Below are 57,671 nucleotides of genomic sequence, written 5' to 3'. Positions count from 1 at the left end.
GAGCACAGTTTGGCAGGTTTGATGCCCAACGCGATCAATTTGCGAAAGACGTCGTCGTCGACGGCGTTGCGTCCGTGGATCGGGTATTTGCTTTCGTAGATCTCTCGGACGTCGGGAACCGCAGCGGGGACGGATCGGCCCAAGCCCGACGCGGTGACCATCGTTGCGGCAGTGGCGGATCGGGTACCACCGCGGCCGTCGGAATCAGACGGGGGCAAGATCCGACCCTCCTCATGAAGCGTTCGAGGGCGTGACACGGAACCCTGGTTTGAAACCTCGGGCGTCGCGTGATCGGGGCGCATCGCAGCCGATCGAACCGCAGCACCCGCGACGCGCTGATCCGCCGCTTGCAGTGGCTGCTCTGGCGGCGGCGGGACGGTCAGCCACCAAACCAATCCGCTCAGCACGGCGACCGACAGGGACACGCCGCCGGCCAGCAACCAGATCGGGCTCCAAGGTTCGCGGTGTCGTCGAAAACGGTGGTTCCGTATTCGAATGACACCGAAATCTTGGGGTCCGAAAGGGCGACTCGACATCACATGCCTTTTGAAAATCGACTAGGGCGAATGGGTCACGTCGGAGAAAGCGACGCCTTCGATTTCGACCAGCAAATCGGGACGGCACACATCGGCCACGGCATAAATCGCCGGCACGGGGCCGAAGCGGGATTCGACGATCGCCCGACAGGTCTCATAATCGCGCGGATGTTTGACATACACACGCACCTTGGCCAAATCCGTCAACTCGGCTCCCATCCCCGCCAGCCCATGCTGCCGGAAGTTGTTGCCGCTGATCAAGTTTTGAATGTTGTCGATCGTCTGCCGGGTCTGCTTTTCGACGTCGCCCAAGTGAACGGTTTCCGAATCCAGAATACTGGCGGTACCGGAGATCCAGGTGGTCACATGGTCGCCGATCTTGACGGCCATGGCGCGTGAAAACAGTGGGCTTCGGGGCGAGTACTTCCGTGCGTAGTCAAACGCCGACGTCTGGCGCGGGTTTTCCAGCGGATGCAGCGAGACGTCCTCGCGACGGGTTTGCAATCCCAGACAACTGACGGTCAATCCCTTGCCGGCCATTCCGATCCCGGTGCTGGCCGGGTAGAACGCATGCCCGTGCCGTGACGTGTTGATTTGCCCGACCGATTCCAGCTGTTGAAAGAAGTCGGCGCGAGCCCGGTTCAATTCTCGATAGCGTTCGATCGTTTCCCCGTCCGCGCCCGGTTGCGGCTCGGTGATGCCGCCTTGGTACAACCAGATTCGGCAGACGTCATTGAACGTCGCCCCGACATGCTGCAGCCGCTGGGCCAGCAGGCCGAAGGAATGTTTCGCTTCGTCATAGGCACACGCGGCGTCGCAGGGGGACGTGATGCCGGCGACATAGATCCATCGCAGCTGATCGTAGGTGACGGTGACCAGATCGGGCAACGGGAAACGGACCTCGATCCCATCGCCTCCCAGCGCCCAGGCTTCGATTGCGAGGGCTTGTCCGGCACAAGGCGGCTGAATCACAAAACTGGTCGCCGGAACACGGTCTTGGTAAGACGCTTTGAACAGCTTTCGAAACGCATCGATGTCGTCGGCCGAGCGGACGAAGACGGTTTGCTTGGTCAACGACATCTCGACCGGTTGCCGTTTCAAAATGTCTTGGATGGTCGAAATCGCTTCCCGGGCTTGGTCGATCGGAGTGCCGACATTGGGCGGCGTGATCATCAACGCCACCCGTGTGACGTCATCCAATTGGACGACGCGGTGCTGCTGTTGGCTCATTAACATCGCTTCATCGTTGCCCGTCTCACGTTTGAAAGACGACGCAAGAGACGTTGTCGCGCGCCTCGCGATCGATCGCCGCCTTGATCAGTTGATCGACACACTCTTGCGGGTCAGAACATGCTTTCATGACTTGTTCGATTTCGTCATCGGTCAGCTCGTCGGTCAGCCCATCGGAAGTGAGCATGACGAAATCTCCCTCGGCGACCTGTGCCGATCGCAGTCGCGGAGTATTCTTGAATCCCTGCGGGCTGATTCCGTTGGTGACGATGTGCCGCCAGCGATGAGTCCGAGCCTCGTTTGCAGTGATGATCCCCGCATCCACCATGCCTTGGACCAGCGTTTCATCCTTGGTCAGCCGCGTCAGTTTGTCTTGATGCACCAGGTAGATGCGGCAGTCGCCGATCGTCCCGTAGTACATTCGCCCGTAGTAGACGAAGGCGGCGGCCAACGTGCATCCCATCTGTTCATAGTCGCAATGCTTTCGCGCGACCGCTGACATCTCGCCGACCGCCCAGTCCAGCGAATTTCCGTACGCCGCCTGAATCCCGGAATACGTGAGCGCGTTCTCAAACACACTATTGCGCCAGACCGACGGAACCGTCTCCACCGCGATCTGACTGGCCATCGCACCACCGTGATGCCCCCCCATGCCATCGGCGACCAAGTACACCTGACTTCGATCGCAGCGATAAATCCGGTCTTCGTTGTAATCGCGACCGCCACATACCGAAGCTGCCGCCGAACGGATTCCGAGTGTTGCACCGCCGTGTCGGATGCCAGCAGCAGCGTCGCCAGAGTGGGAATCAAGTCGTTGAAAAGTAGAACTGACCATCGCGTCATCGTCCTTTCGATAGAGGGTGGACTCTATCAAGTGCACTAATGGTGCCAGACGAATCGGTCGTCCCAAAGTAAATCCGCGAAGCGTGAAATCATTCGAGTTTCACGCGCGATCACGCCAGGCCTGTGACATTTTGTCAGCCCACGACAACGGATCCCTCCGCAGGCGCCCTACAAGACGGTGCAGCAGACGGGGCTCCCCCACTCCAACACCGTGCCGCATTGACACATCCGGGGTGCGAATCGGCACGTGCGGAAGTGACACTTCTCACCGACTGTCGTCGGCAGCTTTGACGGTTTCGGTTCCTTCCGTTTCTCGCAGGATCAGCTGTTTAACGCCAAACTCCGCACTGTTCATCATTCTGCCCCGCATCATTCTGTCCCGCATCATTCTGCCATCCCTCTCCTGCCCCCCGCCGTCGTGACACGCCACCGTCGCCCGGTTGCCCGGGCTCATTCCCAATTCCATGCATCTCGGGTTGGCGTTGCCGTGGTACCCGGCGCCGCCCGATTCGCCGAACGTCACTCAGTGGCACCGAACGGACATGCTTTGCCGGCGGAACGATCACGTACAGCCGATCGGCATCGACGACAAACTGCCAGGGGGCCGTGATGAAGATCGTTTCGCCATGGACCAACTGGACCGCGATCGGAGCGAAGGGGATCGCTCGTTGCAACTGGCGGAGCATCCGCACAAGCTGCTGCTTTTTCTCGCAATTAGGCTGATTCATCGATCCCACGGGCAAAGATTTTGTACGCGTCGGGCGAGCCAAGTATTCCGCCGCATCTCGGTTTCGGGTAGCGGAGGAGGCGACGAGTCCTCGCAGTTCGCAATCCGAAAGGACTCCTCGCGTCATCCACTACCGTTGCCCCCAATCTGAAGGCAGCTCCGTAAAACGCGATTGAGGGCGATTTCGGTAGAAAGCAGCGGCGTCCGGTTTGATTGTACCGCCCGCGACCAAGATTCCCCACGAAGTTTCGGATCCGCGCCCGATTTCAGCTCGAAACGCGGCCTAGTGCATTTGTCGAGCGGAAAAGAGGTCAGCTACCAAAAACCAAATGGCCCGAAGGGTGCTTCGCATTGTTGGTACCTGCCCCCTTTTCCGCGGCACGCTAAGTTTAAGCGTTGACGAAGCACTCGCTTTTGTCCCCGCTGGTCCGAGCGTTAAAATGATCAGTGCAACGCCCCCCTTCCCGCCTACAAAGGATCCCCATGCGACGCTTCCACCCGTGTTTGACGCTTGCGGCAATCGTGATCTGCTGCTGTGGTTGCGAAAAGAATCCGCTCAGCGGCATGTTCGGCTCGGACGATCCGGCCGGCGACGACGGCGCGACCGAGCTGGTCGAGGGTGCCGATGCACCGTCCACGATCGCCGTCGTTTCCGAAACGATCGGTGACGCCCAGCTGCGCAAGCGCCTCGGCGACCTGTTCGAACGAGTCCTGCCGACGCTGGAGGAGACGCGCGAGTTGGTCGACCGGCACGCCGACCTTCCCGACAGCTCGGTCATCCCCTTCAAGTTGGACAAACAATCCAACTCCGCCCAGATCAACGAACTACTCGATCAAGCGATCGTGGCACTGAGCGTCTCGGAAGTCAGCGACTACCGCCAACGAATCCGCGAGGCCAACGAAGCGATCGCACAGGCCCGAACCAACATCGCCGACTACCGCCGCCAACGGGTTTCGGCGTCATGGGCGAAGGACCAAAGTCAGCTCGACAAGGTCAACCCGTTCGAGCTGTCCAAAGAAGCGATTGATGAAAGCATCGACGCCGAAGAGGAGGAGATCGAACGCCAGACCAAGACCCTGGCCGAACTGAAAGAGACGTTTGCCGAAGAGCTTTCCAAAATCGGAGTCGAAGTCGACCAGGAGGGTGTCGAATCGCTGCTGTCCTCCGTCTCCGGCGATGACATCGTGACGATGGCGGTGGTTTTCGACAACATCAAACATGTCACCGTCCAATTGCAGGAGCTGACCGAAAACAGCGGCGAAGCGCTCGATGTTTCGAAACGTTACTACGGGATCTACGTCGTCATGATCCATGTGATGGACCGGATCCAAAAAACGTTCGTTCGCGACGTCAATGAAAAACACATCCCGAAATTGAACGAGTTTGCCGCCCAGGCCAAGCAGAACATCAAACAAGCGCGGACCCTGATCGAAGTCAGCGGCGGTGATCGAGAAGTCTTGGAAGCCAACATCGCCTCCAACGAACTGACACGCGAAACGGCCAACTTGTACATCGAGTACCTGAAACGCAACGCCGCGCTGATCGAAAAGGAGAACAAGCTGGCTCAGAAAAAACTGGCCACCGCGATGAACACCTACGACACCGTCAAACTCTCCAGCGACGTCGCGGCGTTGATGAACACCGGCCGCCGCGATTTCGAAACGTTGATGAGGTTGAAGGTCCCCTCGTTGCGCGAGTTCAACAACGCAGCAATCCGCAAGGAATTCGAACGGATGACGTCCGAATTGCGCGCCGGTAGGTAAAACCTGCGAGCGCGACGCGTTAGCGAGCGGCTTGTGTCGACAGCCCATGAAACGCTTGCCACTCGCTGACGCGTCGTGCTGGCGTTGCGTCGTGCTGGTATTCCATGCCAGCGACCTGTCCTTACACGCAAACTACCCCGCGCGTCGGGCCGGCACGGCCGCGGGGGTCAGGTAGGGGAACAGGTGCAAACGCAGGGTGGACTGGTTTTCTAAGTCACGGCAAAACGCCGTGGGGCTGAGGTGGGATTCGTAGTACTCGATCACGCCGCGTCGCAGACGCAGGATGTCATCCTGATCCATCATTTCGATCCGCGCCACGGCATGCCGCAGTCCGTCGATCCCTCGGTAGGCGATGCAGTTTTCACCGTCACGCAGCGGCGGCGTGAACAGCGATTCGTATTCCAAAACAGGAATGGTTCCGACGGCGATGGCTTCGATGGCGTTGTGCGAAAGCGGGTAATCACAACCGGGGGCGGCCAGAAAAAAGTCGCTCTGGGCCAGCAGTCCCAACCAACGACTCGCGTCGGTGCGGTACGTCGCGTTGTCGATCAAGACGAACGCTTCGTGACGTTGCCGTTGGGCCGATTCAAGTTGCTGGTCGCTTTGAATCGACAGCGTTGAATCGGTGAAGTAGCGATGGACTTCACAAACCACGCGATAGCGGTCCAATGGCCTAAGCCGTGTGTACTTCTTGATCCGGCGATAGGAGGCCTGGGAACAGTGGCCGCCGAAGAACAGTCGCCAAACACGCTCACGACGCCGATAGTCGTCGAACCGTTGGTCTTCGTTGTTGTCCCAAACTGCAGGGTAAAAACTGTACGGCATCGGCAGGTCTCCCGGCCGGAGCGGTTGATTCGTTCCCGTCAAAACGGGCACGGTCCGCCGGGCGTGACGATGCGTGCGGGTGCCATCGGACAGACAGAGGTCGAACGGGCGAAAGTCCGCGGGAAGTTGGTCTTCCAAAAACGGACGCGTCCGGGCCAACGCGCTGGCTTTGAAGGTGCGATGGCCGGTTTGTAAAAAGGCCAACCGCGGGACCATGGCGAGATCGTATCCGCCACGCCGCAACAGCATGACCAGGGCGTGAAAGCGTCGCCCCTGCTCTCCGTCGCTGGCGATTCGTCGCAAGTCCAACAAACAACTTCGCGATCGATCCGGCAGATCCTCCGGTGCCGCGTCGCGCCAGCCGTGAAACACGCGTTGACAATGCGCGTAACGCATCAACCAACGGTGCTGTTTCATGGTGCGTTCAACCGCCAGACCGAAACGTCGCAAGTTCGCCAATGGGTTGGGCATGATCGCAGGTGGGGGTCAAAACTTGGTAAGATCTCGGGCGCTCGCTGCGGCACGGCCTGATCGGCCCGTTGATTGTCGCCGCGGCGGGATCCTAACGACCCAAACCGATCGATCGCTAGATCAGGTCGACCCACGACACCCAATGGAGCCATTCGGGACTACTGTGAAGACCATTGTCACCCCAACCCCATCCGAAATGGGGCGTTACGCCGCCCAACATGCCGCCCAAGACCTTCGCGATGCCATCAAGAACAACGGCCAGGCGTACTTAATCGTGGCGACCGGCGCGTCCCAGTTCGAAGTGCTGTCACATCTGGTTGCCCAAGATGACATCGATTGGAGCCGCGTGCACGGATTTCATTTAGACGAATACATCGGGATCGGCCAGGAGCATCCGGCATCGTTTTGCGGGTATCTGAAACAGCGGTTTGTCGACCAGGTTCCATTGGCTTCATTTCACTACTTGGCCGGTGACAGCGACGCCGAGGAGACGGTCCGCCAGGCGGCCGCCAAAATCGCGGCCGTCACCGTCGACGTGGCGCTGGTCGGGATCGGTGAAAACGGTCACCTGGCCTTCAACGATCCGCCGGCGGACTTCGAAACCGAATCGCCCTACCTGATCGTCCAATTGGACCACGAGTGCCGCATGCAGCAAGTCGGTGAAGGCTGGTTCGGCTCGCTGGACGAGGTCCCCACCCACGCGATCAGCATGTCGGTCAAACAGATCTTGAAAACCAAACACATCTACTGCAGCGTGCCCGACGAGCGCAAGGCGGCGGCCGTCCGCGACACCCTGTGCGGCCCGATCACCACGGAGGTCCCCGCCAGCATCTTGCGAAACCACGACGGGACGACGTTGATCATCGACGATGCCGCGGCATGCAAGATTCCCGAAGACGTCAAAGCAACGTTGGGGCGATTCCAATGAGCGGCTCTGTCGATTTGCAGGTCAACGGGTACTACGGAGTCGATTTCAACAGCGATGATCTGACCGACGAGGCAATCCTGACCGCATGCCGGCAACTCCGCGATGACGGTGTCGAGTCGTTCTTGCCGACGATCATCACCGACCAAATCGATTCGATGGTTGGCCGCATCAGCCGGATCGCCGAGGCCGCCGAGACGCATGCCGAAATCGCAGAAATCGTCGCGGGCATTCACGTCGAAGGCCCGTTCATCAGTCCCGAACCGGGCTTCGTCGGCGCCCATCCGGTCGATTGTGTCCGCGAAGCGACCGTCGATCGGGCCAAGCAATTGGTCGACGCGGGACGCGGGCGGGTGCGGCTGGTGACGCTGGCCCCGGAAATGCCGGGGACGGTCGAGGTCACGCGTTGGTTGTGCGACCAGTCGATCGTGGTCGCCGCCGGGCACAGCGATGCGTCCATCGCGCAGCTGCGACAAGCGATCGATGCCGGGTTGTCGATGTTCACCCACCTGGGCAACGGCTGTCCGGGGCAAATGCACCGCCACGACAACATCGTCCAGCGGGTGCTCTCGCTGTCCGATCAACTGGTGATCTCGTTGATCGCCGACGGACATCACGTCCCCTGGTTTGCCCTGGCGAACTATTGCAAGTGCATTCCGGAAGAGAACATCGTGATCGTGACCGACGCGATCGCGGCGGCCGGATTGGGACCGGGATTTTATCGCTTGGCCGGCCAGATGGTCGAAGTCGACCAGCACCTGGCCGCCTGGGCCGAAGGTCACGGGCACTTTGCCGGATGCGCGACCACGATGCCGCAGATGGCCGAAATGCTCGGCCGTCACCTGGGCATCGATCCCGATCGGATTGATCGTTGGACGCGGACCAACCCACGACGTGTGTTAGACGGTTGATCCGCTTGCCAGCGGGAAGCGTTAGCGAGCGGCGCGTGTCGACAGCTCACGAAGCGCAGGCCACTCGCTTACGCGTCGTGCTGGCATTGCGTCGTGCTGCGTCTCAGTTGGCCCGGACCAGCTTTTCGCGCCGCAACCCTTCGATGTAGTCGGCGGCGATGTTGATCACTTCGCGGTTGTAGAACGTGTCGCGGAAAACTTCTTTGTCCGTCTCCTGCTCCAACTCTTCCTTTTCTTCTTCTTTTTGAGCGTCCAGTTCATCACGTCGCTGCATGAAGGCGGTTTCCTCCAGCGGAACCGTTTTTTCTTCCTTCTGTTTGACAAACAATTCGATGCGTCGCATCAGATCGACAAACTCTTCGTCGGATTTGACGCGTTGCTCGGAGTTTTGTCGCAACTGGGTCAGCAGGTCGCTGGGCACCAGGTTGTAGATGTCGTGGCGAGCACCATTGATGCGGTCCTCTTCCAAGGCGTACTTCAGGTCCCCTTCGGCGACATCCATTTTCTGGGTCAAACTGGGCAGCACGATGTCCGCCGCCACGCCGCCGCGTTGGGTGCTTTCGCCGTCGGGCAGATAGAACTGTTGCAGCGTGACTTTCAGCGCCCCGTAGTTTTGACGTTGTGTCAGGAACAGTCGCTCGCCGAGGTCCATCAGCGTTTGCACGGTGCCTTTGCCGTGCGTGGCCGGATCGCCGACGATGATGCCGCGGTTGTAATCTTTGATCGCACCGGCAAAGATCTCGCTGGCACTGGCGCTGAACTTGCTGGTCAGCACGACCAGCGGTCCGCTCCACACGGTGCCGATTTCTTCGTCGTTGTACTGCTGGATTTGACCGCGTGAGTCTTTGACCTGAACCACGGGGCCACGGTTGATGAACAGCCCGGTCAGGTTGATCGCTTCGGTCAACGATCCGCCGCCGTTACGGCTGAGATCGATGACCACACCTTCGACACCCTTGCTTTTGAAATCCATCAGGATGTTGCGGACGTCGCGGGTGCTGCTGCGGAAATCGGTTCGGTTTTCACGAGCCGCTTGCATGTCCATGTAGAAGCTGGGCAAGTTGATGAAACCGATCTTGCGAACGCTGCCATCGGGCAGGGTGTGATCGAGGACCTTTCCGCGGGCGGCCGACTGTTCCAGTTCGACTTTGGCGCGTGTGATCTTGTAGGTTTCGACCTTGCCCTTGCCGCTCACTTTGACGCCCAAGCGGACGACGGTGCCGGCGTTGCCGCGGATCATGCTGACCACGTCTTGCAGTGGCATTTCGACGATGTCGACCATCGGCCCTTCTTCGCCTTGACCGACCGAGACGATCACGTCATCGGGTTTCAGCCGTTGATCTTTATCGGCCGCTCCGCCGGGAATGATTTGCATCACGACGGTGTTGCCGTCTTTTTCACGCAGTGCCGCACCGATCCCTTGCAATTTCAATCCCATCGAGATGTTGAAATCATCCAGGGTCGACGGCGACATGTAGGTCGAGTGGGGATCGAAGGCGCTGGTCACCGACGTCAGGTAGGCTTCCAACAGATCGTCGTTGCTGTAGGACTTGAATCGTCGTGCGTAGCGATTGTAGCGGCGACGCAACAAGTCGCGAGCCTCGTCGCCTTCGGTGTCGTCGTCCCGCAGATCCAGCAGGGCGTATTTGATCTGACGCCGCCAACGCTCGGTGGCTTCCTGGGGATTCTTGGCGTACTCGGCTGCGTCGGCGTCGACAATGATGTATTCGTCTTTGCCGAAATCGAATTCGGAATCCAGCAATTCAAGCGCCACCGCAACGCGTTCGTCGACCCGCTGGGTGAATCGATTGAAAATCCTGTAGGCCAAGCTCAGATCGCCGCCTTTGACCATGTCGTCGATCTGGTGGCGGTACTGCGAAAATTCGTCGATGTCGGACTGGTAAAAGTACAGCTTCAGCGGGTCGAACCGATCCAGGTACAGATCGAGGGCTCGCTCGCTGATCGTGTCGTCCAGTTCGGCCGAGGAGATGTGAAATTTGGGAATCAAGGACGCGATCAGTTTCGCAATGCGTCGATCCTGGGCGGTGGCCTGAGCGGGTGTCGAGACGGCGGCGGCCTGGTCGGAGCCCGGCAGCACGGGGGTGGCCGGTTGGGACCAGGTCGTTTCGATGGGACCGGCGCAAGCCAAACAAGCCAAAACCGCGGCGGTGACGATCGTGCGCATGGTGAAACAGCGATCCATATGATTGGTCCGGTTTTCAGGTAGTGGGTGGTGGGGGGATGAAAAAGGCGGTGTTTCCCGGCGGGACTACCTCCATCATAGGCCCTCGCAAGCTGGGCCGATGTGGAATGGTAGGAAAGAGACGAAACGCAGACAATGTTGGTTTCTCAATCTTGACCGGTCGGATCATCGACGGTGGCCAATTCGACGGTCAATTCGACGCGTTTTCCCTGACGCCGGACGACGATCGGCTGCTTCGAACCGATCGGTTTGCGTTCGATGGCTTTCTGTAGACCGATGGAATCACGCACCTGTTCACCGGCAAATTCCACGATCACGTCCTGAGGCTGAATCCCTGCCTGCTCGGCGACCGATCCCTTGATGATCTGATACACCAGGATACCAGAATACGGCTCCAAATTGAATTGTTTTGCGATCCGGGGTTTGAGTTCCACCAGGGTGGTCCCGATCGCCGCGCGGCGGACTTTGCCGTGTCGATCCAGTTCGTCGGCGATCCAGCGGGCCTGATTGATCGGGATCGCGAACCCGACGCCCTGATAAAAACCGCTGCGGGTGGCGATCGCGGTGCTGATCCCGACGACTTTCCCGTCCAAATCGATCAGCGCCCCGCCGGAGTTGCCGGGATTGATCGCGGCATCGGTCTGCAACATGCTGCTGCGGCGAATGCGATCGAGTCGGCGATTTTTTCCGCTGATGATCCCCGCACTGACGGTCGCTTCCAGCTTGAACGGGCTGCCGATCGCCAGCACCCAGTCGCCGATTTCCAACTTGTCGCTGTCTCCAACGGTGATCGGATCCAGTTTTTCGGAAAATTTCACCCGCACCATGGCCACGTCGCTGTCGGGATCGCCGCGGACCACGTCGGCGTCGACACGGGTTTCATCGGGTAATTGAACGACCACCCGCGTTGCCCCGGTGATCACGTGGTTGTTGGTGATGATCAACCCGTCCTCCGAGACGATCACGCCCGATCCCAGACCGGTCAATTTTTCTTCGGCCGGAGGCGGCGTGGGAATCTCGGCCCGCTCCAACAGCGGCAATTCGTCCTCAGGCGTTTCCGTCTCGTCGGGATCGCTGGGACCACCCGGACCACCGTTTTGGCCATAGGCGTACAAGACGACGACCGAAGGCGTCGCTCGCTTGGCGGCCATCCGAAACGCCAGGGACAACGCCCGCGGCCCGGCTTGCAAGGCGGCAAGCACTTCCGAACTGGCGACTTCGGGATCGGTTCCGATCGGTTTCCCGTCGGCGCTGGAAGCTGCGTTCTCTGTTTCGGCAACCTGCTCGCTGGCCTGTTCGCTGGCCTGTTCGCTGGCCTGTTCGCTGGCCTGTTCGCTGGGCGTGTCCTGAGAAACCGCTGAATCCAACCGCTTCGCTTCGGGTTGCTGCGACTGGGACGCTGCCTCTTTTGATTCGGCGTCATCGGCCAGGCACGCGGTGACCAGCATCGTGGTGAGCCCCGAAAAAACCAATGCAATAAAAATTCGGGAAAACAACATCAATGTTCCTACAGGTCGACAGATACTGAAACACGTGGCACGATCATCGTAGACTCAATCCACTATAGCGACCCTGCCTACCACGGTCATCCGCATGCTTACCGCCAACCTGCTTGCCAAGAAACGCGACGGCGAACCGCTCGGTGAGGAAGAAATTCGTTTTTTGATCGACGGGTTCTGCAACGGCAACGTGGCCGATTACCAGATGTCCGCGTTCGCCATGGCGGTCTGCTTGCAGGGGATGACTGCCGGGGAGACGGCGGCGCTGACCCGGGCGATGCTCCGCAGCGGCGACGTGCTGCCGCGTGACGTGTCCGGCCAGACGCCTCGTGTGGACAAGCACAGCACCGGTGGACTGGGCGACAAGGTCTCGCTGATTTTGGCGCCCCTGTTGGCCGCCTGTGACGTCCACGTGCCGATGATCAGCGGACGCGGGTTGGGGCTGACCGGCGGGACGTTGGACAAGCTGGAGGCGATCCCCGGATTCCGCACCAATCTGTCCGAAAGCGAATCCGCTGACGTCTTGCGGCAAGCCGGTGCCTTCATCGTCAGTGCGAGCGAGCGGATCGCGCCGGCCGATCGCCGACTGTACGCGCTGCGTGATGTGACCGGGACGGTGGAGTCGATCCCGTTGATCACCGCCAGTATCCTGAGCAAGAAACTGGCCGCCAGTCTGGACGCCCTGGTGATGGACGTCAAAGTCGGTGGGGCGGCGTTCATGAAGACACTCGAAGACGCCAGGGCGCTGGCGGATTCGATCGAACAAGTCGGCAACGCCGCCGGGCTGCCCACCACCGTGTTGATCTCCGACATGGACCAGCCGTTGGGCAAAGCGGTCGGCAACGCGATCGAAGTCAACGAAGCGGTGGCGGTTTTAAAAGGCGAGCAGCGTTCGGATCCCGCGATCGGTGCCGTCCGCGAGCTGACCTTGGAATTGTCCGCACGCGTGCTGGTCGCTGTCTCGGTCGCGGCAGATCGCCAGGACGCCCTGACGCGCCTGAACCAAGCCCTGGACGACGGGTCGGCGATGGAACGTTTCTTGGCGATGGTGGCCGCCCAAGGCGGACACTGGACGGGGGATTTAACCGCCGCCCCCGGATGGGCGGTTGACTCCCGGCACGATGGCTACGTCCAACATCTCGATTGCCAACAAATCGGCTCGACCGTCATCTCGCTCGGAGGCGGACGTCGCCTGCTGGGCGACCCCATCGACCCGACCGTCGGCATCACCATGCAGGTGCGAATCGGCGATCGCGTGCAGCGCGGCCAGACTCTTCTGCATTTGCACTGCCACGACGACCAGCCGACGGAGTATGTTAAACGTCTGCGTGACGCCGTCGTGATCAGCGAGGCCCCCGTGGCGGCGCGGCCGTTGATTTTTTGAAAGGCCATTGATTTTTTGAAAGGCCGTTGCTGTTTCGAAGATTTGCGAATCGACGCTCACGCCCCGATCGATCTGATTCCCTGTTGCACCGATTCGATTTACCGACCTGATGACTGAGTTGAAAACCCGAGAGATCGACCAACTGGTGCGTGCGGCCGTCGAAGCCCGCGATCAAGCCTACGCGCCCCACAGTCATTTTTACGTCGGTGCGGCGCTGTGGATTCCCGGCGGAGAGATCGTCAGCGGATGCAACGTCGAAAACGCCAGCTACTCGCTGTCGATCTGTGCCGAACGCGTCGCCACGTCCGCGGCGGTCTCGCAAGGCCACCGCGCATTCCAAGCGATCGCGATCGCCAGCGTCGGCGGGGTCAGCCCCTGTGGCGCCTGTCGACAATTCTTGTCCGAGTTCGCCAGCGACATGCAAATCATCATGACCGACGTGCTGACCGGGGCACGTCAGATCCGCAAGCTGTCCCAGCTGCTGCCCGACGCGTTTGACGCGTCGAGCTTGCCGGTGACCTAGGCTTGGGCGGAATCGGACGTAGCTGCCGTCGCCAGACGGCGGACCGGCCACGCTCTGGCCAGCGCAGTTACGACCAGAGCGGACGTTCGGGCTAGACAGTCGCCGTCCTCTCCGAGGTCGGCGAGGACCAAAGCTTCGCTTTTTCGCGCACGCGCCGAGTTCGGAGAACACGGCGACTCTCCGAACGCATCGTCACGTCCGCTCATTGAGTTGCGGATCTACCTACGCGGCCTTCTTGGCGCCGGCCCGGTAGAACCCGCTGATGCAGTCGACGACCTGCTCCTGTTCGGCTTCGGTCAACGACGGGAAGATCGGCAGGTTCAAAATTTCCGCGCTGGCGCGTTCGGTTTCCGGCAACGTGCTGCCGTCGACCTTCAAGTACTCAAAGCATTGTTGCTTGTGCATCGGCACCGGATAATAGATCTCGCTGCCCACGCCACGTTCGGCCAAGTGGGCTCGCAACGCGTCACGTCGCCCGCCGCCGACGCGGATGCCGAATTGGTTCCAAACATGGAACGCGTTGGGATCGACGGTCGGCAACACGATTTGATCGGGGCCGACCAAGTCGCGGTCTTGTAGCGAACTCATGTAACGTGATGCGATCTCGTTGCGCGACGTGATGGCATCACCAAGGTGCCGCAATTTGACCCGCAACACGGCGGCTTGAAACGTGTCGATGCGGCTGTTGATCCCGACCGCTTGATGGTAGTAACGCGGACGCATTCCATGGCCGGCCAACAATCGCAAGCGGTCCGCCACGTCTGCATCGCCGCTGGTCAGCATGCCCCCATCGCCCATCCCGCCAAGGTTCTTGGTCGGATAGAAACTGAAGCATCCCACCAGTCCCCAGCTGCCGGCCGGGCGGGAGTGGTAGGCCGCGCCGATCGCTTGGGCGGCATCTTCGACCACGGGGATGTCATGCTCCGCCGCGATCTGACAGATCCGGTCGATTTGTGCGCACTGGCCGAACAGGTGGACCGGGATGATCGCCTTGGTGTTTTCGGTGATCGCCTCGGCGACACACTGGGGGTCCATGTTGAAGGTGTCCGGGCAGATGTCGACGAACACCGGGGTCGCCCCCAGCCGCGTGATGCAGCTGACCGAGGCAAAGAAAGTGAAACTGGGGACGATGACTTCGTCGCCGGCTTTGATGTCCAACGCCATCAATGACAACAACAACGCGTCGCTGCCCGATGCACAGCCGACCGCGTGGTCGACCTGGCTGTAGCGGGCGATTTCGGCTTCGAGTTCGGTGACGTCCGGGCCGAACAAAAATCGGCCGCTGTCGACGACCGCGGCGAGCGCTTCAACGAATTCGTCGCGGTGGGGCTTGTTGTCGCGGTTCACGTCCAGCAACGGGACGGTGGTGTTTGGGCCAGCCATGGTCGAACCTTCCTTGTTCGTTTCGTTTTTAGGAATTCGCGAGCAGGCACAGTCCCCATTGTCCGGTCGGACCACGTCGATCGCGATTGTATTTCTGAGCGGGGAACTCGGCGTTGGGTGATACCCGCGAACGATCGATCAGGTCAATAGAAAACGACTTCACAAAAACGTCAGAAAAAATCGACTTCACGCGGAATTTATTTTTTTACCGCCCTAACAAATCTGTCCCCCGCTCGTGTTGTCCCCTGTACCGCGTCCCCGATTCGTCCAAAACCACCATGTCCGACCCTTCTGCAGCCGAAATGCTGGCCGATGGCCCCGATTCCGTGACGAACGACGACGCCGATGCGGAGGCCCAACCGCCGCCGCAACGGTCGCCGTGTTGGTCACAGGATGAATTGTCGCAGCTGATCGGTCGGTACGAGGGGCAATTGCTTGCATACGCCCGACGGATGCTCGGCGGCGACTGGCAGGCCGCCCAAGACGCGGTGCAAGAGACGTTTTTACGGCTGTGCCGCGAGGATCGCGAGAAAATCGCCGCTCGCGTCCAGCCCTGGTTGTTCGCCGTTTGCCGAAGCCGAGTGATCGACATGCAACGTACCAAACACGCCCACCCGATCGACGCCGCCGAAATCACGGTCCAAGACCCCCACCCGGACGCCCCTGCGGCCGCCCTGGCCGCCGAACAGGCCGACGCGACCGAGAGCCGGTTGGCGGTGCTGGTCAGTCGACTTTCGAAGCGTCAACAAGAAGTCCTGCGTTTGCGGATGCAAGCCGGACTGAGCTACCGCGAGATCGCCGAGGTCACGGGGCTGACGGTCAGCAACGTCGGCTTTCATCTGCACGCCGCCGTCCGCTCCCTGAAAGACGCGGTCGCCACCACCTGAAGGTCGCCCACGCCCGTCTTTGTCCTGAACTCCATCGCCAGCCAACTCGCCCCCGAGGCAACTTTCCATGTCTGATTCCAACCGCCCCAACGAAGCAACCGGCACGCCGTCGCTGTGGGATGACACCCGGATCACGGCCTATGTGATGGGAGAACTCTCCCCGCAGGACGCCGCTGCGTTCAAGCAGGAAATGGCGGCTAACGAGGATTTGCGCGCGGCCGTCAACCAAGCCGGTCGCGTCACCACCGAGCTGCAAACACTCTTCGCCGAAGAACCCTCGGTCACCCTGGACAGTGATCGACGCGAACAAATCCTGGCGGCATCGACAAGCGGTTCCCTGACTGGCGAACAACTCGCTGCCGGGCGTGCCATCCAGCTACCTCTGCCAGCCGACTCCCGATCACCGAAACGCCTGGTGCCTTGGTTATTGGCCGCCGCGGCAGCGGTGTTGCTGGTCGTGGCCATCGTGCCGGCCTTCAAGCAAGCCGAACTCGCCCAGCGTCTCGCCGAGCCAACAGCATCCGAGCCGCAGCCATCGGAGGATGCACCGGTCCGAAAAGATGACGCGACCGATGATGACTCCTCACTGAATTCCATCGCTTCGGTCTCCGACGCGAGCAAAGAAGCGGCCGAAATGCCGCGACGACTCGGTCGTGTCAAACGCCAACTGACGGAATCCGAGTCGATCGCTCAGGAAGCAGACCACGGCGAGATGATGACCGAGACTGCCCCGACGATGGACGCACTGTCTGTGGCCCCAGGACGGGACGCTCCAGAAAGTTTTTCCGTTGCACCCAAGAGTCGATCGGCCAACGCAAAGGAGGCGCGTGACGCAAGCGTTCGCATTACGGAACCGATGCGGGAAGCGGAATCATTGCGGGGATCCGATCTCGCCGCTGATCCGCATCCCTTCGCAGACCCCGCGCCCGCCGGACCGACCATCGCTCCACGCCCAGCGCCTGCGGGGATCAGCGCCGCCGGCCAATCGGCGCCCGCGACGACAACGACCGGGCCAGCGTTTGAAGCACCGATGTTGTCCAAACCGGTGATGACTCAGTCCGTCCGAAGTCGGCGGTTGCAAAGCCAGGTCAAAGCCGAACTTGCCCCCGCCGACTCGCCCGCGTCGGGCGCCGTCCCCACCGAAGACTTTGAGATCAACCTGGCCGAGGAGGCGGAGTCCGAAGGGCGCGTCTCGCAACGACGCCGGCAACCGTTCGGGGATTTTGCCGTCAAGCAAAGCGAATCGAAGCGAGCGGAATTGCCGTCGCCCCTGGAATTGCACGCAATGCCTTTCACCGACGGCGATCGCTTTGATCCGATCGTCGAAAACGAATTTAAATCGGTCCGCCAACATCCGCTCAGCACGTTTTCGATTGACGTCGACACCGCCAGCTACAGCAAAGTCCGACGCTCGCTGGTCGAGGGCCGATTGCCGCGTCCGGATGCCGTGCGAATCGAAGAGCTGATCAACTACTTTGACTATCACTACCAAGCCCCCGGCAACGAATCCGATCATCCCTTTGCGACCAACGTCACGATCGCCGACTGCCCCTGGAACAGCGAGCATCGGCTGGCGCGGGTCGCGATCCAGGGCAATACGATCGATCGTGATTCCCGCCCGCCGTGCAATCTGGTATTCCTGCTGGACACCAGCGGATCGATGAACCAGCCGAACAAATTGCCGCTGGTGATCGAGGGCATGAAAATGCTGACCAAGCAACTCGGCAAAGAAGACCGCGTGGCCATCGTCGTTTATGCCGGTTCGGCCGGGATGGTGCTCGATAGCACCCCGGCGGGAAAAAAGAAGAAGATCAACAAGGCGCTTTCACAGTTGTCCGCCGGCGGCAGCACCAACGGGGGCGCGGGAATCCAATTGGCCTATGCCACCGCCCGAGACCACTTCATCAAGGACGGCGTCAATCGAGTCGTCTTGTGCACCGACGGCGATTTCAACGTCGGACTGAGCGGCACCGACGAACTGGTTCGGCTGATCCAAGAAGAAGCGTCCGACGGGATCTTTTTGACCGCCCTGGGGTTCGGGATGGGAAACCACAACGACGCGATGATGGAGCAAATCAGCGGCAAAGGAAACGGGAACTACGCGTTCATCGATACCGCCAACGAAGCCCACAAGGTCCTGGTCCGCCAAACCGATGCCACGCTGGTGACAATCGCCAAAGACGTCAAGTTGCAACTGGAATTCAACCCTCGCGTCGTTTCCAAGTACCGATTGATCGGCTACGAGAATCGCGTGATGGCCAAAGAGGATTTCAATGACGACACGAAGGACGCCGGTGAAATCGGTGCCGGTCACCAAGTCACCGCGTTTTACGAATTGGTGATGACCGGCGACCAGGACCACGCCGACGATGCCCCAAGCGATGACAACCGGCGTCCCGTCGACCCGCTGAAGTACCAGAGCTCACCCGAATTGACCGAAGCGGCTGCGAGCGACGATGTGTTGACGTTAAAACTGCGTTACAAACAACCCGACGGCGACACCAGCACGCTGATTCAACAGAGCGTCAAAGACGGCGAACAAGCCTTTGCGAAAACGGATTCGGAGTTCCGCTTCGCCGCCGCGGTGGCCGCCTTCGGCATGCAACTGCGGCAAAGCGAGTTCGCCGGCGACTGGACCCTTCGCAACGTCTTGGAAGTCGCCCAGGCAAACGTCGGCACCGACGAGTTTCAACTGCGATCGGAGTTCGTCGATCTGGTGTCGACCGCGCTGCGATTGACCGGGCAATGATGTTTGAGCGACAGGCCCCGTTGCGATCGTCCGCCGTTTCAATGCCCGTACGCTCGCGCGAAACGGCTGATCCCACGTTTGATCAGATAAAATCAACAGGTGGGGCTGGCTGAAAATCTCAGCTGACATCAGCCGGTTCCCGCAATTGCTCCCGCTACTTGGACGCCAGCGCAAATCGGGTAAGAAGATTTCGGAGGTAAGAAAATGATGAGGTGCACCATCCATTCGACCTGGGCAATCTTCCTACCTCCAAAAACTCTTCCTACCTCTCCGCTTGCCAGGCCGTCCTGTCACGTGTCAGCGAACCAGGAATAGAATGTTGGCCATCTGGTCGGGGCCGTTGTCATCGAGCGGATTGCCACCGGCAGCGATGCCCCCTGGGGCCGGGGCGCTCAGCAGTTTTGCTTCTTGCTCACCCTGGATGGGAATGAACGAACGATCGGCCAACTGATTGACCCAAGCATCAAACACGCCGTCGGCATCACTGATGATCGGAACGATGTGGCCCTGATGACGGATCTTGGTGGGGTCGACGGTTCGGACCGATTCGATCGAACGCAGCAACGGTGCATCCAATTGGACACTGATCGCGGAAAACCCGACCGCTTCGATGCCGTCGCGGTCGCGAACCAAATGCATCACCAACCGGTCGAGTTTCTTGGCGGGCGATTCCAGCAGCAGTGCCCGCGGTGCTGCGTCGCCCCGTGCTTCGCTGCCCGGATCGGCCGCGACCGCGCGGGCAAGTGCCTCATCGACCCGGCGCTCGTCACTTTCCATGATCTGAATCTCGGCCAGCGCCCGATCGAAGGCACCGGTTTGCCGGCCCGCTTCGGATTGCTTGATCTCCACAACCATCAACATGCTGAGCGGTTTCAAGGCGACAAACGACTGGCTGTCAGGTGTCGTCGGCATCGCGTCAAGATCGGGGACGGACGTCTCGGACACCGACGCGTCGCGGCCCGGAGCATTCGGACTCGCATCGGCCAGTTGCATTGCCGGCGGGTTCTGGCCGTCGGGTTGCATCACCGGTGCCGGTTCGGGGCGCAGGTCATCCAGCGGACCGGTCACCTCTGGCGGCGTTGGTCCCTGATCGCTGGCGACGATCGAATCCGACATCGCTTCCGGAGTCACCGGCGGGGCAAGTGCATCCTCGGGCTTCGGCACCGCATCTTGCTCGGGCATCACCCGGGGAGCTGCGACCAGTTCATTGTCCGACGGCCCGTTCGGCGCGGTGCCGGAGAACTGCCGCGCGACCAATCCGATGAACAACACCGATGCCGCCAGCCCGGCGACCATCGCGACCAGACGGGGTTTTGAGATTGAGCTGGCGGGCCGGGGCGTGACAAAGGAATCGTTTGCGGCCAACCGCAACGGGTGGTCACTACGCAACTCCTCCGCCTCGGCCCGTGCGATCGCGGCTTGGACCACATTGTCGGCAAACCCATCGGGCAATTGCGGCACCGCCAGCATCGTGTCACGAAACGAGTCGCGTTGGCGTATCAACGCCTCCAGCCGCTCGCGGGCGGTGGGATCGTCGCGTAACATCTGGTCGACCCGGGCGCGCTCGTCGCCGCTGAGCGCATCATCCAGATGCGCCGAAAGCAGTTCGTCGAGTAATTCTTCTGGTAAAGCCATTGTTGAATCCGTCGCCGACAGGTTCCGATGTCATATCGGATCTACCGGGCTCAATGATACAGTGGATAGCGGTCGCCAAGTGGGGGCAACAAACAGCGTCACGCCGGGGTGAGGAGTCCGCCGAACGCCAGGGGCGATTCGTCGTCAACGCAAATCGGATGAGCACAAGGGGGAGAAAGTTCCAAAAATTCCCGCAGCTGACCATTCTTTTCTCCCCAGATGTTGGGTTTTTCGTCCATTCGGCCGTGTCGCGGGATTTTTTTTGGGTCCGTTGCCGAACAAAATGCGCGGCCCTGATATCCGCCCCGGCCCATTCGGATTGCAACCAACCGTAGTGTGCGACCGCCTTCCCCGCTAACCGAGAGTGCTGCGTGAATCACGATTCCACCCTGGAAACCAACCGCCGCGTGTACGACCGAATGGCCGATTCGGGCGATCCGCTTTGCCGCCCGGCCAGCGAAGAAGAATTGTCGCGGCCGTTGTCGGTCGTCGACCAGGCCGGCTGGCTGGGCGGATCGATCGCCGGAAAACGCGTGCTGTGCCTGGCCGCCGGCGGGGGTCGCCAGAGCTCCCTGTACGCGGCCGCCGGCGCCGACGTGACCGTGGTCGATCTCAGCGGCGCGATGCTGGAACTCGATCGCAGGGTGGCGGCCGAGCGTGGCTATCGGATGCGAGTGCTGCAAATGACCATGGAAGACCTGTCGGGATTGGCCGACGCGGAATTCGACATCGTGATCCATCCGGTCAGCACCTGCTATGTCCCTTCGGTCGCGCCGGTGTTTGCCGAAGTCGCGCGGGTCACGCGCCCCGGTGGACTGTACATCAGCCAACACAAACAACCGATCAGTTTGCAAGCGGGGTACCAGCGCTCGGTCGATGGCTTTCCGGTCCGACACGCCTACTACCGCGACACCCCGATTCCGCCGCCGGACGTGATGTCGGCCAGTGCCAAACGGTTGCGTGAACACGGCGCGATCGAATTCCTGCACCGCTGGGAAGACCTCGTCGGCGGACTGTGCCGGTCGGGGTTTGTGATCGAGGACCTGATCGAACCGCTGCATGCCAAGCGCGACGCGGCGGCGAACAGCTTCGCCGATCGAGCGACGTACATTCCGCCCTATGTCCGCATCAAGGCAAGGCGGATCGGCAGCTCGTCGACAACCACTGCGAAAATCATTACGCCGTGAGGGGAGTTGGGAGTTGGGAGTTGGGAGTTGGGAGCTGGGAGCTGGGAGTTGGGAGCTGGGAGTTGGGAGTTGGGAGCTGGGAGCTGGGAGCTGGGAGCTGGGAGAAGAGTGGGGGCAGAAAAATGCGTGTGGGAGTGGGGGAAGCGGAGATAAAAATGCTGGACCGTCTCCGAAACCTGAAACCCGAAAACCTGAAACCCGAAACCCGAAACCCGAAACCCGAAACCCGAAACCCGAAACCCGAAACCTGAAACCTGAAACCTGAAACCTGAAACCTGAAACTCACCCGCCAAACCCGAGCGTCCGTTTCCAAGCGACCGATTGCTGGATGCGGCCGATTTCATCGGTGATCGCGTCCCATTGTGTGGCGGCCTCGGCGAGCGCTTCGGCGGCCGATTGCTCTCCGGCCAGACAGCGTCGGACTTGGCGGTCGAGCACTTGGTAGTAACGATCGGCTCCGGGCAGGACCAACCCCGGCGCCACTTGCAGCGTTTGCAGACGCTCGACCAGCCAACGCACGTAGGCACTTCCCGACTGCATCGACTCGTTCTCCGGACTGGTTCGCGTTTGTGAGAACAGTTCGGATTGTTGGCGGACCGTTGAAATCCGCTGGCCGCCGGAGAGCCATCCGATGAATTGCTTGGACGCGTTGGTTTGCCGGCAACCGCTGCTCAAACAAGCCAGTGGCGTTTGCGGCCCCAGCCACAATTGATCGGTTTCGGTTTCCTGCGGGCAATCGAAAACGCTGATGTCGAATTCCTCGCGTTCTTGTGGCGGTTCGTCGGTTGGCGCTTCCTCGGTCGCAGGCTCGCTTGCGACCGCCGGGGCCTCGTATCCGATTCCGCCGACCAGTTCCCCGCCGGCGATGGCCTGCCAGATTTGGCCCGGTGTCATCGCCGACGATGCGTACAGACCTGCCGTCGCGGCCAGTTGTTCCAGCGCCGCGACGTAGTCTTCGCTGTCGATCTCCGGCTTCATCGTCGTTCGGTTGAACAGCCAGCGACGCGTGAAGGTGGACGCGCATCGATTCAGAAACGAGCTGGCGGCCCAACCGGGGGCCAGCGGCTCGGCGGCCTTGCCATCGAGCCCCTTGACCCAGTCGTGGTACTCGCTCCAGGTCTCGCACTGCGATTGAGAATCGATGGCCAGCCGGGCGAGCATTTTGGCACCGACCGCGACGCCCCAGGTCGATCCGCCGTAATCGCCCAGTGAATTGATCACGGCCGGCAGCGGTTTGCCGTACTCCTTTTGGTACTCCTTCAGCAATTCGGCACTGAACCGAACCGCCGCGTCCTCGGCATGGATTTCCCCGAGATAGCTGTGCGGCGTGATCGCGACATCCGAGAGCAGCATTTGCCGTGTGAAACGCACCGCGGGGCTTTCGCCGGCGGGATCGAACACCTCGATCTCCAGCGGGTGCTCATGCGTCATCGACCAGGCCAATTGGATCGATTCGGCAACCGAAGCGTCACCGACCAACAGGATGCGTAGCGGCACGTCGGTGCGAGCGGCCGGAGCGGCATCGCGGCCGGATCCGGCATCGTCGGAGCCGGAATCGCCGCAACCGGCGATCATCGACGCGGCGAGGATCGAGACGGCCGTTCGGCGATCCAATGGACGGGATCGAAAGTCACCAGACATGGTAGCGGGCCGCGTCGGTCGCGGCGTTTCTCGGAAATTCGGGCGTACGTGCGAGCCTTTTTGGCAAAACCATTCCCGCCGACAGACGATGGAAATTACAGTCCGGCGGCGGCGCGATAACATACGCATCGCCCGGCGATCGGGTTCGGCAGGAAAGTTTCATTTCGAAGAAGGCGCAACATGAGTCATTATCTGGGGATCGACATCGGGACCAGCGGTACGAAAACGCTGCTAATCGACGCGAGTGGGCAGGTCATCGCCGAAGCGGATGCGACGTATCCGATGGAGCAGCCCAAACCGGGCTGGACACAGCAAGACCCGGAGGACTGGTGGAAGGCGACGGTCAAGACGGTGCGTGCGGTGATGCGAAAATCCGGCTGCAAACCCGCCGACGTCAAAGCGATCGGATTGAGCGGCCAGATGCACGGCAGCGTCTTTCTGGACCGCGACGACAACGTCATTCGCCCCGCGCTGCTGTGGAACGACCAGCGGACGGCGGCTGAGTGCGACGAGATCACGTCGGCCGCCGGAGGACGCAAACGCCTGATCAAAATGGTCGCCAACCCCGCGCTGACGGGATTCCAAGCGCCCAAGGTGCTGTGGCTGCGGAACAATGAAAAACGAAACTTCGACGCCTTGGCCAAGGTCTTGTTGCCCAAGGACGACATCCGCCGACGCTTGATCGGCGACTACGTGACCGAAGTCAGCGATGCCAGCGGCACGTTGTTTCTGGACGTCGTCGGGCGCAAGTGGTCCACGGCGCTGCTGTCCAAACTCGGACTCGATTCGGACCTGTTGCCCCGCGTGGTGGAAAGCGATGAAGTCACCGGGACGCTGACCAAGGCGGCGGCCAAAGCGTTGGGGCTGACCACCGATTGCAAGGTCGTCGGCGGTGCGGGCGATTGTGCCGCCGGGGCGGTCGGCAACGGGGTGGTCAAGAAAGGTGTGCTCAGCACCTCGATCGGCACCAGCGGTGTGATGTTCGTCCACAGCGACCAGCCCCAATACGACGCCGCCGGACGATTGCACACGTTTTGCCATGCCGTCAACGGCGCCTGGCACATGATGGGCGTCAACCTGACCAGCGGCGGTTCGTTGCAATGGTGGGTCGAATCCGTCTTGCAAGGACTCGCCGGCATGGGCGGCAAAGACGTCTATCAAGCCGCGACGGCCGAAGCCGGGCAATGCCCGGCCGGCAGCAACGGCCTGGTGTTCCTGCCGTACCTGAACGGTGAACGCACACCGCACGCCGACCCGCATGCACGCGGCGCCTTCGTCGGGTTGAACCTGACGCACACGCGCGGCTCGATGACCCGCGCCGTGATGGAGGGCATCACGTTTGCTCTGCGCGATAGCTTGGAAATCATTCAATCGTTGGATGTCCCGGTCCGCGAAATCCGCGCCTCCGGCGGCGGCAGCAAGAACCCGTTCTGGCGTCAAATGCAAGCCGACGTGTTCGGCAAAAAGATCACGACATTGAAAGTCGAACAGGGACCGGCCTATGGCGTCGCGCTGTTGGCCGCCGTCGGCGATGGGGCCTACAAGAACGTCCAATCGGCGTGCAAAGCGACGATCGAAGTGGCCGAGCAAACACCGGCGGATCGAAAATCCGTCAAGGCCTACAATGACTTGTTCCCCGTCTACCGCAAACTCTACACTGACTTGCGGGATTCGATGCAGACCTTGGCCGGATTGCAACAGTAAACATGCAGCACGTTGAATTAACGATCGTCGACCAAATTGCGACGCTGGCACTCGATCGCCCCGAGGTCTGCAACGCGCTCGATTCGGCGTTGATCACCGATCTGGCCCAGGCACTCTCGGACGTGCACCAGGAACGGCGCGTCTGGGCGGTGTTGATCACCGGCAAAGGCGACCATTTTTGCAGCGGCGTCGATCTCAAGGCGTTCGCCAAAGTCGCCGAGTTGGAACCGATCGACGCCCAGGTGCAGTGGTTTGAAACCTGGCGCGAGCTGACGGAGTTGTGCGAGACGATTTTGCGGTTTCCCAAACCCGTGATCGCGGCGGTCGATGGTCAAGCGATCGGCGCCGGGCTGGCCGTCGCACTGGCCGCGGACATGATCGTAATGTCCGACCGCGCGTTCCTGACGGCCAACGCGGCCGAACGGGGACTCATCGGCGGTTTGACCGCACCGCTGCTGTCGTTTCGTTTCGGTGCGGCAATCGCCGCGCGGATGCTGTTGACCGGATCGCCGATCGACGCCGCCGAAGCGTATCGATTGGGCATGTGTTGCGAGGTCGTCGCGGCCGACCAGATCTGGATCACCGCGAGCGACTGGGCCAAACGCTGCGCCGCCGCCCCGCGTGAATCGCTGCAAGCGACCAAGCGGATGCTGAACGAAGGGATCGGCGAGGCGCTGCTGACCAACCTGACCAACGGCGCCGCGACCGGCGCGACGTTGTGCAACACCGAATCGGCGGCCGAAGGGATCCGAGCGTTCGTGGAAAAACGGATTCCCCAGTGGCCCTGAGCGTCGACGAAATCGCGACCCACGCGCTCAGCCTGCTGGATCCGGTCGAGCGGCAGGAGTACTTGGCGGCGGCGTGCGGAGACGATTCATCGCTGCGGAAGCAAGTTGATTCCTTGTTGGCGGCATTGGAATCGGTCGACGACGCCAGCTTCCTGGCCTCGGGGCTGTTCGGCCCGCAAAAGGCTGCGGCCGCCGCCGACGGATCGGGCAACGGCTCCGCTACCGGTTCCGGTGGTCGCCGAGCGGACGAATCCAGCGGTCGATTCGAACTACGCAGCAAGCATGCCGTCGGAGGGCTGGGCGAAGTCTGGGTGGCTTGGGACCGACAACTCGGTCGTGAGGTGGCGCTCAAACAAATGCGCGGTGAGTGGGCCGGCAATTTCAACGCCGCGGCGCGGTTTCGTCGCGAGGCGGAGATCACGGGATTCTTGGAGCACCCGGGCGTCGTCCCGATCTATGCGTTGGGACAACAGGACGACCGTCGCCCGTTTTACGCGATGCAGTTCATCCGCGGGCGCACGCTTCAACAGGTCGTCGAAGAAAAACTCAATCCACGTCGGCCATCCCCCACGGCCTCGTCGCATGAACGATCCACGCCCTGGTACGACACCGACTCGCTGCGGAAATTGCTTGATCATTTTGTCGACGTCTGCCAAACCATCGACTACGCACACAGCAAGCAAGTCGTCCATCGCGATTTAAAACCGGCCAACATTATGCTGGGGGCCTATGGGCAAACGCTGGTCGTCGACTGGGGGTTGGCCAAATGGTTGGACCCCGCGGCGCGCCCCAGCGATTCACCGGGAACCGAACGAGAGATCGAACAACAGCTCGAAGCCACGCTCTCGCTGGACAACCAACACGATTCCTCCGTGGATGAAACCCGCCAGGGCACCACGTTGGGCACGCCCCGCTACATGAGCCCCGAGCAGGCGGCCGGAAAGATCGACCAGATCGGCACGGCCGCCGACGTGTATTGTCTGGGCGCGACACTGTATTTCATCCTGACCGGGCAGGCGCCCCACTGCGGTGAAGCCGACCTACAGTCGACGTTCGATCGCATCATCGAAGGTCGATTCGACCCGCCGCTAAAGATTCGCTCTCAAATCCCCAAGGCCCTGCAGGCGATCATCCTGAAGGCGATGGCGACGCAGATGACCCAGCGCTATGCCAGCGCGGGCGAACTGGCCGAGGACGTGCAAAAGTATCTGGCCGATCAACCGGTCAGCGTGTTTGTCGCTCCGCCCATCGAACGCACCTTGCGTTGGGCACGCAATCACCGCGCGCTCACCGCAGCCTTGGCGGTCGGGTTGTTGCTGACGTTCGTTGGCACCATTTCCGGTTTGTTGGTGCGTCAGGAAATGAACCGACGGGCGATGGAAGCGGCGCGGATCGATGCCGAACGAGAACGCGAGATCGAATTCCAAGAACAGACGCGGCGGATGGAAGCCGTCGCGGCGTCCGGTGCCGCGATCCAACGCGGCGACGCCGCGCTGGCCGAAAGCCGCTATGCCGATGCCGCGGCCTTGTTCGGTGTCGCCATCGACCGGATGGAGAACCAGGAATCGTTGGCCGACGAGCGCGAGAGGCTGATCGTCCGCCGCGATCGAATGGAACGGTTGGGACGATTTCATGCGTTCAAACGCGACGGCGAGGATCTGGTCCATCTGTCGCGTTCGACCGAAGCCGCGGTGTTGCTGCAAGCCTCCTTGCAGGAGCTGGGGTTTTGGGACAGTGACACCTGGTGGGACGACCTGCCCGATGACGACCTGACCGCACTGCAACGGGATCGACTGCGTTGGCAGGTCTATCGAATTCTGACCAGCCTGAACTCGTTGTACGTGACCCGAATGGCGGTCGCGATGGGCAGCGATCCCGACGGCGGATCACCGAGCATGTTAAAGCTGATCCGCAGCTACCTATCATCGGGCGTCGGCAAACGCGAGGCGCGGGCGGCGATGGAATTGACCAGGCGGATCCACACGTTTCGCCGCAGCGAAGCGGCCCGTTGGCTGGGCAGCATCGCCTCCTTTCGGATCAATGGTGGCAAACGCGTCGAGCCGGCCGAACTGGGGCCGCCGCGAAACCCTGCCGACGGCCAACAGTTGGCCATTTTCAGTTTGATCGCCAGCGTTGATGCCAACTACCGATCCTGGTTCAACGATTACGGTGCGACGTTTATGGCGCCGAGCGACGATGATCCGGCCGACCGGGCGATCGACGTTGCATTGGAATCGCTCAGGCGCGTCAGCGACAACGCACCGGATGATTGCTGGATCCGTCTGCCCACCGCCCAGGCGTATTACTTGAAGGCACAGCGGGCCGAAGCGGACGACGATTTTGAATCCGCGCTGGAGTACTACGAACTGGCACGCGCCGAATACGGACGCTGCATCGCGATCCGCCCCGACGCCGCCTTCGTCGTCGCCGATCGCTCCACCGTCGCACTCCGCCAAGCCGTCTTGTTGCGCGATCATCCTCGATCCGATGCGAACCACCACCGCCGCGCCAAGGAATTGCTGCGGACCAGCTTTCGCGATGCCAGCCGCGCCCAGCGTCTGGAGCCGAACTTGCACTGGGTGTACTGGCACGTCGGGGCGACCGCCGCAGAACTGGGGCAGATCGACACGGCCATCGAAGCCTTTTTCCAGGCCGTCGAAATCGGATTGGACCTGCAAGACACGATGGACGGTCCCCTGGTGCGACTGGACGACCTTCGCGGACGGGCCCAAGCGATCCGATTCGCCTACCAAGACGCGGATCGGATCGAGCGTCTGACCGGTCCCGATCCGGCCGCCGCACGCTGGGCCTCACTGATCGCCTCGCTCGAATACTCGCGCGGCAGCCTGGATCCCGCCCGGGTCTGGTCGGCCAAAGCGATCGAATTGAATCCCGAAAATCCACGCGGTCATCAGATCGCCGGATGGTGTGCGTTTCAGGACCAGGATTGGGAAACGGCCCGGCAACATTTTCAAAACGCGATTCGGCTTTCCCCGGACGACGTGGTCTCGCTGATCGGCGCCGCCCGCGTCGCCGAACAGGTCGACTCGCCGACACCGGACGGACATCTGCAGAACTCCGACCGCTGGTACCGTGCAGCCATCGACGCGGCCGTCAGCGCGCGACATCGTTCGACGGCTTGGTTCGGTTTGGCCAAACAGCACTTGCGTCTTGGATCGCTGGACAACGCGTTTGCGGCGATCGAATCGGCGCGAACACTGGACCCGGCCTGTGACGTGGCCCGGTTCATCGATCTGTCGCGCGACCAGGCCAGGCGGTTGCTGTTGCGTGCTCGCCAGACGCGCGAGGAAAGCGAGAAGCAGGCGATACTGGATCAGATCAAGTCGCTCAAGGAGTTTGTGGATCAAATCGCTTCGCTGCCGATCGCCTCGGCCAACCAGATCGTCGATTCGGCGAGCGACCGGCCTCCGTCCTCTCTGGCGTTGCTCGGCGGCGATTTTGAGTTGCCGCTGGAAACCTATTGGCAAATCGAAGCGACCGATCCCTCCGGTGATCGCAGCCGGCAAGTTCTCGGCGGCAGTCTCCCGTTGGCGATCACGCCCGACGCGGCCGCAGGCGACAACGCATGTTTGTTGATTCGCCGCGCCGTCCCCTCGCGGCCGACCGGCAATTGGCAATTGGTCCAAACCGTGCCCGCGACCACCGCACAAGATTACCGACTTTCAGTGATGGTTCAAACGATCGATGCCCAGCACCAGATCGCACAACTGATCGTCCGTCACGCCGGGAAGGAATTGAGCCGTCTGGAATTGTCCGGTCAGCGCGGCGTCTGGACCCGACGGACGAGCGAGTTCTCCGTTCCCCGAGTGGAATCGTCGATCGAACCGGTGGAAATTTGCATCGAAGTCGCCGATCCCCAACGCGGAAGTGTCCTGCTGGACGATATTTCTGTGACTTTGGTTTCGCGGCAATAGGCTGCGGACATCGGTCGCGACGAATCGACAGCCGCTCCCTGCCGAGGTCGTGCGTACAATAGCGAACAGTCCACACGAAAACTTCTTCAGGGGAAATTTGCGATGGATGCGATTCAACCGGCGACGGGAAAATCTGGGACCGCCGCATCAACTCGGCGCGTGACCGCGAATGTCTCGATCGCACAGTACTTGATCCAGCGACTACAGGACTATGGGATCGGACACATGTTCGGCATCCCGGGGGACTATGTCTTGTCGCTGTACAGCGAACTGGAAAAGAGCCCGATCGAGATGATCGGCTGCACCCGCGAAGACTGCGCGGGGTTCGCAGCCGACGCCTACTCCAGGCTGAACGGCATGGGGGCGCTTTGCGTCACGTACTGTGTCGGCGGACTGAGTGTCTGCAATTCGATCGCAGGGGCGTGGGCGGAAAAATCCCCGGTCGTGGTGGTGACCGGATCGCCGGGATTGAAGGAGCGATCCAGCGGCGCGCTGTTGCATCACATGGTGCGTGACTTTCGCACCCAGTACGAGGTGTTTGAAAAATTCACGATCGCCGGCGCGGAACTGTCCGATCCGCTGACGGCGTTTGCCGAGATCGATCGCGTGCTCGATGCCTGTGACCGTTTCAAACGTCCGGTGTATTTGGAATTACCGCGTGACATGGTGCATGTGGTTCCGCCGATCGCACACGGTTACCGGGGATCCAGCCACGTCAACGACTCGCAGGCGACGGCCGAAGCGATTCGCGAAACCAGTTCCCTGATCGCATCGGCGAAATCGCCGGTCATCTTGGCCGGTGTCGAATTGCATCGGTTCGGGTTGCAAGATGAATTGCTGCGTCTGGCGGAATCGGCCAACATTCCGATCGCCACGACGATGCTGGGAAAAAGTGTGATCAGTGAACGTCATCCGATGTTCATCGGGTTGTACGAAGGCGCCTTGGGTGACCAAGCCGTCACCCAGTTCGTCGAGAACAGCGACTTGGTGCTGTTGTTGGGCGCGTTCATGAGCGACATCAACTTGGGAATTTTTTCCGCCAAGTTGAACCCAAGTCGCTGCGTGTATGCGACCAGCGAAACGCTGCGGATCTCGCATCACCACTATCACAACGTCGGTTTGAAAGAGTTTCTCGTCGGGCTGGGCGAAGCGGATTTGGTTCCGCGGCAGCAAGCGATTCCCGAAGACCTCTCGTCCACCAAACGCGGCGCGTCAAAACACGCCGAACCCGGCGACGGGGGTTTGCGGACCAGTTGGATGATGAGCCGGTTGAACCGTGTGATCGACGCGGACACGATTGTGATTGCCGACGTCGGTGATTCGTTATTCGCGGCGACCGAATTGACGATCCATGAACGCGGGGAATTCCTTAGCCCGGCTTATTACACGTCGATGGGATTCAGCGTTCCCGCGGCGTTAGGTGCGGCGACGGCGCGTCCCGACCATCGCGTCGTCGTGCTCGTCGGCGACGGCGCGTTCCAGATGACCGGTCAAGAACTCAGCACGCTGATTCGCTACGGTCACCGCCCGATCGTGATCGTGCTAGACAACCATGGCTACGGCACCGAACGTTATCTGCATGCCGGTGATTGGGAATACAACGAAATCCAGCCCTGGGATTTCGGCAAGCTGCTGGACGTCTACGGCTGCGGAACAAGCCACTACGCGGAAACGGAATTGGAGTTTGAGCGGGCCCTGCAAGACGCTTGGGCCACGCCCGACCAGCCGCATTTGATTCATGCCAAACTGGTCGAGGGTGACGGCAGCGATACGCTGAAAAACTTAGCCGATCGGATGAGTAAAACCGTGGGATAGGTTGTTCATCTTTCCGCGGTGCAATGACAGTCTGGAAGCCTCTCCCAGTTGATCGGTGTTCAACTGGGCTTGTGCTTGCTGTGACACGCCTTGCAATTGGACGCCTTCTTGAGCATCGTGCCGGCGTCATCCTTGCCTTCGACGGCGGCCTTGCCGGCTTTCACCAACGCGCCGGTCAGTGCTTTCCAGCTTTCCTCCTCTCCGCGTGGCGGTTCGTTCTTGGAAAGTGCCACCAGCATCGCGTGCAACTTCTTGACGTCTTCGGCCGATGCATCACCGCCGGCGACCTTCTTCAACAGCGGCCCCTTAAAAGCCTCTTTCATCACCTGCTTGGTCTTGAACTTGGGCTTGTCGCCATCGTCGTCCGCGGCAATCGCAGGCAACCCGATGAAGCCTGCGGCGGCCAAACAGACCAGACTCCCGAAAATCTTCGCTCGCATCGTTGTCAACTCTCTTAATGGTAGGATGAAGAAAAACCGGCCCGGGCGCTCTTCCAGGTAGGCTTAGATATAGGCGATCGGCACGCCGTACGCTACAAGCCTCGCGCTTCGGAACGATAAATCGCAAAAAGTTCAAGGACAGACTGACAACGGCAACCAATTCTTCATGAATCATTCGAGCGAAAACCAGTGGGATCGGGACGAAGCGATGGAGGCGGTCGATGCGGCGATCGCTCGCGGCAAAAAGATCGAAGCGGTCAAGCTTTATCGAGAGTTTTCCGGTCAATCACTTCGCCAATGCAAGGCCTTCGTGGAATCACGGATGAAACAAACACCGCCGGGCTTGGACGACACGGAGGGTGATTCGGCGTCAACCGACCCGACCGCGATCGACTCCCAACGCTCGGGTTGTTTTCCCATGCTGATGTTGATTCTCAGTTTCGCCGGCTTGTGCTGCATCGGCGGGTTGCTGGGAACTATAATCCGCGAATGAAACTCTCATTCGGCCCCCAAAAACAACGTCGTCAATCGAGGCGCAGACTCCCGTTGCTGCAATCATTGGGGCATCGGAAACTGCTCGCTGCGGGAGCGGATCTGGCGTTCTACGAGTTTGCCAACCACACCAACGTCACGCCCGAACTGTATTCGGTCGACACGCATGCCGAGACGCTCGCCAGCGAGATCAGTTCACCGCTCAGCCTGGGCTGGACGGGCAACGGCCAGCCCCCAAACGGTCTGGCGCTTGGCGGTGCTTTCAACGAGACCAGCGAACCGACACCCGCCGGTGGACAAGAAGACTACTTTGAATTGACGATCACACCGATCGACGGATACGTGCTGGATCTTGCCCGATTCAGCATGCAAATCCGTCGCAATGATCCGGATTCGAAAGACAGTTATTCGGTTTACTTTGATAACGATCCGGGGCCGGGCGGCAATAATTATTCGACCAAGCTGGCCAGCGGACAGATCACCAGCGAAGACGTTTTTGAATCGGTTCACGTTCCACTGGAAGGGATCCCAGAATTGAGCGGGCAAACGACACCGGTTACGTTTCGAGTCTACGCGTGGGGAACGGTCGGATTGAATACCATGCGTTTGGACAACATCCGCGTCCAAGAAGTGCAACAGACGGTGGATGAATCGTCGTTGGCGTATTACGGCGACGCCGGTCGATTGATTCACCCGTTGGACGCGTTGGGCAACCGCATCGCCGACTTTTCATCGGCCGGTTATCGCAACAGCGACCAGCCGTTGCCCGATGTCACCGCAACGATTGATCCGTCACGATTTGTGACCGTCGCACCGACGGCCGGTGACGACATGGCGGCGTTGCAGGCGGCGATCGATCAGGTCGCGACCTTTCCCGTCGGCCCGGATGGTTATCGCGGGGTCGTGCAATTGACCGCGGGCGAATATCAAATCAGCGACCAACTGACCATCCTGGACGACGGCGTGGTGCTCCGCGGCGTCGGCGACGGTGAAGATCCGTTGACCAGCACGATCCTCCGCGGCACCGGGACAACACAACGCTCGCTGATTCTGGTCGGCCAGCCATCGGGATGGGCGTCGGGCATCTCCAATACGACCCACAACATCGTCGATAAATATGTGCCGGTGGGGGCGACCAGTCTGCGCGTTGATTCGACCGCCAACTGGAACGTCGGTGATCCGATCATCGTCAAACGCCCCAGCACGGCCGAGTGGATTTCGGAGATCGGAATGGATTCGATCCCGCCGCGCAGTGACGGCGGCACGGTGAATCAATGGGAACCGGGCGGAAATTTCGATCACCTGTACGAACGCGTCATCACACGCATCGAAGGCGATCGCGTGTTTTTCAACGCGCCTTTGATGTCATCGTTCCAGCAGGAGTTTGGTGGCGGCACCGTGTTTCGATACACGTTCCCCCGTATTGAAAATGTCGGCATCGAAAACATTCGCGGCGTCTCGGATTTCACGAGCCCGACCGATGAGGCACACGCGACGACGTTCATCGAACTGCAGTCGGTCCGAGACGCCTGGGTTCGGAACGTCACCGGCCAGCACTTCGTGTTTGCCACCGTTCACGCCACCAGCCGCGCGCTGCGTGTCACGGTGGACGATGCACAAAGCTTGGACCCGGTTTCCATCATCACCGGCGCCCGCCGATATCCGTTCACGATCGACGGCCAATTCGTCTTGATGCGCAACCTCTATTCGGAAAATGGGCGACATGATTTTGTCAACAACTCGTCATGGCGCAACCGCGGTCCGAATGTGTTTCTCGATGGCGTCGCGGTCGACTCGCACAGTTCGACCGGACCACACCAACGCTGGTCCTCGGGAACGCTGTATGACACGATCTCGACCGACAACATGATCGAAGCTCGCAACCGGGGAAACTTTGGCAGCGGACACGGTTGGGGTGGCGCCGGGATGGTGTTTTGGAACGCCCGCGCCGATCAGTTCATCGTCCAGAACCCACCGACGGCGCAGAACTGGGTGATCGGTTCGACAGGCACACTAGTCAACGAGACCCGTTTCGGGCCCCAACCCCCGGCAACGGTCGACGCCCACGCCACCCCGATCGATTTCGGTGACCCGCTCAACCCGACCAGCAGCCTGTTCGTCGCCCAGCACAATCAACGGATGGCAGGTCCGAACAGCCAAACGCGTGAGTACGTGCTGGGGGATTTCGACTTGCTCCAGTTCGACGGATCGGCGTCGGCCGACACGCTGCCCGTCGATCCGAGTTGGCTGGCCGAGGTGACAACCCTGGCTGGCGGGACGCCGATTCGGTCCAGCGACCAGACAACCGACGGCCAGTATGTCCCGTTCAGTTTCCAGTACTCGCTGGCCACTCACGAGGTGGTTCGCTCGGCGGTGCTGTCGCTGGGACTGCGGGGAACCGGCACAGCGACCACCGGTGACGCGATCTGGATCGAAGACGTCTCGTCGCCGCGCTCGCTCGCCGCGCTCGGCATCACCGCTGCCTTGTCAACGACCGAGACCACAACGTTGACGGTCGAGTTGACCGGCCGTGATCTGTTCGCCTTGCAAGACGGACGGTTGGATGTCTTGCTCGGACAACACAGCGCTCTGGACTGGGCTGCGCTGAATCTGTCGGTCACCGAACTCGACAATTTTGATTTCGGTGATGCGCCGGCGACCTATCCCACGACCCTGGCGCAAGACGGAGCACGCCATGGAGCGACGGGGCCGCGCCTGGGCGCGACCCGTGACGAAGAATCCGATGGCGTCGCATCCCCCACCGCCGACGGTGAACTGGACGATGGCGTGTTGTTCGGTGCCATCAACATCGGTCATCCGATGGCAGGTGTGAACATCGATCTGCAAAACGCGGACGAAGCCAAAGTCGACGCGTGGATCGACTTCGATCGCGACGGGATTTGGCAACCGAGTGAACAGATCCTTTCCGCAGCCCCCGTCTTCGCCGGACTGCAAACACTCAACTACAACCTGCCGGAATCGGCGCCGCTGGGGCAGACCATCGCTCGCGTCCGGCTCAGTTCGGTCGGCGGATGGCAACCGACCGGTTTCGCCTTTGATGGTGAAGTCGAAGATTATTCGGTGACCGTTCAAGCCGCCGTCGCCCCGGCGATCGAAAGCATCGTGATCAACGACGGCCAGTCACAACGCTCCCGCGTCGATCGGCTGACGGTAACGTTCAATGGCGAAGTCGAAACGACCGAAAACGCCTTTTCAGTGCGCGACCGGGCAACCGACCAGCAGGTGGATCTGTCGCTTGCGATTGATCTTCAAGACGGAAAGACAATCGCGACGTTGACATTCTTGCCCGGTCCGGCGGTCGCCACCGCTGCAACCGGCCTTCACTCGCTCCGCGACGGCAACTACGAACTGACCATCGTCGGATCCCTGGTCACATCCGGCCGGTTGGGGATGGACGACGACGCCACCTTCGGCGATCAAGCATCCGATGCGTTCTTTCGATACTACGGAGACACCGACGGAGACCGTGATGTGGACGGCCAAGATTACGGCCGCTTCGGATTGACGTTCCTGCGTTCCCCGACCGATGATGGATTCCGCTCCGACCTCGATTCCGATGGCGACAACGATGTCGACGGCCAAGATTACGGACGCTTCGGCAGACGGTTCCTCAAACGACTAAATTTTTAATCCCGATTTTGCACAGCCGAGTTGCCGCGTCGCCCAATCCGCCCCTGACAGTCCCCAGGCGTGCGTAACAAACCCAACCTTCATCATTCTGCCCCGCATCATTCTGCCCCGCATCATTCTGCCCCGCATCATTCTGCCCCGCATCATTCTGCCTTCTATCGTTTTGCCCCCATCGTCTTGCCCCCCAAAGCCCATGCACCGAACCATCGCCACCTGTCTGCTCCTCACCCTCACCCTCGTCCCCGCGTCAACGCTGCCCGCCCAATCGGACCGCCCCGTCCACCAAGCCCACGCGCACAACGACTACCTGCACGACCGTCCGCTGTTAGACGCCCTCGACCAAGGATTTGGCAGTGTTGAAGCAGATATCTATTTGGTCGATGGCGAGCTGTTGGTGGCCCACGACCGAGACAAGACGTCGCCCGAACGCACCTTGCAAGGACTGTACCTCGACCCGCTGCGGTCTCGAATCAAGCAAAACGAAGGCAGTGTCCACGGTGATGGGCAAACACTGACATTGTTGATCGATCTCAAATCCGAAGGCGAATCGACTTACCACGCCCTGGACGCCGTCCTTTCCCAGTACGACGACATCTTGACCCACGTCGATGACCAAGGTGTTCATCCGGGCCCGGTCACCGCGATCATCAGCGGCAATCGAGCCGTCGACGTGATCAAGTCCGATCCGACGCGTTACGCCGGAATCGACGGCCGGCTCTCGGATTTGAACACGGACCTGTCAGCCGACCTGATGCCGCTGATCAGCGACCACTGGGGCCGCAACTTCAGCTGGCGTGGCGACGGGGAGATGCCTCCGGCCGAACGAGAACGATTGAATGGAGTGGTGGAAAAGGCCCATGCCGCCGGACGTCGTGTTCGGTTTTGGGCCACGCCCGACGACCCGGCCGTGTGGGCGTTGCTGGCCGAGGCGAACGTGGACCTGATCAACACCGATGACCTGACGGGACTTGCAGAATTCTTGCGTTCCCGATAGCACGACGACCGCCACACGTGCCGGCACCCGATCGGATAGACTGCGCCCGAAGCCCCATCGTGTTCCCCTTTTCGCCACCTTGATTGTCCACCATGCGAACCACGCTCGCCTGTTCTTTGGTTGCTCTGGCATCGATCGTCCACGCGCAAGACACTCCGCCGCCCAAGCATCATGTGGCCGACCCGGCCGACGCCTCGATTGCGATTTCCAACGCACGCGACCCGATCCGGTTGACGCACGGCCCGATGCTCGGGCAGCCTTCGGCGACCTCGATGCGAGTCTGGGCGCGGACCTCTGATCCCGGACAATTCGAAGTCCATTACGGCACTGCGGCCGACGCCATGGACTCGGTCAGCGAGCCCGGCGAGACGACGATCGGTCACGACAACACCGGAGTGGTGGATCTGGTCGGTCTGAAAAGCGACACCCGCTACCACTATCAAGTTTGGGTCAACGGTCGGCCGCACGGTTTGCCCGGCAGCTTTCACACCTTGCCCAGTGCTGCCGGGGCGCGAAACGACACCTATAACCCCGACGGACTGTTCAACTTTCGTTTCCAGATCGGATCCTGCGCCAACCAAAACCCGCTGCATGGCGGCGGGCATCGGGCGACCACGTACGAACACCTCAATCGCGACTGGGCCGACAAGGTCCATTTCCACGTGATGAACGGCGACTGGCTGTACGAGGAGCAAAGGCGGTATCCGCCCCAGGCTTGGCAATTGGTCCAGGGTGCCAGTGCGATGCCCCGCGTCGCCCAAATCGCACCGACCATCGTCGGCGTCTGGGAAAACTACAAACTGTATCTCGACCGCGGTGAATCGTTATCGCAGTGGCATCGGCATGTGCCCAGCTACTTCACGTTCGATGATCACGAATTGGTCAACGACATCTGGGGATCGGCGGAAACGGGCAAACGCCATCGCCGCACCGTTTTTCGCGACATCGGGACCCAAGCCTGGTACGACTATTTGGGTTGGGCCAACCCGACCGAGTACCACCACCCGATTCATTTCGGCAAAGCGACGATGCGCCGCGACAGAGACCTGCTGTACGACCAGAACGCCGACTTCACCAAGATGCCGCTTTCTGAAATGGGAAACCTGCACGTCCACTGGGGCACCCCCGAAGCCGGCGTGAACGACATGCAATACGACGACGATTCCGGACACAAGAACTCGTACGTCTACGACATTGTCGAAGTCATCGACCCGCACACCTTGCGGTTGCACATGCCGGCTAAGGTCGACGACACCAACGTCAGCTATTCGATCGGCCGTCGCAGTTACGGAAAAAAGCGGATCGGCAATTGCGAGTTTTATTTCATCGACACGCGTGGCGATCGTCAAATGCACGACGTGACCGAGCGGGACAAGCCGGGCGTTTCGATGTTGGGCCGCCCGCAACGCGAATGGTTGCTGCGCAGCATGCGTGAAAGCGACGCCGATTTCCGCTTCGTCATCTCCACGGTCCCCTTCATGATCCCCCACAGCGGCGCGGGCGGATTCGAAGCCGATGCGGCGAACAAGGAAGAAGCCTGGACGGGATTCTTTGATGAACGCGAGTTCTTGATCGCCGAGTGGGAAAAGATCGGCAAGCGTGTGTTCGTGATGACCGGCGACTTGCACAACAGTTTCGCGATCAAGGTCACGGACAACGTTTGGGAGTTCTGTTGCGGGCCACACAACAGCGTCAACCACGTCCCGGTCAACGACGAAAGCGACCGCCCGGCGACGGGCAAGTTCAAGTTCGGACCGCGCGAGTGCGACATCCGCTGGAGCAGTTACATCCTTCCCGATCTGCCGCGACTGGAGCGGTTGTACCCATACTTCTGTGTCGTGCAAATCAACAACGTCTTCAACATGCCGCAGAAGTTGGGTGGGAAACGTCTGGTCGCTTACCCCCATCCCCAAGTCGTCTTCCAGTACTACGACGGCCGAACGGGTGAACTGGCCTACGCCGAATCGATTTCGACGGAGCGGTGAGCGGTAGAGAGGCGGCAAAACCATGGGGGCAAAACGATTTCGGGCTGTCATTGGAGCGTCCGCCACATACAGGCTGGAGTCGCTGCTCCGGCAGCGGCCGCAGGGCAGTGGAGGCAACACCACCAATACACGCAGCGGTGTCCGCCACCGACGGCACGAACGAAAGCTGCTTCTAGACGGTGATCGATACACCGATGCGGCGAAACGGGAGGCAACAGCTATTCTCCGAAGGGAGGAATCTCTTCCGTTCTTTGCAACGGCGTTGCCGGGATACGATCACAACACACGCTCCGTGCGGCTGGATCGCATTCCGATTTCAGTCGGTTGGCGAATCAGATCGAATAACCTGGAACCTTTCACAGAGGTTAAACGGATCGCGCAGATTCTGAACTATTCGTCCAGTGATCGACCGGTTCAGCGCGATGTAGATGCGTCCCGACGGCATTTCATCGTTGATCCCGACCTCTGCCAAATCTTTCTCGGTCTACAGAGTGTTTTGCCAAACGTATTGAATTGCCTTGTCCTAGGTACAAAACCGAATGGCTTTTCGTCGTGTCTGAACTGCTTGAACGATGTCGGTGCGAACACTGATCCAGGCGATATGTGGTGGAGGCAAATTCAGAATCCATAGCAGCATTCCGCATTTGTCGAATGCTCACATGCAATTCCGGTCCTCCGTATTGTGCTGAGACAAGACCAAATCATTGTGCTCGCGCAGAAAACTGATTTGCAGATCCGTGAAGACCATCAGTGTGCAACCATTGGCTGCGATCCGACGTTCCGACGCACTGATGCCGTGGTAGTTGCGAGCATGTTTCATTCGCATGGACCAAAAAACGGCGATTTCTCCGTTTCTTGAAACAACGTGATCGACCGAAAACTCAATCTGTTCAAATGCCTCCAAAGCTCTGCGATAGTGCGCTAGCGCGGCTGCTCGGCCTCGCTTGCTGCTGTTCTCCACAAACACGGTCACATCTGCAGCTAAAATGGAGTCGAGTAACTTTAGGTCATCATCGTTGAAAATCGCGTTCAGAGCATCGCTGGCTATCTCAGCCCGCTGGTCCAGCGATCGGCCGGCAACATATTGCCCCAAGTCTCTGTCATTTGCGTCGGCAACGTGTTCGCGATAGGTCGCTACAACATCGTCGAGAGTTTGCAGTGCAACTGGACCACCGCTTTCTAGCTTGCGAATCAACCGCTCGGTGTAGCCAGATTTTTGTGCGGCAATTTGTTGCGTCCAACCGATCCGCACGCGAAGCTCCTTGAGCCGCTGTCCGTCGACGCTTGTGCTAATTCTCGCTTGAGACATTCTCCCGAAGATTCCAGCGTTATCCTTGGTAATTTCTTAATACAACGCGACCTTTGGCATTTTTTGACCGAACGATGAATCGATGACTCGCGTGTGTTGGCGAAGTCCGGGGAGCAAATTGCTCGCTTCGGACTGACTCCTCAGATATAGTGCAAGCGGACCACCTGTTTTTTGCGCCATTTCAGTTTTTTTCAGAGGTGCTGAAGGGTGGCTGGAGGACACGTGATCGGGAAGTCCGAATTCGAGGTGCAATTGAAGGAAGCGATCGATGGTGGCGAGTTGGTATGCCATCGCCTGATCGCCCAATATCGCCCCGTGATGGGCATGCTGGCTCGACGCCAGATGCATCAGCGATTCCGCCAGCGTTTCGACGAATCAGATATTGTTCAAGATGCGTGCTGGCAAGCGTTCCAAAGCTTTTCGACCTTCAGAGGGTCCACGGAACAGGAGTTTGTTTCGTGGCTGGAAACGATTTTGAGACGAACTTTCACGGGGCTCGTCCAGCATCATTCAACTAAGATGCGTGATGTCGCTCGCGAATGGAAAGCAAGTGGAACCCCCGCTGATGGGGATGAGGAGCTGTCGGTTATCTGGCACTTGGTTCCAAGTGATTCACCCGGCCCAGAATCCCGAGTGATCCGGGGCGAAAAAGCACTAGTCCTCGCATCAGCTCTCCAGCAACTTCCGCGAGAGTATCAACAAGTCGTCGAGCTGCGTTTTTTGGAGGGAAGAAAGCTGAAGGAGATTGCCGACGCGATGGATTCATCGGTGGGACGAATTGCGGGTTTGCTCCGCCGTGGGCTGGAAGAGTTGCACCGCATCCTACCGAGCAATCTCTTGGGAGGGATTGAGGAGCCTTCACGATGACCCGCCAAGAACCTGCGACACTGGATGACGTCATCGCTGCCTACCTTCAAAGAATCGACGAAGGCTCTGCTTGTGATCCAGAGACGTTTATTGATGCCTATCTAGAACATCGAGAAGGGTTCCTAAAATTTGTCACCCAGCTAGACCGTGTCAAAATGTTGGCGTCTGATGAAGTGGATTCCAACCCCTCAGTCGGACACGGATTTGAAATTGAGTCGGATCTGAAGTCGCGAGTGATTGGTCGATACGAGCTTGGACCCATGATCGCCCGTGGCGGGATGTCACACGTTTATCAAGCGACGGATGCAGCGAGCGGTGATTCAGTCGCTCTCAAATTGCTTGATTCCAGCCGGATACTTGACCCTTCCGTTCAGGACCGCTTCCGGCGCGAAGCGAAAGCTGTCGAACTGCTCGATCATCCAAACATCGTGCAACTCTTGGATTGGTCGAACCACGAAGGTGTTCCCTACCTCGTTTTTCCTCTGATCAATGGTTGCACGCTCACCCAACTCGTTGCAGCCTTCCGGCGTTACGAAGACCGTTTGCAGCGTTCGAGCTGTTCGGAGGTCGAGGTCGAATGTCGAATGACGGGCCAAACCGAGAATGCTAACGACAACACACCAATTGCCTACAAGTCAAAATCCTTCGCCGGAGACTCTGAGTCGTACGAACTTGATGCATTCGCGCTCCGATGTTTTGAGGCTTCGCGACAGCATAGCGATCCTTTAAAAGACCTTGCGTTGCTGATTGCTGATGCGGCTGACGCGCTTCATGCTGCACATCAACATGGGATCGTGCATCGTGATGTGAAGCCCTCCAACCTGATGATTGACTCGGTCGGACATCTTTGGCTTACCGATTTTGGCTTGGCATCAGTTCGTGATGGTGAATCGGTTCTCACACAATCTGGGCAATTGGTGGGGACGCCCAACTTCATGAGCCCGGAACAAGCGGGTGGAAAATCCAAGGTGGTCGATCATCGGAGCGACGTATTCTCGTTGGGGGCAACCCTCTACCAACTCACGACACTCGAGCGTCCCTTCCAGGGGGAACGCTTTCGCGTGTTGCTAGACGTTTCCCGAGGAAGGTTGACTCCACCGTCCCGCATTCGCGGCGACATCCCTCGCGGCCTCGAGACGATCATCTTAAAGGCGATGGCGTTGGAGCCGGTGGACCGCTACGAAAGCGCGGCTGAGATGGCCGACGATCTCCGCCGATTTGCATCAAACCAAAGTCCATTGGCGCGTCTTCCCGGTCCGGCAGAAAAAGCCATGGGCTGGCTCATTCGTAATCCTCGGACGTCACTTACTACGGCCGGCGTCTGCCTTGGCCTGACGATCATCGTCTTTACCCTGCAATACGCCAGCAGACACCAGCTCTCCAAAGCAAATTCGCGACTATCTGTAGCGAACGACAGGCTAGAAGAAACGAATTCGAAGCTCGAATCTGCGAACGCCAATTTGGACGACAGTCGCACTCGATTGCAGCGGCATCTGTACATTGCAGACGTGGCCGCGGCGTATCGGGCGTATGCCGAGAATGAAATCGACAACGTTCGTCAATTGCTGGCTCGCCATGTTCCAGACGATTCCGAGGACGCTTCCGCCATAGATTTGCGTGGTGTTGAGTGGTGGATTTTGCACAACCTGACGCGTGCGCCGGATGTTGTCCGTCTGTGCCACCACGAAGGGCCAGCGCGTGAACTTGCCCTGGTTCCCGGCACGCTTCAAGGCATCAGTGTCGGCGACGATGGCGTAGTGCGCCACTGGGACCTTGATGAACGGCAGCAGATCAACGCATTCGCTCTTGCTGGAAAACTAGATGCGGTTGCTATCTCACCGGATGGTGGTTCCTTCGTGACGAGTGCAAACAGTCCATTGGCATTAAATCCTTTAGCGATACACGACATTTCGACAGGAAAAGTGATCCGGAAATTGACCCGGCATGGTCATACAGTGGAATCTGTCGCCTTCTCTCCGACAAGCGACTACGTTGCTACCGCAGACCGTTACCATAATGTTCACCTGCATGACATCAATGGAGAATTGGTAGGACAGGTTGCCACCGACTCACGAAACGAATCCCTGGCATTTACAGCCGACGGCAAGCATCTCGTCGCTGTACTTCGCACTGATAGCGATGATGGCGGGAAACAGTCACTTGCGGTTTGGTCGGTGCCCGACCTGGAACGCATTGTGGAATGGGACCAATCTTTTCGTACCTCGGTCTTTGCTTTATCCGCAGACGGACGTCGCGTCGTGGTGGCCCACACTCAAGGTATTTTGGTCGGGAACTGGCCGGAACGAGAGAAAATCTTCGACCAGCACGATGTCCTCGGTCGTATTCGTTGCCTCGCCATTAATCAAGACGGTAGCCAAGTCGCGGCCGGCTGCGACAACGGAATGATTCACCACTGGACTCTGGATTCGAATGGCAAGCCAGAGAACGAGTTTCCCCGAACGATTGTCAGTGGTGAAAAACGAGTGACCAGCATTCAATTTGCGGACGACCAAACGCTGGTAAGCACCAGAGAAGACGGAGCTGTCCGAGCTTGGCTAATTGGCGAGCGCAACCAAGCCGTCTTGAGCTTCGGCTCGTCTACACGTGCGATTGCCGCTCCCTCGTCAGAGACCGGCGTCTTGTACACGCGAAGCGAATTCGGCGGCATCGAGAAACTGAGCTTGGACAACTTGAGAGACTACCATCAGATTGCTCACGCCGACAACGATTGGCGATGCCGGATGGCCGTTACCTCCGACGGAAAGACGGTAGCCGCTGCCGCACCCGATGAAATCGTCCTGTTCTCCGGTCAGGATGGAACGGAACAGCGAAGCATTGCGACGGGGCTATCGGCTGCGAATTCATGCACCAGTCTGCTGTTCACAACCGATGACTCACATCTTGTCGCCCTCTATCCAGATCGTCTGTTGCGGTACCACACAAGCGATGGAAGTTTGACCGGCCAAGTTAGCTTCCATCAAGGAGGTGCCGACTCCATGGCTGAATGCCCAGATCCATCGTCATTTGTTGTCGTGACCCGCAATGCCCTCTACTGGCTGGAAACGGATTCGATGACTGTTCATGCGATATACAACGCCAAACTCGGCGATTTCGTACACGTGAGCTACACGCCGGACGGTGAGACGGTTGTTGTGGGCCACGGCGACGGCAGCATCGAGTTGCTTGACGCCAGCGAGTTAAATCGGATTGGACTACTTCGAGGGCACCGTAATCAGGTTTTTGGCAGCCTGTTTGTGAATGATGGCAGAACGCTCATCACATGCGGCGAAGATATGACCGTGCGGTTCTGGGACGTTCACACTGAACGTGAACTAGGGTATCTGCGTGTGCGGGAGGGTGCTGTAAAGTATCTCCATTACGACTCGCGACAAAAGCGACTGTTCGGATTCCGCGAGGGATATCCCACGAAAGTCTGGTCAGCGTCGTATCCGTAACGGCTCTCCGTGTCCGACGATCTGTCTCTTAACGTATTCGAGATGTCAATTCGGTGACCGTTGTCTGCGCGGCAATCCGAGGAGTGCGATCCCAACGAAACAGAAGAGCGATGCCGGTTCCGGAACAACGTTGCCCGCTTGCGAAACGGTGTAATCGAGTGTATTGGTTGCGACATCAACAAAGTTAAAGTTGGTGTCGGACGCGAAGGGAGAGAAATCTTCAAAAGTAATTTGACCGCTTCCGGTCGAGACGGCTGTGATGTCAAACGTAAAGAATTGACCATCGGTTGCGATTGGATCGCCAAAGACTTGGAAGAACTCCGCATCCACATTGCCTCCCGGTGTATCCAAGAAGAGTTCGAAGGGATCGGGCCCACTGGCGAACAAAATTCCAGGAGCGAGCGAAAAAGTGTCGACTGACAGTTCAGGCGTCATCTCAACTGTCCCGCCAAGCGCCGAGAGAGATTGACCGGTCATCAGGCCGGACAGATTCACGTTAATAGAAACGGTATCGCCGACTTTCAGCGTACTAAGGTCAGTCCCACCCGCGTCCAACGACAACGTGATCGTGCCGGCGGAAAGAGTTGTGGACGAAAACGAGAGTGCAAGTAAGGCTAGGGCATATCGCATGAGGCTTCTCAAGGTTGATTAAACGCAAATGGGATTTAGTAAAATGGCGCTGATTTTGAAAACACAAAGTGTGCTTTGACCGAGTCCAGGATTGTAATTGCTAGTATGAATAGCCATCGACAGTGCTGCTAGAAACAGAGGCGCCAGCGACTTGGTTTAAGGCCAAATTTGAGTTCCTAACTGATTGGCCGCCCTCGCGCCCGTATCGTATTATTCACGTCGTTGGTAGACATTGTCATGATTAAGAGAAGCGAAGAGACGGACCGCGCTGGGTATTTCCAGCCTTCTGCGGGTTCTCTTACGACCATTAGAAAGCGTCCTCCAATCGTGGCCCCCAAAGAAACGACACGCCGCCGGCCAGACTAATTCCCAAGCTAGCACCTGCTGTGTTGCTCGTTGTTCCGACACCAAATCCAACGGCAAGCGAGCTCTTGCTCTTCGACTTTCCGCGTGATCCGGTTTCGTTAGTGGCAACGGCGCTGCCATCAATGATTGTGAATGCGCCAGTGAGAAGTGCAGGAGAAGATCCGAAAACCGCCGGTGTAAGTAGAGTGACGTCGGATGACGTGTAAAGTTCAACGGAAAAACCGATCGATAGTCCCAGAAGCAATAGGGTCGCTGATCGAGTTTCGTTTTGCACAGAAAGAACATTGGCGGAAATGCCTTTGAGTCCCAGCGTTGGGTCAGTTGAAAAAAGTGTGCCGGTCCATGTTCTTGCAGGCAGCCCGAAGACCGAAACGGCTGTTCCACCGAGAGAAGCTGCCGTCGTTTGGGAGAGAGCTATAACTGCCAGAGTTGTTAAGACACTTCGAGTGCTGATTCCGGCTGCGATACTTCCAATGGAAATATTTCCGCTTGGATCGATATTGTTAATCGGATTTGCATTTCCGTAGGCGTAGCGATGCAACGTAACGGGGAGGATTTGAACGGCCGGGAATCTATCTCTCGCAACAAACCTTCCCAATCGCGTGTCCAGGTACCTCGCTCTGAGGTAGTCAATTCCTGTCAATGCATCCCTTTGTTCGCCGGTGAATAGATATGTATTATCGGTCGCCCCCACTTGCCAAATGTTTTCACCGAACGCGTTGTAAATATATCGATTGGTGATGTCTCTATCGATGGAAGTGAGGATTCTGGAGCTCCCTAGTCCATCAACGTGGTAGAACGACTTCCCGCTGTCTCCGTGGCGGTTTTGCAAAATCAGGTCGAGACCGTGCACGTAGGAGACTTTGAGGATTCCGCCGGGTGTGTATTCCTCCAGCACCTGCTGATAAGGACGATTGGCGTCGATCAAGAATCTTGTTTCGTCCGGCGTCCCATCTGGATCGAGGGTCTTGGCGACTCGAATTCCATCGGCATCGTATTTGTAGGCGACGTCGTTCACTCCATCGGCATCGGTGTCGGCTGCGACGAGCCGATTCTCGACGTCCCACTCGTAGTAAACCTGGTCGACGTCATCGACCGTCTTGCGGATCGTGTTGCCGTTGTCGTCGTAGCCGTAGGTTGTGACAACACCATCGATCGTTTCGTCCAACAGGCGGTCGTTAAGGTCATAGCTGTAGGTCGTCACACCTTCCGCAGAGTCGTCTCGCTGCAAGCGGTTTCCGACGTCGTCGTAGACATAGTCGATGCTACGAGTCGCGTCGGTGGCTCCAGGATCAAAGATGTCTTCGCTGAGCAGGCGATACAATTCGTCGTATTCGTATTCCACCCGTCGTCCATCGTGCTCCGTCACAGCGGTTCGATTGCCGACTCGATCGAGTTCGTAATCAAAGCTTGCGAACACATCGTCCGTGGTCAAGTTCCGATGCTCAATCCCTATCAAGCGGTTTTGCACATCGTAGCTGCGGCTCTCTTGCGTGTTGTTCGGAAAATTTGTTTCCACCAACTTTCCAGCGTCGTCGTAGGCGTAACTGGTGGTGAGGCCTTCCGGATCAGTGACCGTTTCGGTGCGATTGAGCGGGTCGAAGGTGTAGATCGTTTGACGAGGGGCATTGGAACCGATGGTCGTTGTTACGGAGGTGCGGTTGCCAACGACGTCATAGGTGTAGCCGATCGTTGAGTCGTCGGGATCCGTCCGCGACAGCAGGCGATCTCGGGCATCATAGGCGTAGGTCGTCGTCCCCCGATCATCCGTCGTGGTTTCCCTTAATCCCGTGACGGTGTACGTGAAGCTTTCTCTGGATCCGTCCGGGAATTGTTTGGACGTCAGTCGATCGCGAGCGTCGTAATCGAAAGCAATGGTCTGGCCATTGAAGTCGGTTGTTTCGATCACGCGGCCGGCGAGGTCGTAGACGGTCTCACTGCGCTGTCCCAAAGGCAACTCGGTCGCGGTCCTTCGTCCCAGCCCGTCGTATTCGTAGATCGTGGTGCGTCCGAGTGCATCGGTTTGCGAGACCAGGCCGCCAAGTTCGTTGTAGCCGTACTCTGTCCGTAGCGTCGTCAGGCTAGAGGTGTCGGGATCAGTCACAAATTGAACGACCGCGGTCAGCCGGCCAGCGGCATCGTATTCGTATTCGGTCTGATTCCCGTTCGCGTCGATGCGAGCCGAGAGACGACGGGACTCGTCAAACTCGCTTCGACTGCGATCATTATCGTCAAGGTCGTTGGGAGTGTCGTCAGGCAGAATCGTCTCAGTCAGCAGTCCGCCCGGTGAGTATCGGTACCGGGTTTGGTTGCCCAGAGGGTCCGTGCTGGAGACCTGGCGTCCGGTTGAATCGTAGACGCTGATCAGGCGTGGGTTGTCAGAGTCGTCGCCCGGGGTGTCGTCGGGAAGGATCGTTTCCAGGACGTTCCCATTTGCGTCGTAGACAAACTGCGTTCGATTTCCCAACTCATCGATCTCCGCGATCGGTCTCCCCGCACGATCGTAAACGGTTTCGGTGAAGGGATTGTCGGAGTCATCATCGGGAGTGTCGTCGGGAAAGATCGTCTTTGTAGGTCGACCAGCGGTGTCATACTCGAAGCGCGTAATTCGGCCGGCTTCATCGATTTCCGCGATCACCTGCCCTGCTGGGTCATACTGAGCCTCGGTTCTTGGGTTGTCGTCGTCGGTGTTGGGGGTGTTGTCGGGGTAAAGCGTCGTAGTCAGTTGGCCGCGGTCGTCGTATACATATTTGGTGACGCGGCCGAGCGAGTCGATGGATGCGATCCGATTTCCAACCGCATCGTATTCCGTCCCAGTTTGAGAGAGGAGTTCACCGTCCTGCTTGACCGTCGTGGAGACAACCCGGCCCTCGCCATCGTATTCCGTCTCAGTCAACACAGTGCTCTGGCCCTGTGCGGTGGTGTAGGTCACCGTCTCGGTGAGTTGATTCCCGTTTGCGTCGTAGGTGTAGGTCCGCACGGCACCCGCCGCGTCTTGTTGGCGAATGACCCGCCCGGAGCCGTCATATTCGAATCTGGTCGTCTGCTCTCCAATCCCTACCAGTTTTGGATTGCCCGAGTCGTCATAGGTTATTTGCGTCGTGACTCCATCGGCGTCGGTGCTGCGAAGTAGATTGCCGTTCTGGTCATAGTCATTTTGAGACACATTTCCGGCCGCGTCGATCGTCGCGACGACGTCTCCGAAATTGTTGTAGGTGTAACGCGTTTCGTTGCCTTGTGGATCAATTTCAAGTACCACATTGCCTCGAGAATCGTACTCGTAAATCGTCGTCAACTCGGTTCCATCGGCCAACACCTCCGTAATGGTCGATTCCAGCGTTGGATCGTTTGGATCGCTGTAGGTCCGCCGAGTGACAAGACCCTCGGAATCAATCTCTGTAAGTACATTGCCCAGGGAATCGTACTCGTACGTGGTCTCGTGGCCCAGTTGATTGGTGACCATCTGCACGGCGTTGTCCTGGTCAAATCCGAGCAAGATCTCTTCGCCACCGGCATCAATCAAGCGTGAGAGTCGCCCCTGGTCATCGTAGACGGATTTGATTCCGGTTCGTCCGAGTGGATCGATGACTTCCTCCAGATAGTGCGGTCGTTCGGAGTGGTAGACCAGACGCGTGACGCTCCCTTCCCGGTCCGTTACTGACACCAGGTCACCTTGCGGATCGTACTCATACTCGATGCGTTTTCCGTCAGGATCGATCAACGCGACGATACGACCCTGAGGGTCTCGCTCGAAACTGATCGCCGGACCAGAGGAACTACGAATGCCATCGGTTTCAAATGTCAATTCGTTTCCATTGCGATCGCTGATCGAACGGGCATCGCCCGTCTGGCCGTCGATCTTGTAGACCAAGCCTTCCTTTGTGGTCAGTGTGAAGCTACCACCGAAGGCGCGTGATGCCGGGTTGTAGGCAAGACCGCCGGCGAAACTGACGAACGATCCACCCGCGTTGGCAAGTTCGAAGTACCTCACGTCCAACGAGCTGGTGACACCCGGGTCGGGCACGAACCGAGCCTCCCAAATTCCAAGAAACGTACCCTTCAGGCCGGGGGCAAGCTGCGGCTCAAACGTGAATCCCTCCCTGCCTCCTTCCGGTGTTGTGACGTAGACCCTGGCTCCGAAGAAGTACGGATTGTAGATCCCTTCGTTTTCAAATCCGGATTCGGGAACGCTGCTTCGTAGGTCTGTATCTGCGATTTCCAAACGCCACCCGAATCCGAATTCATCGGTGCGTTCGGCTCGCAAGGTGTCGTAGTTTCGGTTGACAACAATGGGGATCCCCGAAACCGGAACGGTCAAGTCCGTAAAGGACAACGCGAAATTGCCGAGCTTCAGGTCTCCGGTGACCGCGATGGTGCGTTCCAAGACAGAATCGTTACCACCGGTATCGATCGCGAACAGCCGGATCACGTATTCGCCGTTTTCGAGCAAGGTGGGATCAAATGTGCCTAGAACTGCGTCGTTGATTTCATCGGTCCCCGCCCCAAATTCGGTCCACGACGCGCCGTCGATCGGACGGAATTCAAGGGTGTAACTGGCAAGATCTGGGTCGACAACAGACCCAACGATGTCGATCCGATCGGTAACGAGCCGCCCCTCGACGGGAGTTGAGATCGAAAGGACCGGATCTCCAACGACGTTTGGATCAACAATCGTCAGTTGAGTTTGGAAAGTTCCCACGTTTCCGGCGGCGTCGGTTGCAGTTGCGACTAAGTCAAGTAGTCCAGCCATCTCTGTCGGCAGCGATGCTGCGCCGGAATCGTCGATTGAGATCGGAGTGCCGTTCACGAAAAGCGATAAGTCAGTGACTCCGACGTTGTCGCTTGCGGTGACGATTGCGTTCAACGCAGATCCCAGGTCAACTGGCCCCGGCGATGGCAGTGTGATAAAGGCTGTTGGCAAAGTGACATCAGCGCCGACTTGGATGTCGAAAGCCAAAGACGTTGCCTCAAACGGATCACTGACTTGCAGCCTCACGAGATTCGCACCGAGATCGCGGTCAGCAGGAAGCCAGTTGACCTCACCCGATTGAGGATCGATTTCGAGCCCAGGGGGTCCTTCAATCACCGAATATCTGAGCGGATCTCCATCGGGATCGATTGCTTGGAGAAAGAAACGATAGGGGGTATCTGGCACAGCCGAATTCGGAGGTTGGTTGAGAAGCTCGGGAGCTCGATTATCACCGCGAACACGAATCCTGTAGCTTTGCGTGAACGTGTTGCCAAAGTCATCTTCGACAACAACACGAACGGAGGGATTTACCCCGGTCGGCTCGGGCCACTCCAGCAAACCAGTCAACGGATCGGACATCGTCATCCCGGGTGGTCCATTAATGACTGCGTACGTCAGCACACCGTCCTCCGGATCGGACGCTTCAATCTGATATTGGTACGGACGTCCCACAATTGCTTCGAATACAGGAGTACTCGTAATGGTTGGCATGAGATTGAGGATACGATTCTCGACGACAATCTCGTACTGCATGATCGAAGACGCGCCTTGGTCATCCATCACGGAAATCTCGACCAGATGGCTGCCAATTTGCTCCAGCCCTGGCATCCATTCAATCAGTCCATCCGTGCCTAGCTGAAATCCTGTGGGGCCTTGCTGAAGCTGAAAAGAAAAGTCGTCTCCATCTGGATCGAATGCGGATAGCTGGTTCTCAAATCGGAACAGCGCCTGGGTCAGCGTCGCAGGTACTTGGTCGAATTGAGGAGCGAGGTTACTCGACTTGACATCAATAGTGAAGGATTGAGTTCTGATTCCACCGTAAGCGTCTGCGACTTCAAGCTTGACCGATACAACTCCCAAGTCTCGCTCGTCGGGAGTCCAACGAATCGCACCTGTGCCCTGATCAATTGACATTCCTGCCGGCGCTCGAAGAAGGGTCCAGACGAGCGGGTCTCCATCCGGATCTTCGGCTACAGCATCGTAGACATAAGTTTTGTCGAGAAATCCTTCACTCGGTGGTCCAGAGGTGATGACCGGCACAGCATTGGAAAGCCTGCTCGTAACGAGGATCTCGAATTCGTGAACGGTCTCGCCACCGGGTCTGCCGTCGTCGGCGATCAGTCTTACAAGATGCGGATTTTTCGCGAGGTCAGCGTCTGTGGGGGTCCAACTGAGGAGCCCGTGTACTCTGTCCAGCGTCATTTCGCTTGGGCCTTGGGCAAATTCGATTGACACCGGGTCACCGTTGGCATCCGTGATCCGATACTGATAGACCCACGGCAACTTGGGACGTGCCCGCAGAGGCGGCGAGGAACTGATTTCGGGTGCAGTATTCGGGACCGATGCAAGAACTTGTAGGTCAAATGTCTGTTCTGTCGATGCACCTGACGAGTCGGTTGCGGCCACGACGATGGTTTGTGTTCCAGGCGTTGGATTCGACCAACGAAGGACACCGGTTTGCCCATCGACAAGAATTTCGGCGACATCATTGACGAGTGAATAACTTATCTGGTCATCATCTGAATCAAGTGCCTCAACAAAATACTCGTACGGGAGCCCGACTGTTGCTGGTCCCGGAGGTGAGGAAACGATCGACGGCGGGTAATTTTGGGGACGAACATCGATTTCGAAAGATTGCAAATCAAATCCACCCCGTCCATCGGTCGCCTTCAGCAACACGGAGTAGACACGCGTTTGGTCTTGCGAAGGTGTCCATGCGACGACGCCTGTTGATTCATCCACAATCATCCCGCGCGGACCAACAACTAATGAAAACGCTATGGGATCTCGATTGAGATCGAACGCATCAACATCATACTGATAGGTTGATCCGACTCTCGCAGTTTGTTTTGGAGACGTTTGGATGATGGGAGAGCGATTCGCGGACACATCGATCCGATTCGCGAAGTCACGGCCGATTGCTACTTCGCCCCGATTCAGTTTCAAAACGTAGCCGTCGACAGCGACCAATTGAACCTTCACATTGTCAACGGCTGGACCACTGCCGGTCTGATTAAGGCTTCTGAAATCAAGCGTAGAAAATGTTTCGCTTGCGGTAAATCGAAAAGTCTCCCGCTGCCAGCGGACTTCACCAGCGGGCGAATGAGTGATGCCGAACTGCAGGTTTTTGTCAGCGACCGTGACTTGCATCAAGTTCAGTGCACCGTCAGCCTCGATGCCGCTTAAATCAAAGGAGACTTCGTAAGTTTGCCCTGGTGCCGTGAAAAACGATTGTGAGATTCCTCCCGCACCTGATTCATTGGCCAAGGCGACCGAGCGTGTCCCGCTGGCGGCGGGAAACCAAGCGTCTCCGAGCAAGTCGATTGCTGTGCCGGTGACCATCCAGCCGACCAGATCGTTTGTCCCCACGTTGTAAGTCGTAGAAAGCCCAGGGTCCGGTCCTTCTTCGAAATCACCGTTTAAAATCAGGCTGTCGCCCGTGATCCCCGTCGGAATGACTTGTTCCCACCCCGGACGCTGCTTCTCCCGAACGACATAGGTTCCTTCAGCTAACTCGGTAAAAGAATAATCACCGTTGACGTCCGTAGCTGTGAAACGCTCCCCTTGGTCCAGCGTGCCATTGTTGTTGCTATCCAAATAGATTGTCCAGTTTGCGAGTCCAATATCCTCACCATCAGGAATCTGTTCTGTCTTCCTTCCTCGGATTTCGCCGCTTCCTGTTTCCGAAAGTTCGATCGTGAACGCTTGGGTTGCAAATCCACCGCGACTATCGGTGGCCTCTAACTCAACTTCGATCGGTTGTGGTTCTGAGAGAGCAGATGAGGAGGGATTCCACGTCACAAGGCCCGACTCCGGATCAATTGCCAGACCTTCTGGGCCTCGCTTGACAGAGTAGGTCACTGGGTCGAAGTCTGGATCGAAAGTCCTCGCCAAGTACTCGTACCGCCGAGACGAGTCTAGATCGATCGAGGTTGTCACCGTAAAGTTGGACGCGACGGTTTGCCGTTCAGCGAAGAACAGATCAAATGAATACACCTCGCCCTGTGTCAAATTGAGGTCATCGAGATTGACGCTTCCGCGTTCTGTCCCGTGAACCCCTCCAAGATCAACCACTAGACGATTATCGATGAACAGCCAAAGGTCATCATCTCCGGTGAATTCGAAGTATTCGCCTCCGCGATACTTGAACTGGGAATTCAGCTGGAGCGTGAAGTGATAGTTGTGACTGCGACCTTCATTGCCAAATACTTGGTTGTCGATGGGAAAGAAACTGTTGCTCGAGAATTGATAGATTCCGGTTTCATCGCCTGTTTCCGAGAACAACAATGGAACCGTAAGGTTCTGATTGATTCCTTCAACATCTCGATACCATTGATTGAACGTTTGAGCATTCTCGATGATGCCGGAACCCTCGCGATGATCATTCGACAAAACCGGGAGTCCATCGGATCCCAACTCGTCCACTAGCAACCCAGTCGTCAGTCCGGATACGCCGTTCTCGAAGTCTGGATGGCTGTCGCGAAAATCTCGCACGGTTGCATCGAGCACGACGGTCTTTCCGGGCGTCGAAGACTGCGGAAGCGTGTATTGCTCAATTGGATCACTAGTAAAGATGGGAGGCGAGTTGGCCGGGTCCGTTACAACGAGTACCGAGTAGGGTTGCGTGGTTATCCCGCCGCTTTGATCGTCTACTTGGACAATCACAGGGTGCTCACCAATCTGGTGGACTGTCGGGTTCCAAAAAATTGAGCCTCCGGTCGGATCGATCCACATTCCCGTCGGCGCTTGCGCGAGCGAATAGGTTAATTCATCTGCGTCGGGGTCAACGGCGTCAACATCGTAAACGTATGCCGGATCCATGGTTTCGACATTGGATAAGACTTGGCCGCCGCCTGCGACGGCGCTCAACACAGGCGTCGATACGATGACTGGCGGACGATTTGGTCTCGATGAACGCGCTTCCAGAATGTAGGATTGTTGCGAAATTCCGCCACGGCCGTCGGTTACTTGCACGACCACGCTATGGTTTCCGAGGTCCCCAGCAGTTGGCGTCCACGCGATTAACCCCGACTGCGCGTCAATTGTCATCTCAGCTGGTCCCATCAACACCTCGTAGACCAGGTCATCTCCATCTTGATCGACGGCGACGACCTGATACACATATGCACTGTCAATAGTGGCTTCGTTTTCGGGCTCAGAAGTAATCTCAGGTGCGTTGTTGATTGCGGCGAGAACTGAATAATCGAAATCGAATTGGAGTTCGCTTGGGTTTGTAAACGTAATCTCACGTGTCAACGTCAACGAACCGGGAACCAAGCCCTTTTCGTCATTCAGAAGCGAGAATTCGTAGTAGGGACGGCCATCTGTTAAATAGCCATCAACCCCAGCGAGGCGAACGGTAGGCGTCACTTGGTCAATAGCCAACAAGATCGGGCCATCGACAACAAACTGGCCGTTGTTCAGAAGGCTGACCTGAGTGCCAAGCGATAAACTGTCTTGAAGAATCGAAGTCCTCGCGTAGGACACATCGATGCTCCCTGTCAGGTCTTGGAAAGATTCAAGACTGATTAATTCGCTGGGTGGATTCACTGCGGAGGGCATGACGGATCCCAGCGGTGTATCGAGTGACCCTTCAACAACTTCCACGCTCTGAATCGACACAGTGGTCGTCGTGTCGTTGTCGTTGTTGATAAGTCTTGCGACGAGGGTTGCTTCGGTGCCAGCTGGGATGTGGGACAGGTCGATCTTGACCAAGCCACCTTCGTGGGCCGTATTGATCCCTGACTCGCTTCCGACGCCTTCGGAAATATTGAACGCCGCATCGGCTGTGCCCGGGATCGATTGGACCAGCGTTCGTCCGGTCGAATCCAACAACGCGATTTCAAACGCGTCATTCATGAAAACGTCTGCCCGGTCAAAGACCAAATTCCTGTAGGCGACTTCCACATGCGACGGGATTTCAGGAATGACGATCGGAAACTCAGCAGCTACTTTGAAGTTCGTTTCTTCGAGTAGGACGATGCCTGGGGGGATGCGTGTGACAATCGTAGAAGCAAACGACACGTTTCCGACTATGTCGGTCGCGCTAACCTGAAAGGTGTTCTCTCCCAACTCGAGTGGCACGCTGTCGAATGAAAATTCGCCATTTGCATCCGCCGATATCATACGACCATCAGTCAGAAGAGTAATCGTAGCGTCCCGTTCTGAGGCCCCCATCAATGTGACCAACTCGGACGAGGTGACTTGGACGTCGCTCTCGTCCTCGTCAAATGCCTGTGCAAGCTGGAGCGTTACGTCCGGAGCCTTCGTGTCTATGACGTAGGACACGGACTGAACTGACGAGACGTTTCCCGCAAAATCGATCGCCCGCAGCGAAACGAGATGTTCGCCATCCGTGTCGATACCACCAGCAATAGCAGGGTTGAAGGTGAAGTTCCCGGCATCGTCGAATCCGACAGAAACGAACTCCCCTTCGTCGATTTTCGCTTCTAAGCGACTCACTCCGGATCCATGGTCGTTCGTATTGCCAGAAACTGACACCACTCCGTTGGTCAACTCCCCGTCGAAGGGCGTCGCGATCACCACTGTCGGCGCGATCGAATCCAATTGCAGAAATGTGGTGACGACAGGCGATAGGTTTCCAGCCAAATCTTCAGCGCGAATTCCAATCGTGTGGGCGCCTTCGTCTGGTCCGCCAGGTTCAAAGTCTGTATCGAACGAAAAACGGCCACTTTCTTGAAGACTCAACTCGGAAAATGGGTTCCCGTCGATTTGCACCTCCGCCAACACGATTTCTGAACCGGCACCATCAATCCGTCCACTGACATTGGTGTTCTTGTTAAACAATTCGCCTTCGACCGGCGTCCAGAAAATGGGTGATGGCTCATCTGTATCAATTAGATAGCCGATAATCCCGGTTGAGGCATTTCCTCGCTCATCAATCGCAATCACTTGAAACTCGTACCGACCATCAGCAAGGGGTACGCCGAGGATATCCTCAAGCAACGGCTTGTCGAAAACTAAAGACCCGTCGGGCTTCAGCGCGGCGGTGACATCGAATATCGCCTGATCTTGAAATCCAAGGAATAGCGCCTTCACCGACGTAATTGGACTCTGGTCAGTGACCGTTGCTAGCAAACCTGCTCGACTCGTCACGCGGTCAGTGCTGCTCTTGCCCGTATCTTCAATCAACGAAATGGTGATCTCAGGTCCTGAGTCGTCCGCGATTACTTTCGAAACTTCAAGATTCGCTTGCGATGTGTTACCGAGAACGTCGGCAGCTTCTGCGGTGAATAGATTTTTCCCCTCGGCTAGCGGCAATTCCTCAAATCGGAATTCACCGGCCGCGCCTGCGATCGTCGACATCACAGGCTGATTCAAGTCCCCATCGCGAAATAGATTGACAATCTGGCCGGGTTCGGTCTGACCATTTAGAGCGACTTTTTCCGATGTCGTCTGGCGATCACCAATTGGTGGTGAATCTGATTCCTGCGACAAAAACAGAGAGAGGGGTGGCGGTGTCGTATCAAGCTCGACAAACAGTTGTCTGCTTGCGACCTGCCCAAAAGAGTCGCTTGCTTCGACCGTGATTGAATTCAACCCCTCGGAAATCTCAATCGGAAAACTGAAAGTGCCGGCCGCACTCGCTGTTGCTTGTCCATCCGATTCGTTATTGGTAGCGAGATCCAACCGGACGCGAGATTGTGGAGCTGTCTGTCCAACAACACTCAGTGACTCGTTGGATGTCAGCGGGATTCCGTCGGAGGTGGCCAATTCTGGGTTCGGGGCAAAGTACGCATCTAGGCTCAGCGGCGCAATGGAAACGCGGACTCCGTAGTTTCTAAGCAGGTGGCCTGAGTCAAAAGATGTGATTTGACCGTCGAGATTGGCATCAGCCTCGATTCGGTAAGACCGACTACGCAAAAGCTGAATCAGCGAGGCGCGATCATCTATTAGGACTGCACCGTCTCCGTTTAGGTCGCCTAC

General features: G+C 58.6%; 32 protein-coding genes (1 of these 32 running past the window's edge). 18 read left to right on the top strand and 14 right to left on the bottom strand.

Annotation, left to right across the window (positions count from 1 at the left end; translation table 11 throughout):
* From H1B37_RS08205 to H1B37_RS08190, 4 genes are all read right to left on the bottom strand, one after another.
* Nucleotides 1–536, bottom strand: the 5' end (the start) of a protein-coding gene (locus H1B37_RS08205) for a DUF1553 domain-containing protein (protein WP_182866159.1). 1,384 nt of this gene lie to the left of the window's left edge; the window shows 536 of its 1,920 coding nt (coding positions 1–536); it begins with the start codon at nucleotides 534–536; its stop codon lies beyond the left edge, outside the window.
* A 21-nt stretch (nucleotides 537–557) separates the two neighbouring features.
* Entirely contained in the window at nucleotides 558–1,772 is a 1,215-nt protein-coding gene (locus H1B37_RS08200; protein WP_182866158.1) for a Rid family hydrolase, read from the bottom strand.
* Between the two features lie 19 nt (nucleotides 1,773–1,791).
* Nucleotides 1,792–2,601, bottom strand: a complete 810-nt coding sequence (locus H1B37_RS08195) for a PP2C family protein-serine/threonine phosphatase (protein WP_182866157.1) — start codon at nucleotides 2,599–2,601, stop codon at nucleotides 1,792–1,794.
* 337 nt (nucleotides 2,602–2,938) lie between these two features.
* Nucleotides 2,939–3,337: a hypothetical protein gene (locus tag H1B37_RS08190; RefSeq protein WP_182866156.1), complete on the bottom strand. Its 399-nt coding sequence runs from the start codon at nucleotides 3,335–3,337 to the stop codon at nucleotides 2,939–2,941.
* A 482-nt stretch (nucleotides 3,338–3,819) separates the two neighbouring features.
* Here H1B37_RS08190 and H1B37_RS08185 point away from each other — a divergent pair, with 482 nt between their 5' ends.
* Complete coding sequence (locus H1B37_RS08185; protein WP_182866155.1) at nucleotides 3,820–5,100, top strand: hypothetical protein; 1,281 nt, start codon at nucleotides 3,820–3,822, stop codon at nucleotides 5,098–5,100.
* Between the two features lie 132 nt (nucleotides 5,101–5,232).
* Here H1B37_RS08185 and H1B37_RS08180 read toward each other — a convergent pair whose 3' ends face one another.
* Complete coding sequence (locus tag H1B37_RS08180; protein WP_182866154.1) at nucleotides 5,233–6,342, bottom strand: hypothetical protein; 1,110 nt, start codon at nucleotides 6,340–6,342, stop codon at nucleotides 5,233–5,235.
* A 250-nt stretch (nucleotides 6,343–6,592) separates the two neighbouring features.
* Between H1B37_RS08180 and H1B37_RS08175 the strand changes: the two genes are divergently transcribed.
* Together H1B37_RS08175 and H1B37_RS08170 are read left to right on the top strand one after the other, a co-directional pair.
* The gene (locus tag H1B37_RS08175) at nucleotides 6,593–7,324 is read left to right on the top strand and encodes a glucosamine-6-phosphate deaminase (RefSeq protein WP_182866153.1); all 732 of its coding nucleotides are present in this window, start codon (nucleotides 6,593–6,595) and stop codon (nucleotides 7,322–7,324) included.
* Nucleotides 7,321–8,232 carry an N-acetylglucosamine-6-phosphate deacetylase gene (locus H1B37_RS08170; protein WP_182866152.1) on the top strand — a complete coding sequence of 304 codons (912 nt, stop codon included), beginning with the start codon at nucleotides 7,321–7,323 and terminating at the stop codon, nucleotides 8,230–8,232. The genes H1B37_RS08175 and H1B37_RS08170 overlap by 4 nt, the downstream gene beginning before the upstream one ends.
* 103 nt (nucleotides 8,233–8,335) lie before the next feature.
* On the opposite strand, the gene H1B37_RS08165 is transcribed toward H1B37_RS08170, so the two are convergent.
* On the bottom strand, nucleotides 8,336–10,417 hold the full coding sequence (locus tag H1B37_RS08165; protein ID WP_286177526.1) for a carboxy terminal-processing peptidase: 2,082 nt from the start codon (nucleotides 10,415–10,417) through the stop codon (nucleotides 8,336–8,338).
* Nucleotides 10,418–10,581: 164 nt separating this feature from the next.
* Nucleotides 10,582–11,934 (bottom strand): S1C family serine protease, encoded by a 1,353-nt coding sequence (locus H1B37_RS08160; protein ID WP_286177525.1) that lies wholly within the window; start codon nucleotides 11,932–11,934, stop codon nucleotides 10,582–10,584.
* Between the two features lie 94 nt (nucleotides 11,935–12,028).
* Here H1B37_RS08160 and H1B37_RS08155 point away from each other — a divergent pair, with 94 nt between their 5' ends.
* Together H1B37_RS08155 and cdd are read left to right on the top strand one after the other, a co-directional pair.
* On the top strand, nucleotides 12,029–13,318 hold the full coding sequence (locus tag H1B37_RS08155) for a thymidine phosphorylase (RefSeq protein WP_182866150.1): 1,290 nt from the start codon (nucleotides 12,029–12,031) through the stop codon (nucleotides 13,316–13,318).
* Between the two features lie 109 nt (nucleotides 13,319–13,427).
* Complete coding sequence (gene cdd, locus H1B37_RS08150; protein WP_182866149.1) at nucleotides 13,428–13,841, top strand: cytidine deaminase; 414 nt, start codon at nucleotides 13,428–13,430, stop codon at nucleotides 13,839–13,841.
* 222 nt (nucleotides 13,842–14,063) lie between these two features.
* Here the strand turns inward: cdd and H1B37_RS08145 are convergent, their stop codons facing one another.
* Complete coding sequence (locus H1B37_RS08145; protein WP_182866148.1) at nucleotides 14,064–15,224, bottom strand: DegT/DnrJ/EryC1/StrS family aminotransferase; 1,161 nt, start codon at nucleotides 15,222–15,224, stop codon at nucleotides 14,064–14,066.
* Between the two features lie 278 nt (nucleotides 15,225–15,502).
* Here H1B37_RS08145 and H1B37_RS08140 point away from each other — a divergent pair, with 278 nt between their 5' ends.
* Together H1B37_RS08140 and H1B37_RS08135 are read left to right on the top strand one after the other, a co-directional pair.
* Nucleotides 15,503–16,111: an RNA polymerase sigma factor gene (locus tag H1B37_RS08140; RefSeq protein WP_182866147.1), complete on the top strand. Its 609-nt coding sequence runs from the start codon at nucleotides 15,503–15,505 to the stop codon at nucleotides 16,109–16,111.
* A 67-nt stretch (nucleotides 16,112–16,178) separates the two neighbouring features.
* Entirely contained in the window at nucleotides 16,179–18,860 is a 2,682-nt protein-coding gene (locus H1B37_RS08135) for a VWA domain-containing protein (protein WP_182866146.1), read from the top strand.
* A 297-nt stretch (nucleotides 18,861–19,157) separates the two neighbouring features.
* On the opposite strand, the gene H1B37_RS08130 is transcribed toward H1B37_RS08135, so the two are convergent.
* Nucleotides 19,158–20,495 (bottom strand): anti-sigma factor family protein, encoded by a 1,338-nt coding sequence (locus H1B37_RS08130; protein WP_182866145.1) that lies wholly within the window; start codon nucleotides 20,493–20,495, stop codon nucleotides 19,158–19,160.
* 419 nt (nucleotides 20,496–20,914) lie between these two features.
* Between H1B37_RS08130 and H1B37_RS08125 the strand changes: the two genes are divergently transcribed.
* Entirely contained in the window at nucleotides 20,915–21,682 is a 768-nt protein-coding gene (locus H1B37_RS08125) for a class I SAM-dependent methyltransferase (RefSeq protein ID WP_182866246.1), read from the top strand.
* 282 nt (nucleotides 21,683–21,964) lie between these two features.
* On the opposite strand, the gene H1B37_RS08120 is transcribed toward H1B37_RS08125, so the two are convergent.
* Nucleotides 21,965–23,296 carry a hypothetical protein gene (locus H1B37_RS08120; protein ID WP_182866144.1) on the bottom strand — a complete coding sequence of 444 codons (1,332 nt, stop codon included), beginning with the start codon at nucleotides 23,294–23,296 and terminating at the stop codon, nucleotides 21,965–21,967.
* Nucleotides 23,297–23,503: 207 nt separating this feature from the next.
* Between H1B37_RS08120 and xylB the strand changes: the two genes are divergently transcribed.
* From xylB to H1B37_RS08100, 4 genes are all read left to right on the top strand, one after another.
* Nucleotides 23,504–25,027, top strand: coding sequence for a xylulokinase (gene xylB, locus H1B37_RS08115; RefSeq protein WP_182866143.1), 1,524 nt, complete (start codon nucleotides 23,504–23,506; stop codon nucleotides 25,025–25,027).
* Nucleotides 25,028–25,029: 2 nt separating this feature from the next.
* Nucleotides 25,030–25,815 carry an enoyl-CoA hydratase/isomerase family protein gene (locus H1B37_RS08110; protein ID WP_182866142.1) on the top strand — a complete coding sequence of 262 codons (786 nt, stop codon included), beginning with the start codon at nucleotides 25,030–25,032 and terminating at the stop codon, nucleotides 25,813–25,815.
* Nucleotides 25,806–29,750 carry a protein kinase domain-containing protein gene (locus tag H1B37_RS08105; RefSeq protein WP_182866141.1) on the top strand — a complete coding sequence of 1,315 codons (3,945 nt, stop codon included), beginning with the start codon at nucleotides 25,806–25,808 and terminating at the stop codon, nucleotides 29,748–29,750. Before H1B37_RS08110 ends, H1B37_RS08105 begins: the two co-directional genes overlap by 10 nt.
* 102 nt (nucleotides 29,751–29,852) lie before the next feature.
* Nucleotides 29,853–31,565, top strand: coding sequence for an alpha-keto acid decarboxylase family protein (locus tag H1B37_RS08100; protein WP_182866140.1), 1,713 nt, complete (start codon nucleotides 29,853–29,855; stop codon nucleotides 31,563–31,565).
* Between the two features lie 59 nt (nucleotides 31,566–31,624).
* On the opposite strand, the gene H1B37_RS08095 is transcribed toward H1B37_RS08100, so the two are convergent.
* The gene (locus tag H1B37_RS08095; protein WP_182866139.1) at nucleotides 31,625–32,005 is read right to left on the bottom strand and encodes a hypothetical protein; all 381 of its coding nucleotides are present in this window, start codon (nucleotides 32,003–32,005) and stop codon (nucleotides 31,625–31,627) included.
* A 166-nt stretch (nucleotides 32,006–32,171) separates the two neighbouring features.
* Here H1B37_RS08095 and H1B37_RS08090 point away from each other — a divergent pair, with 166 nt between their 5' ends.
* From H1B37_RS08090 to H1B37_RS08075, 4 genes are all read left to right on the top strand, one after another.
* The gene (locus H1B37_RS08090) at nucleotides 32,172–32,498 is read left to right on the top strand and encodes a hypothetical protein (RefSeq protein WP_182866138.1); all 327 of its coding nucleotides are present in this window, start codon (nucleotides 32,172–32,174) and stop codon (nucleotides 32,496–32,498) included.
* A gap of 53 nt (nucleotides 32,499–32,551) precedes the next feature.
* Nucleotides 32,552–36,148 (top strand): GEVED domain-containing protein, encoded by a 3,597-nt coding sequence (locus H1B37_RS08085; protein WP_182866137.1) that lies wholly within the window; start codon nucleotides 32,552–32,554, stop codon nucleotides 36,146–36,148.
* 193 nt (nucleotides 36,149–36,341) lie between these two features.
* Nucleotides 36,342–37,142, top strand: a complete 801-nt coding sequence (locus H1B37_RS08080) for a phosphatidylinositol-specific phospholipase C/glycerophosphodiester phosphodiesterase family protein (protein WP_182866136.1) — start codon at nucleotides 36,342–36,344, stop codon at nucleotides 37,140–37,142.
* A 92-nt stretch (nucleotides 37,143–37,234) separates the two neighbouring features.
* Entirely contained in the window at nucleotides 37,235–39,127 is a 1,893-nt protein-coding gene (locus H1B37_RS08075) for an alkaline phosphatase D family protein (RefSeq protein WP_182866135.1), read from the top strand.
* A 655-nt stretch (nucleotides 39,128–39,782) separates the two neighbouring features.
* On the opposite strand, the gene H1B37_RS08070 is transcribed toward H1B37_RS08075, so the two are convergent.
* Nucleotides 39,783–40,436, bottom strand: a complete 654-nt coding sequence (locus tag H1B37_RS08070; protein WP_182866134.1) for a nuclear transport factor 2 family protein — start codon at nucleotides 40,434–40,436, stop codon at nucleotides 39,783–39,785.
* Nucleotides 40,437–40,682: 246 nt separating this feature from the next.
* Between H1B37_RS08070 and H1B37_RS08065 the strand changes: the two genes are divergently transcribed.
* Entirely contained in the window at nucleotides 40,683–41,303 is a 621-nt protein-coding gene (locus H1B37_RS08065) for a sigma-70 family RNA polymerase sigma factor (protein ID WP_220498101.1), read from the top strand.
* A complete protein-coding gene (locus H1B37_RS08060) occupies nucleotides 41,300–44,758 on the top strand; it encodes a WD40 repeat domain-containing serine/threonine-protein kinase (protein ID WP_182866132.1) in 3,459 nt (1,152 codons plus the stop codon). Before H1B37_RS08065 ends, H1B37_RS08060 begins: the two co-directional genes overlap by 4 nt.
* 45 nt (nucleotides 44,759–44,803) lie before the next feature.
* Here H1B37_RS08060 and H1B37_RS08055 read toward each other — a convergent pair whose 3' ends face one another.
* On the bottom strand, nucleotides 44,804–45,388 hold the full coding sequence (locus H1B37_RS08055; RefSeq protein ID WP_182866131.1) for a hypothetical protein: 585 nt from the start codon (nucleotides 45,386–45,388) through the stop codon (nucleotides 44,804–44,806).
* 307 nt (nucleotides 45,389–45,695) lie between these two features.
* The gene (locus H1B37_RS08050) at nucleotides 45,696–57,458 is read right to left on the bottom strand and encodes a putative Ig domain-containing protein (protein ID WP_182866130.1); all 11,763 of its coding nucleotides are present in this window, start codon (nucleotides 57,456–57,458) and stop codon (nucleotides 45,696–45,698) included.
* Nucleotides 57,459–57,671: the final 213 nt, after the last annotated feature.

The sequence above is a fragment of the Stieleria mannarensis genome, assembly GCF_014154935.1.
Lineage (GTDB): Bacteria > Planctomycetota > Planctomycetia > Pirellulales > Pirellulaceae > Stieleria > Stieleria mannarensis.
Note: the sequence above shows the minus strand (reverse complement) of the source record. Positions and strands in the feature narration are given on the sequence as shown.

Bases quoted from the DNA above. Each gene is read 5' to 3' on its own strand.
- H1B37_RS08200 (WP_182866158.1), bottom strand. From the start codon at position 1,772: ATGTTAATGAGCCAACAGCAGCACCGCGTCGTCCAATTGGATGACGTC.
- H1B37_RS08195 (WP_182866157.1), bottom strand. From the start codon at position 2,601: ATGGTCAGTTCTACTTTTCAACGACTTGATTCCCACTCTGGCGACGCT.
- H1B37_RS08190 (WP_182866156.1), bottom strand. From the start codon at position 3,337: ATGAATCAGCCTAATTGCGAGAAAAAGCAGCAGCTTGTGCGGATGCTC.
- H1B37_RS08185 (WP_182866155.1), top strand. From the start codon at position 3,820: ATGCGACGCTTCCACCCGTGTTTGACGCTTGCGGCAATCGTGATCTGC.
- H1B37_RS08180 (WP_182866154.1), bottom strand. From the start codon at position 6,342: ATGAAACAGCACCGTTGGTTGATGCGTTACGCGCATTGTCAACGCGTG.
- H1B37_RS08175 (WP_182866153.1), top strand. From the start codon at position 6,593: ATGGGGCGTTACGCCGCCCAACATGCCGCCCAAGACCTTCGCGATGCC.
- H1B37_RS08170 (WP_182866152.1), top strand. From the start codon at position 7,321: ATGAGCGGCTCTGTCGATTTGCAGGTCAACGGGTACTACGGAGTCGAT.
- H1B37_RS08165 (WP_286177526.1), bottom strand. From the start codon at position 10,417: ATGCGCACGATCGTCACCGCCGCGGTTTTGGCTTGTTTGGCTTGCGCC.
- H1B37_RS08160 (WP_286177525.1), bottom strand. From the start codon at position 11,934: ATGTTGTTTTCCCGAATTTTTATTGCATTGGTTTTTTCGGGGCTCACC.
- H1B37_RS08155 (WP_182866150.1), top strand. From the start codon at position 12,029: ATGCTTACCGCCAACCTGCTTGCCAAGAAACGCGACGGCGAACCGCTC.
- cdd (WP_182866149.1), top strand. From the start codon at position 13,428: ATGACTGAGTTGAAAACCCGAGAGATCGACCAACTGGTGCGTGCGGCC.
- H1B37_RS08145 (WP_182866148.1), bottom strand. From the start codon at position 15,224: ATGGCTGGCCCAAACACCACCGTCCCGTTGCTGGACGTGAACCGCGAC.
- H1B37_RS08140 (WP_182866147.1), top strand. From the start codon at position 15,503: ATGTCCGACCCTTCTGCAGCCGAAATGCTGGCCGATGGCCCCGATTCC.
- H1B37_RS08135 (WP_182866146.1), top strand. From the start codon at position 16,179: ATGTCTGATTCCAACCGCCCCAACGAAGCAACCGGCACGCCGTCGCTG.
- H1B37_RS08130 (WP_182866145.1), bottom strand. From the start codon at position 20,495: ATGGCTTTACCAGAAGAATTACTCGACGAACTGCTTTCGGCGCATCTG.
- H1B37_RS08125 (WP_182866246.1), top strand. From the start codon at position 20,915: ATGGCCGATTCGGGCGATCCGCTTTGCCGCCCGGCCAGCGAAGAAGAA.
- xylB (WP_182866143.1), top strand. From the start codon at position 23,504: ATGAGTCATTATCTGGGGATCGACATCGGGACCAGCGGTACGAAAACG.
- H1B37_RS08110 (WP_182866142.1), top strand. From the start codon at position 25,030: ATGCAGCACGTTGAATTAACGATCGTCGACCAAATTGCGACGCTGGCA.
- H1B37_RS08100 (WP_182866140.1), top strand. From the start codon at position 29,853: ATGGATGCGATTCAACCGGCGACGGGAAAATCTGGGACCGCCGCATCA.
- H1B37_RS08095 (WP_182866139.1), bottom strand. From the start codon at position 32,005: ATGCGAGCGAAGATTTTCGGGAGTCTGGTCTGTTTGGCCGCCGCAGGC.
- H1B37_RS08090 (WP_182866138.1), top strand. From the start codon at position 32,172: ATGAATCATTCGAGCGAAAACCAGTGGGATCGGGACGAAGCGATGGAG.
- H1B37_RS08080 (WP_182866136.1), top strand. From the start codon at position 36,342: ATGCACCGAACCATCGCCACCTGTCTGCTCCTCACCCTCACCCTCGTC.
- H1B37_RS08075 (WP_182866135.1), top strand. From the start codon at position 37,235: ATGCGAACCACGCTCGCCTGTTCTTTGGTTGCTCTGGCATCGATCGTC.
- H1B37_RS08070 (WP_182866134.1), bottom strand. From the start codon at position 40,436: ATGTCTCAAGCGAGAATTAGCACAAGCGTCGACGGACAGCGGCTCAAG.
- H1B37_RS08060 (WP_182866132.1), top strand. From the start codon at position 41,300: ATGACCCGCCAAGAACCTGCGACACTGGATGACGTCATCGCTGCCTAC.
- H1B37_RS08055 (WP_182866131.1), bottom strand. From the start codon at position 45,388: ATGCGATATGCCCTAGCCTTACTTGCACTCTCGTTTTCGTCCACAACT.